This window comes from Prolixibacter sp. DSM 2831 (genome assembly GCF_056493735.1).
Window position 1 is genome coordinate 4,218,358 of record NZ_CM151379.1, and the last position, 57,671, is coordinate 4,276,028.

General features: G+C 44.9%; 50 protein-coding genes and 1 tRNA gene (2 of these 51 only partly in view). 24 read left to right on the forward strand and 27 right to left on the reverse strand.

Annotated elements, in window-relative coordinates:
• The 6 genes from priA to AC060N_RS17460 all read left to right on the forward strand — a co-directional run.
• Positions 1-1,910, forward strand: the 3' portion of a protein-coding gene (gene priA / locus AC060N_RS17435) for a replication restart helicase PriA (protein WP_153640275.1). The gene continues 583 nt to the left of window position 1, outside the view; 1,910 of the gene's 2,493 nt are visible here — the last part of the coding sequence; the start codon falls outside the window, past its left edge; the stop codon is at positions 1,908-1,910.
• A gap of 268 nt (positions 1,911-2,178) precedes the next feature.
• Positions 2,179-2,979, forward strand: a complete 801-nt coding sequence (locus tag AC060N_RS17440; protein ID WP_153640276.1) for a ParA family protein — start codon at positions 2,179-2,181, stop codon at positions 2,977-2,979.
• A gap of 33 nt (positions 2,980-3,012) precedes the next feature.
• A complete protein-coding gene (locus AC060N_RS17445; RefSeq protein ID WP_106540380.1) occupies positions 3,013-3,888 on the forward strand; it encodes a ParB/RepB/Spo0J family partition protein in 876 nt (291 codons plus the stop codon).
• Positions 3,889-3,917: 29 nt separating this feature from the next.
• The gene (locus AC060N_RS17450; RefSeq protein WP_153640277.1) at positions 3,918-4,553 is read left to right on the forward strand and encodes a DUF5683 domain-containing protein; all 636 of its coding nucleotides are present in this window, start codon (positions 3,918-3,920) and stop codon (positions 4,551-4,553) included.
• 8 nt (positions 4,554-4,561) lie between these two features.
• The gene (locus tag AC060N_RS17455; protein ID WP_479524880.1) at positions 4,562-6,196 is read left to right on the forward strand and encodes a lytic transglycosylase domain-containing protein; all 1,635 of its coding nucleotides are present in this window, start codon (positions 4,562-4,564) and stop codon (positions 6,194-6,196) included.
• A 540-nt stretch (positions 6,197-6,736) separates the two neighbouring features.
• Positions 6,737-9,139: a TonB-dependent receptor gene (locus AC060N_RS17460; RefSeq protein WP_153640279.1), complete on the forward strand. Its 2,403-nt coding sequence runs from the start codon at positions 6,737-6,739 to the stop codon at positions 9,137-9,139.
• Positions 9,140-9,193: 54 nt separating this feature from the next.
• Here AC060N_RS17460 and AC060N_RS17465 read toward each other — a convergent pair whose 3' ends face one another.
• The 4 genes from AC060N_RS17465 to AC060N_RS17480 all read right to left on the reverse strand — a co-directional run bounded on the left by AC060N_RS17465 (position 9,194) and on the right by AC060N_RS17480 (position 13,321).
• Positions 9,194-9,721, reverse strand: coding sequence for a hypothetical protein (locus AC060N_RS17465; RefSeq protein WP_153640280.1), 528 nt, complete (start codon positions 9,719-9,721; stop codon positions 9,194-9,196).
• Positions 9,722-9,989: 268 nt separating this feature from the next.
• Positions 9,990-10,193, reverse strand: a complete 204-nt coding sequence (xseB, locus tag AC060N_RS17470) for an exodeoxyribonuclease VII small subunit (protein WP_153640281.1) — start codon at positions 10,191-10,193, stop codon at positions 9,990-9,992.
• Between the two features lie 7 nt (positions 10,194-10,200).
• Positions 10,201-11,670, reverse strand: a complete 1,470-nt coding sequence (xseA, locus tag AC060N_RS17475) for an exodeoxyribonuclease VII large subunit (RefSeq protein ID WP_153640282.1) — start codon at positions 11,668-11,670, stop codon at positions 10,201-10,203.
• 7 nt (positions 11,671-11,677) lie between these two features.
• On the reverse strand, positions 11,678-13,321 hold the full coding sequence (locus AC060N_RS17480; RefSeq protein WP_153640283.1) for a S8 family serine peptidase: 1,644 nt from the start codon (positions 13,319-13,321) through the stop codon (positions 11,678-11,680).
• 141 nt (positions 13,322-13,462) lie between these two features.
• On the opposite strand from AC060N_RS17480, the gene AC060N_RS17485 reads away from it, so the two are divergent.
• Complete coding sequence (locus AC060N_RS17485; RefSeq protein WP_153640284.1) at positions 13,463-14,533, forward strand: DUF3810 domain-containing protein; 1,071 nt, start codon at positions 13,463-13,465, stop codon at positions 14,531-14,533.
• Here the strand turns inward: AC060N_RS17485 and AC060N_RS17490 are convergent.
• The 7 genes from AC060N_RS17490 to AC060N_RS17520 all read right to left on the reverse strand — a co-directional run bounded on the left by AC060N_RS17490 (position 14,530) and on the right by AC060N_RS17520 (position 21,346).
• The gene (locus AC060N_RS17490) at positions 14,530-15,327 is read right to left on the reverse strand and encodes a toxin-antitoxin system YwqK family antitoxin (protein ID WP_153640285.1); all 798 of its coding nucleotides are present in this window, start codon (positions 15,325-15,327) and stop codon (positions 14,530-14,532) included. The two genes, AC060N_RS17485 and AC060N_RS17490, sit on opposite strands and share 4 nt — an antisense overlap.
• A 151-nt stretch (positions 15,328-15,478) precedes the next feature.
• The gene (gene nqrF, locus AC060N_RS17495) at positions 15,479-16,741 is read right to left on the reverse strand and encodes an NADH:ubiquinone reductase (Na(+)-transporting) subunit F (protein WP_153640286.1); all 1,263 of its coding nucleotides are present in this window, start codon (positions 16,739-16,741) and stop codon (positions 15,479-15,481) included.
• A 44-nt stretch (positions 16,742-16,785) separates the two neighbouring features.
• Positions 16,786-17,403 carry an NADH:ubiquinone reductase (Na(+)-transporting) subunit E gene (gene nqrE / locus AC060N_RS17500; RefSeq protein WP_106540391.1) on the reverse strand — a complete coding sequence of 206 codons (618 nt, stop codon included), beginning with the start codon at positions 17,401-17,403 and terminating at the stop codon, positions 16,786-16,788.
• A 28-nt stretch (positions 17,404-17,431) separates the two neighbouring features.
• A complete protein-coding gene (locus AC060N_RS17505) occupies positions 17,432-18,082 on the reverse strand; it encodes an NADH:ubiquinone reductase (Na(+)-transporting) subunit D (RefSeq protein ID WP_106540392.1) in 651 nt (216 codons plus the stop codon).
• 1 nt (position 18,083) lies between these two features.
• On the reverse strand, positions 18,084-18,788 hold the full coding sequence (gene nqrC, locus AC060N_RS17510) for an NADH:ubiquinone reductase (Na(+)-transporting) subunit C (RefSeq protein WP_153640287.1): 705 nt from the start codon (positions 18,786-18,788) through the stop codon (positions 18,084-18,086).
• An 11-nt stretch (positions 18,789-18,799) separates the two neighbouring features.
• Entirely contained in the window at positions 18,800-19,954 is a 1,155-nt protein-coding gene (locus AC060N_RS17515) for an NADH:ubiquinone reductase (Na(+)-transporting) subunit B (protein WP_106540394.1), read from the reverse strand.
• A gap of 39 nt (positions 19,955-19,993) precedes the next feature.
• Positions 19,994-21,346: a Na(+)-translocating NADH-quinone reductase subunit A gene (locus tag AC060N_RS17520; protein WP_479524881.1), complete on the reverse strand. Its 1,353-nt coding sequence runs from the start codon at positions 21,344-21,346 to the stop codon at positions 19,994-19,996.
• Between the two features lie 203 nt (positions 21,347-21,549).
• Between AC060N_RS17520 and AC060N_RS17525 the strand changes: the two genes are divergently transcribed.
• Together AC060N_RS17525 and AC060N_RS17530 are read left to right on the forward strand one after the other, a co-directional pair.
• Entirely contained in the window at positions 21,550-22,863 is a 1,314-nt protein-coding gene (locus AC060N_RS17525) for a type IX secretion system plug protein (protein ID WP_153640289.1), read from the forward strand.
• A gap of 125 nt (positions 22,864-22,988) precedes the next feature.
• Entirely contained in the window at positions 22,989-24,818 is a 1,830-nt protein-coding gene (locus tag AC060N_RS17530) for an LTA synthase family protein (RefSeq protein WP_153640290.1), read from the forward strand.
• Positions 24,819-24,850: 32 nt separating this feature from the next.
• On the opposite strand, the gene AC060N_RS17535 is transcribed toward AC060N_RS17530, so the two are convergent.
• Positions 24,851-26,944, reverse strand: coding sequence for a PAS domain-containing sensor histidine kinase (locus AC060N_RS17535; protein WP_479524882.1), 2,094 nt, complete (start codon positions 26,942-26,944; stop codon positions 24,851-24,853).
• A 230-nt stretch (positions 26,945-27,174) separates the two neighbouring features.
• On the opposite strand from AC060N_RS17535, the gene pruA reads away from it, so the two are divergent.
• From pruA to AC060N_RS17550, 3 genes are all read left to right on the forward strand, one after another.
• The gene (pruA, locus tag AC060N_RS17540) at positions 27,175-28,812 is read left to right on the forward strand and encodes an L-glutamate gamma-semialdehyde dehydrogenase (protein ID WP_106540399.1); all 1,638 of its coding nucleotides are present in this window, start codon (positions 27,175-27,177) and stop codon (positions 28,810-28,812) included.
• Positions 28,813-28,917: 105 nt separating this feature from the next.
• Positions 28,918-29,217 carry an FtsB family cell division protein gene (locus tag AC060N_RS17545; RefSeq protein ID WP_211297715.1) on the forward strand — a complete coding sequence of 100 codons (300 nt, stop codon included), beginning with the start codon at positions 28,918-28,920 and terminating at the stop codon, positions 29,215-29,217.
• 139 nt (positions 29,218-29,356) lie between these two features.
• Positions 29,357-29,935: a YqgE/AlgH family protein gene (locus AC060N_RS17550; RefSeq protein ID WP_106540400.1), complete on the forward strand. Its 579-nt coding sequence runs from the start codon at positions 29,357-29,359 to the stop codon at positions 29,933-29,935.
• 18 nt (positions 29,936-29,953) lie between these two features.
• Here AC060N_RS17550 and AC060N_RS17555 read toward each other — a convergent pair whose 3' ends face one another.
• From AC060N_RS17555 to AC060N_RS17575, 5 genes are read right to left on the reverse strand one after another with little or no spacing between them, the layout of a single operon-like run.
• On the reverse strand, positions 29,954-30,811 hold the full coding sequence (locus tag AC060N_RS17555) for an aminotransferase class IV (RefSeq protein WP_479524883.1): 858 nt from the start codon (positions 30,809-30,811) through the stop codon (positions 29,954-29,956).
• A 24-nt stretch (positions 30,812-30,835) separates the two neighbouring features.
• A complete protein-coding gene (locus tag AC060N_RS17560; protein ID WP_479524884.1) occupies positions 30,836-31,345 on the reverse strand; it encodes a D-glycero-alpha-D-manno-heptose-1,7-bisphosphate 7-phosphatase in 510 nt (169 codons plus the stop codon).
• Positions 31,346-31,945: a rhomboid family intramembrane serine protease gene (locus AC060N_RS17565; RefSeq protein WP_153640294.1), complete on the reverse strand. Its 600-nt coding sequence runs from the start codon at positions 31,943-31,945 to the stop codon at positions 31,346-31,348. It abuts the gene before it with no gap.
• Positions 31,946-31,955: 10 nt separating this feature from the next.
• Positions 31,956-32,957, reverse strand: a complete 1,002-nt coding sequence (gene holA, locus AC060N_RS17570) for a DNA polymerase III subunit delta (protein ID WP_479524885.1) — start codon at positions 32,955-32,957, stop codon at positions 31,956-31,958.
• 2 nt (positions 32,958-32,959) lie between these two features.
• Positions 32,960-33,733 (reverse strand): AMP nucleosidase, encoded by a 774-nt coding sequence (locus tag AC060N_RS17575; RefSeq protein ID WP_106540405.1) that lies wholly within the window; start codon positions 33,731-33,733, stop codon positions 32,960-32,962.
• Between the two features lie 97 nt (positions 33,734-33,830).
• On the opposite strand from AC060N_RS17575, the gene AC060N_RS17580 reads away from it, so the two are divergent.
• Positions 33,831-34,277: a type I restriction enzyme HsdR N-terminal domain-containing protein gene (locus tag AC060N_RS17580; RefSeq protein ID WP_479524886.1), complete on the forward strand. Its 447-nt coding sequence runs from the start codon at positions 33,831-33,833 to the stop codon at positions 34,275-34,277.
• Here AC060N_RS17580 and AC060N_RS17585 read toward each other — a convergent pair.
• The 4 genes from AC060N_RS17585 to AC060N_RS17600 all read right to left on the reverse strand — a co-directional run bounded on the left by AC060N_RS17585 (position 34,274) and on the right by AC060N_RS17600 (position 39,744).
• Positions 34,274-34,807: a GNAT family N-acetyltransferase gene (locus AC060N_RS17585; RefSeq protein WP_463233046.1), complete on the reverse strand. Its 534-nt coding sequence runs from the start codon at positions 34,805-34,807 to the stop codon at positions 34,274-34,276. The genes AC060N_RS17580 and AC060N_RS17585 overlap by 4 nt on opposite strands.
• On the reverse strand, positions 34,785-36,767 hold the full coding sequence (locus tag AC060N_RS17590; RefSeq protein WP_479524887.1) for a glycosyltransferase: 1,983 nt from the start codon (positions 36,765-36,767) through the stop codon (positions 34,785-34,787). The genes AC060N_RS17585 and AC060N_RS17590 overlap by 23 nt, the downstream gene beginning before the upstream one ends.
• 58 nt (positions 36,768-36,825) lie before the next feature.
• Entirely contained in the window at positions 36,826-37,452 is a 627-nt protein-coding gene (gene recR, locus AC060N_RS17595; RefSeq protein WP_479524888.1) for a recombination mediator RecR, read from the reverse strand.
• 78 nt (positions 37,453-37,530) lie between these two features.
• The gene (locus AC060N_RS17600; protein ID WP_479524889.1) at positions 37,531-39,744 is read right to left on the reverse strand and encodes a pyruvate formate lyase family protein; all 2,214 of its coding nucleotides are present in this window, start codon (positions 39,742-39,744) and stop codon (positions 37,531-37,533) included.
• Between the two features lie 246 nt (positions 39,745-39,990).
• Between AC060N_RS17600 and AC060N_RS17605 the strand changes: the two genes are divergently transcribed.
• Positions 39,991-40,362, forward strand: a complete 372-nt coding sequence (locus AC060N_RS17605) for a hypothetical protein (RefSeq protein ID WP_463228328.1) — start codon at positions 39,991-39,993, stop codon at positions 40,360-40,362.
• 54 nt (positions 40,363-40,416) lie between these two features.
• Here the strand turns inward: AC060N_RS17605 and AC060N_RS17610 are convergent, their stop codons facing one another.
• Positions 40,417-41,874 carry a carbon starvation CstA family protein gene (locus AC060N_RS17610; RefSeq protein ID WP_479524890.1) on the reverse strand — a complete coding sequence of 486 codons (1,458 nt, stop codon included), beginning with the start codon at positions 41,872-41,874 and terminating at the stop codon, positions 40,417-40,419.
• Between the two features lie 140 nt (positions 41,875-42,014).
• Positions 42,015-42,088, reverse strand: a tRNA-Met gene (locus tag AC060N_RS17615).
• 185 nt (positions 42,089-42,273) lie between these two features.
• On the opposite strand from AC060N_RS17615, the gene AC060N_RS17620 reads away from it, so the two are divergent.
• From AC060N_RS17620 to fmt, 7 genes are all read left to right on the forward strand, one after another.
• A complete protein-coding gene (locus AC060N_RS17620) occupies positions 42,274-42,645 on the forward strand; it encodes an START-like domain-containing protein (RefSeq protein ID WP_479524891.1) in 372 nt (123 codons plus the stop codon).
• Positions 42,646-42,713: 68 nt separating this feature from the next.
• A complete protein-coding gene (locus tag AC060N_RS17625) occupies positions 42,714-44,225 on the forward strand; it encodes an LptF/LptG family permease (protein ID WP_479524892.1) in 1,512 nt (503 codons plus the stop codon).
• Positions 44,176-45,411, forward strand: a complete 1,236-nt coding sequence (locus AC060N_RS17630) for a glycosyltransferase family 4 protein (RefSeq protein ID WP_479524893.1) — start codon at positions 44,176-44,178, stop codon at positions 45,409-45,411. Before AC060N_RS17625 ends, AC060N_RS17630 begins: the two co-directional genes overlap by 50 nt.
• Positions 45,404-46,624 carry a glycosyltransferase family 2 protein gene (locus AC060N_RS17635; protein ID WP_479524894.1) on the forward strand — a complete coding sequence of 407 codons (1,221 nt, stop codon included), beginning with the start codon at positions 45,404-45,406 and terminating at the stop codon, positions 46,622-46,624. Before AC060N_RS17630 ends, AC060N_RS17635 begins: the two co-directional genes overlap by 8 nt.
• Positions 46,625-46,667: 43 nt before the next feature.
• A complete protein-coding gene (locus tag AC060N_RS17640) occupies positions 46,668-47,906 on the forward strand; it encodes a bifunctional 3,4-dihydroxy-2-butanone-4-phosphate synthase/GTP cyclohydrolase II (protein WP_479524895.1) in 1,239 nt (412 codons plus the stop codon).
• Between the two features lie 386 nt (positions 47,907-48,292).
• Positions 48,293-48,400, forward strand: coding sequence for a DUF5522 domain-containing protein (locus tag AC060N_RS17645; protein WP_463228464.1), 108 nt, complete (start codon positions 48,293-48,295; stop codon positions 48,398-48,400).
• A 63-nt stretch (positions 48,401-48,463) separates the two neighbouring features.
• Positions 48,464-49,438, forward strand: coding sequence for a methionyl-tRNA formyltransferase (gene fmt / locus AC060N_RS17650; protein ID WP_479524896.1), 975 nt, complete (start codon positions 48,464-48,466; stop codon positions 49,436-49,438).
• 9 nt (positions 49,439-49,447) lie between these two features.
• Here fmt and AC060N_RS17655 read toward each other — a convergent pair whose 3' ends face one another.
• Complete coding sequence (locus AC060N_RS17655; RefSeq protein WP_479524897.1) at positions 49,448-50,446, reverse strand: glucosaminidase domain-containing protein; 999 nt, start codon at positions 50,444-50,446, stop codon at positions 49,448-49,450.
• A 177-nt stretch (positions 50,447-50,623) separates the two neighbouring features.
• On the opposite strand from AC060N_RS17655, the gene cdd reads away from it, so the two are divergent.
• A complete protein-coding gene (cdd, locus tag AC060N_RS17660) occupies positions 50,624-51,106 on the forward strand; it encodes a cytidine deaminase (protein WP_479524898.1) in 483 nt (160 codons plus the stop codon).
• Positions 51,107-51,109: 3 nt separating this feature from the next.
• Here the strand turns inward: cdd and AC060N_RS17665 are convergent, their stop codons facing one another.
• The 3 genes from AC060N_RS17665 to AC060N_RS17675 form a co-directional block, all read right to left on the reverse strand.
• A complete protein-coding gene (locus AC060N_RS17665; RefSeq protein ID WP_479524899.1) occupies positions 51,110-51,790 on the reverse strand; it encodes an RluA family pseudouridine synthase in 681 nt (226 codons plus the stop codon).
• Positions 51,791-51,866: 76 nt separating this feature from the next.
• Positions 51,867-52,682, reverse strand: a complete 816-nt coding sequence (gene panB, locus AC060N_RS17670; protein ID WP_106540423.1) for a 3-methyl-2-oxobutanoate hydroxymethyltransferase — start codon at positions 52,680-52,682, stop codon at positions 51,867-51,869.
• A 160-nt stretch (positions 52,683-52,842) separates the two neighbouring features.
• On the reverse strand, positions 52,843-53,967 hold the full coding sequence (locus AC060N_RS17675; RefSeq protein WP_479524900.1) for an acyltransferase family protein: 1,125 nt from the start codon (positions 53,965-53,967) through the stop codon (positions 52,843-52,845).
• A gap of 307 nt (positions 53,968-54,274) precedes the next feature.
• Here AC060N_RS17675 and dnaK point away from each other — a divergent pair, with 307 nt between their 5' ends.
• The gene (dnaK, locus tag AC060N_RS17680) at positions 54,275-56,200 is read left to right on the forward strand and encodes a molecular chaperone DnaK (RefSeq protein ID WP_479524901.1); all 1,926 of its coding nucleotides are present in this window, start codon (positions 54,275-54,277) and stop codon (positions 56,198-56,200) included.
• 141 nt (positions 56,201-56,341) lie between these two features.
• A protein-coding gene (locus tag AC060N_RS17685) for an O-antigen ligase family protein (protein ID WP_479524902.1) crosses the window boundary here: on the forward strand, positions 56,342-57,671 show its 5' portion. It continues 281 nt past the right edge of the window; the window shows 1,330 of its 1,611 coding nt (coding positions 1-1,330); it begins with the start codon at positions 56,342-56,344; its stop codon lies off the right edge, out of view.

Below are 57,671 nucleotides of genomic sequence, written 5' to 3' on the forward strand. Positions count from 1 at the left end.
TGGCCGAAGAATATTCCGGCGAAAGCCAGTTGACAGAGTTGGTAGATGACTTGTCGCGTGCACCAAAACAACAGGAACTATTGATGCGGTTTCTGGAATACACGCGTTTTGGTAGTGCGGAAGCATTGGAAGAATACAACAAGAAACTTCTGCTGAAAAAGGTCGGAACCACGACTGCCACACTCAATACACTCATCCAAAAAGGAATTTTTAAACCGGTTGAAAGACGCGTCGATCGCATCAGTCAGTATGCGGGGAATATCCGTGATGGATTTGAGCTGAGCTTGGCACAGGAAAAGGCTTACGCCGAAATCGAGCAACACCTCGAAGATAAACAGGTCACCCTGCTCCACGGCGTCACTTCCAGCGGCAAGACAGAGGTTTATATCCGTCTCATTGAAAAATATATTCAGGAAAAGAATCAGGTTTTGTACCTGTTGCCCGAAATCGCCCTGACGACTCAAATTGTGCAACGATTGAAGCAGGTGTTTGGCGACAAAGCCGGAATTTACCATAGTCGCTTCAACGATGCCGAGCGAGTAGAAATTTGGAACAAAGTGCTAAACTTCGATCCGGAATCGGACGAAAACCAGTACCAGGTTATCATCGGGGCACGTTCGTCGGTTTTTCTTCCTTTTCGGTTTCCTGGATTGATCATCGTAGACGAAGAGCACGAGAATTCATACAAACAGTTCGACCCGGCACCGCGCTACCATGCCAGAGACGCAGCCATCGTGTTGAGCCATCTGACAGGCGCAAAAGTTCTGTTGGGAACTGCTACACCAGCCATCGAGTCGTATTACAATGCCCTAACGGGAAAATACGGCCTGGTAGAGCTTTCCGAGCGTTTTCAGCAAATTGAATTGCCGAAAATCCTCACTGCCGATCTGCGGGATGCATATAAACGCAAACAGATGCGCGGACATTTCACGCCTCTGCTCTTCGAGGAAATTGAAAAAGCACTGGAAGCAAAAGAACAGGTAATTTTATTTCAGAACCGTCGTGGTTTTGCTCCATTTATCGAATGCAAAACCTGCGGCTGGGTGCCCAAATGCAAGCATTGCGATGTAAGCCTGACCTACCACAAACACAACAACTCACTGGTTTGTCATTATTGCGGCTACACACTGCATCATCCGTCTAATTGCCAGGCATGCGGAAGTGCTGAAATTACCACCAAGGGATTTGGTACCGAGAAGATTGAAGACGAAGTTTCGCTTATTTTCCCGAATGCCCGGATAGCCCGAATGGACCTGGACACCACCCGGGCACGAAAGTCGTTTGAGAAGATCATTCATGACTATGATTCCGGAAAAATCGATATACTGATTGGCACGCAAATGGTGACCAAAGGCCTCGATTTCCAAAACGTGAGTGTCGTTGGTATTCTCAATGCAGACAATCTGCTCAATTATCCCGATTTCAGAGCATACGAACGCAGCTACCAACTCATGGCACAGGTGAGCGGCCGGGCTGGCAGGAAACACCGGCAGGGAAAAGTTATTATCCAGACATCGGAGCCCGACCACCACATCATTCAGCAAGTGATCGAAAACGACTATACCGGCATGTACAAAGGACAGCTGGCCGAACGAAAGCACTTCAAGTATCCACCTTATTACCGCCTGATTGGTCTCGTTTTAAAGCATCGCGACAAGCGTGAACTGGAGCGCATTGCCAATCAACTGGGCGGCATGCTGCGACGTTCATTCCGTAACCGTGTGCTGGGCCCCGAAGATCCGGTCATTAACCGGATACAAACCTGGTACATCAAACAATTCTGGCTGAAGATAGAGCGCGATATTTCCATCGTCAGCGCCAAGAAAAAACTACAGGAAATCCTGGATGAAGCCAAAATTCAACCGGGCAACTCGGGTGTTCAGATCAACATCGATGTGGATCCGATGTAAGCGTTCTATTCATAATTATGATAATTATTTACAGTCTGAGCAACTAATGTTCCACGCAAAAAATGTTATCAACGTTCCACGCCTAAATTAAAATCGTGTACTTACTGAATGTCTGTTTATTACTGCTATTTTGCTTAGGATATAAGCAAAAAATTGTTGATAAACGGAGCGTTATTAACAATCTATGCCCCCCGATTCCGTTCTACATTTATCTGTTTACATGTAAATTTTTAATTTTGACAAACATTCTTAATCCAAAACAAACGTAATGGGAAAGATTATTGCATTAGCGAACCAAAAGGGTGGCGTGGGTAAAACAACCACGGCTATCAACCTTGCGGCAAGCCTTGCTGTACTGGAGCAGAAGGTACTTATTATCGATGCCGACCCCCAGGCCAACGCTACGTCGGGCGTAGGATTCGACGTTCGCAACGTTACCACAAGTATTTACGAATGTATCGTGGATGACGTCGATCCGCACAAGACGATTCTGAAAACCGAAACAGAAAATCTTGAACTTCTTCCATCACACATCGATTTAGTTGGAGCAGAAATCGAAATGCTCAACCGCCCAAATCGGGAGATGGTGATGAAAAATGTTTTGGAGAAAGTCCGCGATGATTATGATTTTATTTTGATTGACTGTTCTCCCTCTCTTGGACTTATTACTGTCAACGCTTTAACAGCTGCGGATTCTGTAATTATCCCTGTTCAGTGTGAATATTTCGCACTCGAAGGCTTGGGGAAACTGCTCAACACCATTAAGATCATTCAAAACCGGCTGAACCAGAAACTCGAAATTGAAGGTTTCCTTCTGACGATGTACGATGCCCGTCTCAACCTGTCGAACCAGGTTTACGAAGAGGTAAAAAGGCATTTCCAGGATATGGTTTTTGAAACCATTATTGCCCGGAACATCAAGTTGTCGGAAGCTCCGAGCTACGGTGTACCGGCTATTTCATATGACGCCAGCTCAAAAGGTGCTGTCAGCTACCTGAACCTGGCCCGTGAATTATTGCAAAACAACGAAATGACAAAACTCAACAGCAAACAAGCTGTAGAACAATAACTCGAACACTAATCATTTTTTAATTTCTGAATTATGGCCAAACGAAATGCTCTGGGAAGAGGACTGGGCGCGTTGATTGATGATGCCGATCAGGTAAGAGAAGCTACCTCGGTTTCCAATGAAGTTGAATTGTCGAAAATTCAGGCGAATCCATTTCAGCCCAGGACCACTTTTGACGAAGAAGCACTGGAAGAACTGGCAACTTCTATCCGCGAAATTGGTATCATCCAGCCGTTAACACTTCGGAAATTAAATGATGAGCAGTATCAAATCATTGCCGGAGAAAGACGTTTTAGGGCGGCAAAAATTGCCGGTCTGGACAAAGTTCCCGCATTTGTCAGGGAAGCTGGTGATGAAGAGATGCTGGAGTTGGCTCTTGTCGAGAACATTCAGCGTGAAGACCTGGATGCGATCGAGGTAGCCCTCAGTTATCAACGACTGATTGAAGAGTGCGATCTCACCCAGGAAAGCCTGAGTGAGCGTGTTGGGAAAAAGCGTTCAACGGTGTCGAACTATCTGCGCTTGCTTCGTCTGCCTGCCGTTATTCAAAAAGGCATTCGCGAGCAGGAAATCAGTATGGGACACGCCCGGGCATTGGTCAACATTGCCGAGCCGGAGACACAGGTGATGATCTTCAAGCAGATTGTCAAGTATGATTTTTCAGTCCGGAAAGTGGAAGAGATCGTACGGAAAATCAACTCCGATGATGGTGAAGGCAGTGCCAAACCCAAGAAGACGCAAAGTTTCCCCGAAGAGTACGGAGAATTGAAAACTCACTTGTCGAAATACTTCAATACCAGTGTCGATTTCAAAATAAATGACAAAGGAAAAGGGAAAATTGTGATTCCTTTTACCGATCCAAAGGAATTAGAACGGATCATTGGCATTTTTGACAGACTGAATTCCTAAATTTGTGTCGAAAATAAAGAATCGACATTTTGAAAAAATTTTTAACGGGGCTACTCATCATCATAGGCCTGCTAGGGAATAGCATAGCGAGCCAGGCACAGGTGCGGAAAGCGGTGAAGGACAGTGTGAAGATTTCTGAAAGTCTCTATCACAAAAAGCATTCGCCGAAAAAAGCGTCAATATATTCGGCCCTGTTTCCAGGTCTTGGGCAGATATACAATAAAAAATACTGGAAGCTTCCAATCATCTATGGAGGCTTTGCAGGTTTGATATACGGATTTAGTTGGAACAATAATTTGTATAACGACTATTTTGAAGCGTACCGGACCATATCGCAGTACAGTAGCCCAAGCCAATTAACGGCACAGGACAAGGCATACCTCGACAAGTTTATCAATAATCCCTCGATTGATCTTACCAACTCCACTCATTTCAATTATGTGACCAAGCAATTGCAAAGTGGTAAAGATTTCTATCGGAGAAACAGGGATTTAACAATTATTGGTATGTTTGCATTGCATGTGCTAAATATCATTGATGCAAGCGTTGACGCAAACTTTTTCGATTATGACATCAGTGATGATTTGAGTATGCGGATCGCACCTGCTCCAATGAATTATTACGGCAGGCAAACAGTTGGCGTTAAGGTCAACATCAAATTTTAGAGAACGATATGATGGGAAAGTGGAAGAAAATTACATTGCTCGTGGCTTTTGCGGGATTAATCCCGGCGACACTGGTTGCCAAGGATGATTCCAAGACCAGCCGGGATTACGATTTAAAGAAGGCAAGGTTTATTGCCGTTACCAAACTCGACACCGTCGACAATGGTTACGACAAGACCTATACCCTCCCGAATGAAGATTTAAGCGAACTTGAAGCACAGAAACTCGATTCGATGGTCAACACCTGGTATGTCCAGAATGCCTTCGAATTTGATAGTCTCAGTTATAATACTCTACCCGACTCATTGAAGAAAGCACTTCCGGATTCTGTTTACATCAACAGACTTCAGGATATTAATTCGTACATCGATCTGTCTTTCAACAATACCGTCAAGAATTTTATCACGCTCTATACCATCAAACGTCGCGACCAGGTAAAAGTGATGCTGGGGCTCGCCAATTATTACTTCCCGATATTCGAACAGATTCTCGATAAATATAATCTGCCGCTGGAACTGAAATACATGGCCATCATTGAATCGGCATTGAACCCGAGAGCTTTCTCCCGGGCTGGAGCTTGCGGTCTGTGGCAGTTTATGTATGGAACGGGTAAAATGTTAGGACTGGAAATCAATTCATTTGTTGACGAACGTCGCGACCCGGTGAAATCAACCGAAGCTGCGGCCAAATATCTCCAAGATCTGTACAACATTTATGGTGACTGGCACCTGGTGATTGCGGCATACAACTGTGGCCCGGGCAACGTAAATAAAGCGATTCGCCGTTCGGGAGGCACCAAAAATTACTGGAAAATCTACTATCATCTTCCGCGCGAAACCCGTGGTTATGTGCCGGCATTCATTGCTGCTGCGTATGTTATGAACTATGCAAAAGAGCACCATCTGGCCCCCACTCAACCTTCGTTTGATATTGTAACTGATACCATCCAAGTTCACAATTATCTCAACTTCCAACAGGTTTCAGCGGTGCTGAATATTCCGGTGGAAGAGCTTCGTGATTTAAACCCGCAATATCGCAGAGACATTATTCCAGCGACAGCGAAGAAGGCATACACGCTGAAGATTCCGGCCAATAAAACCTCGGATTTCATCGATAAGGAATCGTTTGTATTCGCTTACAACCGCGATAAGTTCTTCCCCAACAACAAAATTGTTGTTCCCAGTCGCCATTATTCCTACTTCACTCCGGGTGATGTGGCAGGCAAAGACAAAGTTTACTATACTGTGAAACGGGGAGACAACGTGGGCTTTATTGCAGAATGGTTTCATGTGAGAGCTTCCCAGGTAAGGTACTGGAATAATATTCACCGAAACCTGATTCGCGTTGGACAGAAACTGGTCATTTATGTTCCCAAAGGAAAAGGAGCACATTACAAGCAGTACAACTCAATGACCTTCGCACAAAAGCAATCGGGTAAAGTACCTGCCAACAGAGCAGCTCAGTCAACAGTAGATACTGATGGCCCGTATACTATTTACACAGTGCGCAGGGGAGACAATCTCTGGACGATTGCACGGAAATATCCGGGAGTTTCCAATTTTGATATCATGAAGATGAATGGAATCAAAGATGCGAAAAGCCTGAAACCAGGCCAACGGATTAAAATTCCAACGAATGCATAAAGTAAAATGAAATAAAGAACAAGGGCTGGCGAACACCAGCCCTTTTCTTTTTTCTAATTCATTTTGCACCGGAGTAATTTTGGAGCACTCGAACTCCGGCGAGGTAAAAAGGCAATTAGAATAAAAAGGAGTATGTGCAATAATAACTTTTTATGTCCATACATACAAATTTTCGACTTAATTTTCAGAGTCATAACTCCTTTTCTTCCCATCACCATTCCCATTAAGAACTGTCAGCATCCTGCATTCTTTATTTCCTTTTCAACTCCACTTTCATTCCTCTATTTACAATTTTTTACTTACTCTATTTTCCTGATTTCATGGTGACTCCTGCTTCGGAAAAATGACAGTAAGTCCGTTTCCCGCCCATATTCATACGGGTTCTAAATATTTCTATACCTTTGTACCGCTTTCAAACAATGGGGTGCCTTAAATAACAGGCTGAGAACATACCCTTTGAACCTGTCCGGGTAATTCCGGGTAGGGAACATGTGTTACTCTACTCCCATTGGTTTTTATTCATCTAAAAACCGATTTAAAATGAAAAAAATTCTTGCTTTATGGCTGCTGCAGCTGATCTTCCTTTCAGCGAATGCGCAGAACACGTTGAACGGACGTGTGGAAAATGAAAAAGGCCAACCGCTCATCGGTGCCAATGTTGTTATCGAGAACACATTTGTCGGGATGCCAACCGACCCAAACGGAGAGTTTCGTTTTGAAAATTTAAAAACAGGAAACTACGTGCTAAAAGTTTCTTACCTGGGATACCAGCCGGTTTCCCGAAAAATTACCGTACCGGTAAAAGGAAAACTTGCCATTACCATGAAATCTTCAGCGGTACTGGCTGATGAAGTAATTGTTTCGGCAACACGTGCCGGAGACAAAACGCCTGTTGCCTATTCCGATGTGTCGAAAAAGAGCATCGAAGAACAAAATATGGGACAAGATATTCCCTATTTGCTGAGCATGACACCTTCGTTGGTGACAACATCGGATGCGGGAACGGGAATCGGCTACACAGGTTTCCGTATTCGGGGAACCGATGCCAACCGTATTAACGTGACTGTTAATGGTATTCCGGTAAACGACGCAGAATCGCACGGTGTATACTGGGTAGACTTGCCCGACCTGGCTTCATCGCTCCAAAATGTGCAGGTTCAGCGCGGAGTGGGAACATCGACGAACGGAGCCGGCGCATTTGGTGCAACCATCAATATGCAAACGAACAATCTGAACAAAGACGCTTACGCGGAAGTGAACTCTTCTGCCGGCTCGTTCAACACGTTTAAAAATACAGTGTCGGCCGGGACCGGTTTATTGAATGGAAAATTCTCTTTCGACGCCCGACTTTCCAAAATTACTTCGGACGGTTACGTCGACCGCGGTTGGTCCGATTTAAAATCGTACTACCTCTCAGGGGGATATTACACAACCAAATCAATTCTGAAAGTCAACATCTTCTCCGGTATCGAAAAAACATATCAGGCCTGGTATGGAATTCCTTCCGATATGCTGGCGACCAACCGCCGGTATAATCCGGCCGGTGAGTACACCGATGCTCAGGGGAAAGCGCACTATTACAACAACGAAACCGACAATTACTGGCAGGACAACTACCAGTTGCTGTACTCCCATCGCTTCAATGAGCATCTTAATATGAATGCGGCACTGCATTACACGTACGGTCGCGGATATTACGAGGAATACAAGCCCGACCAAAGTTTCGTAGATTACCTGATGACGCCTCCGACCATTGGTGGCACACAGGTACAGTCGACCGATTTAGTGCGCCGGAAATGGCTGGATAATGATTTTTACGGAACAACTTTCTCGTTGAACTATGACAAGGGTAAAAATAGTATGACACTTGGAGGTGCCTGGAACCAATACGACGGCCGGCACTTCGGAAAAGTAATCTGGGCTCAGTATTATGGTGAAAATCCGATTAACCATCAGTGGTACTATTCTACCGGACTTAAGACCGATTACAACGTATATGGCAAGTTGAACCACCAGTTCTCCTCGAGGCTCAATGCCTATTTCGATTTGCAATACCGGCATATCGGTTACAAAATCGACGGGAAAGACGACGACTTGAGGGATATTACCCAGAGTCACTCTTTTGACTTCTTCAATCCCAAAGTGGGGATTTACTATTCGCCAAATGACCAGAATAAGATGTACGCGTCGTTTGCAAAAGCTCATCGCGAGCCAAACCGCAGTAACTACGTCGATGCCGCTCCGAATGGTCCCATGCCTACATCGGAAAACCTGAACGATTACGAAGTCGGCTATAATTACCGCTCCACGAATTTCGCTTTCGGTGTCAACTTCTACTTCATGGACTATGTCAATCAGCTTATCCTGACTGGCGAAATTAACGATGTTGGCTCAGCGATTATGACCAATGCTCCGAGCAGTTACCGTGCGGGAATTGAATTAACCGGAGGTTGGCGAATTTGCAAGTCGCTCAGGTGGGATGCCAATGCTACTTTTAGCCGGAATAAGATTAAAAATTTTACCGAATATGTTGATGATGCAGACAACTATCCCCAGCAGATTTCCAACTACCTCGGAACAACCGACATTGCTTTTTCTCCGGATGTCGTAGCGGGAAGTAAAATCAGCTGGCAACCAACAAAGCCGCTTTCGGTGAACTTCTCGTCCCACTATGTTGGGAAACAATACATCGACAACACTTCGTCTGAAAACCGGAAACTGGATGCTTACTTTTTCAGTAACCTGAAAGCTGACTATCACATCCCGACGAGCCTTTTCAAAGAGTTAACCTTATCGGTTATGGTGAACAACATCTTTAACGCGATGTACTCAAGCAACGCGTGGGTTTACTCCTATTACGAAAATGGTGTAAGAAAGAAGATGGATGGATATTATCCGCAGGCAGGTATTAATTACCTGGTCGGAATTCGAGCCAGATTCTAGAATCTGAGGTAAAAAAGGAAATAAAAAAACCCGCTCAAGGCGGGTTTTTATTTTTTAGTCTTGATTGCCGTCACCAATGACAGCCTGAATACCTTCGTTTGTCAATACAAACTCTTTGTCTTCCTTAATGCAGAAACCTTTCTTCACATTCTTGTTCAGACAGTCGCTGGCATTAGAAAGCTTTGGAATTCCGGCTGCTTTCAATTTCTTGGAGATCATCGGTGTAGAGAATTTCTGGGTTCCCTGTGAGTGCAGATAGACTGCAGTCGCCAAAAATTTCCGCACCTGATTGTTATCGGCTTTTTTCTCTTTCAGGTAATCCAATAACGGATCACTTGATACAGGTTTTTTCGCCTTCACTTCACGCGGTTTGCGACCACGACGTGCAACAGGACGAGCCTCTTCGGCTGCCACTTCTCCAACTTCTTCCCCTGCAGAAGCTGCTGCAACCTCGCCTCCTAAACTTAATAATCCAGGAGCGCGATCGAGAATACGTCCTAATTGTACTTCCACCCATTCCTTTTCACCCTCGCACGAGAAACGGAATGAACCTAATGTTAATTCAATTTTTGAGTCGGCCATTTTTTAGAATTTTAAATATGCTGCTATCAGAAATGTGATAGTATTCAGAATACTATCGAGCCAAAATTACAACACTTATAGCTATGTTGCAAGCAATTTATTTTCAATGTTCGATTATAATAGCATTTATAACATATTTTAAAGCATGCTTGTTCAAATCGAATATAAGATTGAAAACCAATAACAAATACCAAGGACCTTCCTCTTTACTCAACGCATACATAGCCACAAAAGCGTCAAAAGGCAGCTATTTTCTATAACTCAGGCACTAGTTATCCTCCATTTGGTTCAGGATGTTTTCTACTTCTTCCTCCGTCTGGTGTAACCGATCTTTGCACACCTTAATCAGATAGGATACTCTTTTTACCTTATCGGAAAGCTCATCCACATCAAGTTCTTCACTTTCCATCTGCTCGAGTATCTCTTCTATCTCATTGACAGCCTCTTTGTATGAGATCTTTTTCTTTGTCATGACTGATTTATTTTTTTGATGATTTATTTTCTTTATTTAAAACACGACTGGTAAATGTGCCGTCTTTCAACAACGTACGAACTTCGTCGCCTTCTTGTAATTGCGCTGTTTCTTTCAACGCTTTTCCGTTATGATAAGTAATCGAATAGCCTCGCTTCAGAATATTCAAAGGATTCAACAACTCCTTTCTCTTTTCTGCAAGTAACAAATGGTTCTTTTCAGCAGAAAAACGATTTTTCGATTGTCTCTTAAGCTTTTCCAACATGGCATTCATTCGCGATCTTCCTTCCTCCATCTGATGTGCTGAAGCCCGACTGATATAATGAAGGTACTCATCCAATTTGTTCCGGTTATCATGTATGAACCGTCCGGATAATTCCTTTATCTCATCTTTTTTCCGGGATAACCGGTATTCGTTATTCCGCAAAACCTCACTGACAGAACTTTCCAGCTGCCAGCCATAACGGCTTAGCTTCTTTTGCCGGTTAAACAACAACTGCTGAACCACAGGCTTCAGGGTTTTAACAGCACTATCGAGCCGCTGCCGAGATTCTGCCAAAATATTCTCCACGGAATTGACAAACTCCTGTTGCAATTCATCCAGGTGGACATCAAACTGCATGACTCCGGCAATCAGAAATTCGGCTACAGCTGTCGGTGTTTTCATGCGCGTATGCGCTACCATATCGCTGATGGTATCATCCTTTTCATGCCCTATACCGGTTATCACCGGAAGGGGAAACTGCGTGATATGAAAGGCCAGTTCGTAATCGTCGAAACAACTTAAGTCGAGCTGTGAACCTCCCCCGCGAATGATCACCACGACGTCGAAGAAGTCTTCGTACAGGTAAATATGCTCCAGTGCAGCAATAATTGACTCTTTGGCCTGGTTCCCCTGCATCAGGGCCGGAAAAAGATGCGTGTAAAAACGGTAACCGTAAGCATTGTTATTCAATTGATTCTGAAAATCCTGATAACCCGCCGCCGTCGATGAAGAAATGACCGCAATTTTCTGCGGAACCATGGGTAATTCCAGCTCTTTGTTCATCTCAAATACGCCCTCGTCCTTCAACCGGTTGACTACTTCAAGCCGTTTCCGGGCCATGTCGCCCAGTGTATAAGTTGGGTCAATATCCCGAATATTCAGGCTGAAACCATACAGCGGATGAAACTCAACGGTGGCATTCACCAGTACCTTCATTCCTTCCGAAAGTGGTTGTCCCGCCGTTGTCTCAAAGAAGGGCCGAAGCATCCGGAATGTATACGACCAAATGGTTCCACGGGCCTGTGCCAGAACTTCATCAGAATCTTCATCCTTTTCAACGAGCACCATGTAGCAGTGTCCGCTCCGATTGACTTTCATCTCGGATATCTCTGCAATTACCCAGACTGCTGTCGGGAAAGCGTCCTGAAGAACTCCTTTTACCCGATTATTTAGTTCAGATAGTCGTAATTTATTTTCAATTGATGAAGCCATGTACACCTTACTTCTTTATGAGTTTATGGTTCTCCGTTACTCCTTTTGTAATCACCTGCAGAAAGTACAAACCTGACGGCAGTGAACCCGGATTTAACCATTGGATTCTGCCTGACAAACGTTCTTCTTTCAAAATTGTTCCTGTGCCGTTAAGCAATATACAGGTAGCCGAAGTATCATCCAATAGCCCCGGCCCCTGGTACTCCAACCGTATGTTGTTCACAAAGGGATTGGGAGATACTTTCCATTGCTTTTCTGATTTATCTTTAGTTACCGTCTCCTGCAAAAGTAACGACGCCTTCTCGAAATCGGGAATACCATATCCCAGGTAATTATCCGGCAAATCGTACTGACTGGCACTTTGGATAACGGCATCGATTATTTCTGCCGATGTTTTTTCCGGATATTTCTGCCACAAACAGGTAGTCAGGCCGGCGACAAGCGGAGAAGCAAATGAGGTTCCGTTTGACGTGCCGATCTCATTTGGATATTTCTGAATCCATGCATCCCATCCGCAGGCAGCCACTTCCGGCTTAATGCGACCGTCAGCCGAAGGACCGATGGAGCTGAATCTTGCCCTCTCCCCTGCTATATTGACCGCCGCCATGCTCAAAATTTCGTTTGCATCGGCCGGCGCAATGATGTGCTGCCATGCATTATCTCCTTCATTTCCGGCACTGACGCAAACAATCATTCCTTTCTTTTCGGCCAGTTCCACAGCCCGCGTAATCATCAATGTTTTTCCGTCAAGCTCATCATAGCTTAGGTTATCCGCCGGATCATCGAAAATAAAGTAGCCCAGCGAAGCATTGATAACGTCGGCTCCGATGCTGTCCCCCAGTTCCAAACCAGCAATATAGTTGTCCATCTCAACCGGGTATTCCGAATTCTCATCTTCTGTCCGAATGAGATAATAACTCGCATCCGGTGCTGTTCCAATCAATGTGCCGGGCGAATTCGCCGCCATAAGCGAAAGAACATTCATGCCATGCTGATATTCCTGGAAAACATCGGATTGGGGATTGACAAAATCACGGGTTCCCAGCATTCTGTTTTGAAAGAAAAGTGAGTCGAATACAGTCAGCTGATTCGCAGCACGGAAACCGGCATCAAGAATTGCGATCAGCATGCCTTGTCCTTTAAAACCATTTTCGTGCAGAATTTTCCCGTTCAACTGCGCTACCTGCTCGCTGGAATAGCCATAAGTGTCGTCAGGTTCGCTTTGTGCACTTTTTGTCGCAGGCACTTTAATATCAACCCACTTACTTTCAGCACTTTTCAACACATTTTCCGGTCTGGTTAGTCTTATCGAACGAACAAAATTCCATTCCGAAACGCCGGCAGTATCTTCCGGAGACACAACCGCAACTGTTGCAAAATTGAACCAGCGGGAAGTGTACAAAACTTTAAATCCATGCTTCTTCAAACTATCGAGATAAACAGCAGAGACCGGCAAATCTTTTTCTTCTAACGGAATATGGTATCGGGTGCGACGCGAAAGCGCCCGTTCTGACAAAAAGTTCTCCGGATGCGACAAATCATAAGCCGAGCCAACTTTATCGGTAAATTCGATGCGATACCTTGCACCGGTACTTTGCGCATGAACCAACAAAGGGAAATACAATAATATGATTAGCCAGGCTAGTTTCATTCAGGAGCTTTTCAGTAAAATTAATTTTTCCGGACAATGAAACAGAATTTTCGTTCATTCTTCTTTGCTTGCAGTTAAAACATCCTTGCTAAATCGACTTTACCAACCTCCAATTTTATATTTTTGAGGAAAAGTGTTGTGATGAGTTACTGGCGAAAAGTGCGTGGATTTCTGTTTCCAACCCGTTATTTAGTATTTTGGGTGGCAGCTGTCGTTTTCCTGATAACGCGGTTGGCAATTCGCTTTCCGCAATTGACTGATGATTGGTATTCCCACAGACTCTATCCGGTTATTGCCACCGTCCTTTCGTTCTTCAGTCGTTTTGTACCTTTTTCGCTTTGGGACATCTTCTGGACAGCATTTGTGCTCGCTGCCATTGTTGTTATTCTTTTACTGATATTCCGGAAAATCAGGTTCACTACGACACTACGGAAGACCTTGCAGTTTCTGGTCATTCTTTACAGCTACTTCTACCTCGTTTGGGGCTTCAACTATTTCCGGCCTTCTATCGAGAACCGTCTTCATTTCCCTTCCGGGAAATTGCCGGATAGTCTCTTCATCAAAACACTGGATACTTTAATCGCCCAAACCAATGCATCGTGGATGGAAATGGACAGCCTGAAGAAAGCCGACATGAATACTGCTATTGAAGCTTCCTATAAGGCCAACGCTGACTTTTTACAAATTACTTATCCTAACGGTTACCGTCGGCCGAAAACGATGCTCTATTCAGGGTTATTTGCCAAATCAGGCGTGAGTGGTTATTTCGGGCCGTTTTTCAACGAAGTTCATATCAACGGGAAATTGTTGCCCACCGAATATCCGTTTGTGCTGGCGCACGAAAAAGCACATCAGTTTGGAATGGCACGGGAATCGGAAGCCAACTTCTGCGCTTATGTGGTTTGCAGCACGTCCTCAAATCCATATTTGCGGTACTCAGCCAATTTTAACCTTATACAATATTTTTTGGTCGATGCGCTTCCGCTGAAAAACTATCGCGATTACGTGAAGAAACTAAGGCCCGAAGTGGTTGCTGACATACGAGCCGAACAAAAATACTGGCGAGCGTTGCGAAATGAGAAGCTGGACCGAATACAAACGGCTGCCAACGACGCCTACCTGAAAAGCAACAACATTAAGCAGGGAACTCTAAACTACAACCAGGTAGTTGAGCTGGTTCTTCGCTGGTATGAGCAAAAGGAGAAACATTAACGTCGGGGTGCCATATATCCGGACGGATCATTGCGATACTTTTCCGGGTCTTTCAACACTTCCCGGTTTTTCTCCATCTCGTTGAATTCTTTCTGCTGAGCTTTGTTCAGTACATCGGAATTCAGCAAAACACCCTTATCGTATTTCAGGGTATATTTTAAAGTTCCGTCCTGGTTGTAAAATTTCCAGTCGCCATTGCGCAGATTATTAACGTAATTTCCTTCAATCTCGGGGTCGCCGTTCTCGAAGTATGCAACCGTCAATCCATCTCTTTTTCCGTTGACGTAAACCATCTCGAACTTAAGCTTGCCATCGGGATAATATTCGCGCACAACTCCGTTCATTTTGCCTGCTTCCCACTCACTGGTCCGGGCCGGCTTTCCGCTCTTAAACCAGATGGTATCGGTTCCCATGTGCAATCCATCGAGGTAGTGCTCACATGATACGATGCGATCGCCATCGAAGTAGGTCCAGGTACCCGATTTTTTCTTTCCCAGGAAAACCCCCTTAGCTGTTCTTTTACCTTCCTTATTATAAATCTCGGCAATGATACTGTCCGAACCGGGCACATAGTGCATCCGGGCCTGCAACTGACCGTTGGGATAATACCGTTTCATTTCACCAACCGGCTCACCGTCGACAAATGTTCCTTCGTACTGAATATTACCATTGGGATAGTGGCCAATCCAATGACCTTGCTTTAAACCGTTGGAATCAGTTTGATTCACCGGCTCCTGAGCAAATCCGAAGCTCATAAATCCAATGAGCATAGTAAACACAATGAATAGTCTCACATGCGTTGTTTTTAATTACCCAAAATCTCTTTTCAACAAGAAAAGCAAACAGTCTTTGGCATTCCAGGTCAGGACAATTTCCCGACTAATATAAAATAAAAAGACCGTCTTCTGAACAGAAAACGGTCTTTTTGAATTATCCTTGGGTTTATTAACCTCCAAAGTCGTCGAACAGTACGTTCTCATCCGGAACGCCCAATTCGTAAAGCATTTTGGTTACCGCGTCATTCATCATCGGCGGTCCGCAGAGATAGTAGTCAATCTCTTCGGGTTCCTCGTGCTTGCTCAGGTAATTGTCATAAATCACCTGGTGAATGAAACCTGTCGGGCCATCCCAGTTATCTTCCGGAAGCGGTTCCGACAAAGCCAGATGGAATTCGAAATTCGGGAAGTTCTTCTCGATGTCACGGAACTGATCGTAGTAGAAAACTTCTTTCCAGGAACGGGCACCGTACCAGAAAGTTACTTTCTTATTCGATTCTTTCACCGTGTGGAACAGGTGGAACAGGTGCGAACGCATCGGTGCCATTCCGGCTCCACCGCCAATGAACATCATTTCGTTATCGTTATCCTTCAGGAAGAATTCACCGTAAGGTCCTGAAATAGTCACCTTATCACCCGGCTTCAGCGAGTAGATGTAAGAGGAACAGATTCCCGGATTCACTTTCTGGAATCCACCGTTAACCCGGTCGAACGGAGGCGTTGCAATACGGATGTTCAGCATCACAATGTTGCCCTCTGCCGGGTGGTTGGCCATAGAGTAAGCACGGTAAGTCGGTTCCGGATTTTTCATCTTCAGATCGAACAAACCGAATTTCTCCCAATCACCACGGAATTTTTCGTCGATCTCGAAATCCTTGAAGTCCACTTCAGTTTTCGGTACATCAATCTGGATATAACCACCTGATTTGAAGTCGAGGTTTTCGCCTTCGGGCAGTTTTACCACAAATTCCTTAATGAAGGTAGCCACGTTCTTGTTCGAAACAACTGTACACTCCCACTTCTTGATACCCATCACCTCCTGCGGGACGCGCATTTCGATATCTTCTTTCACTTTCACCTGACATGAAAGACGCCAGTTGTTCTGCTGCTCTTTCCGGGTGAAGAATCCGGTTTCAGTCGGAAGAATACTTCCGGCTCCCGAATCGACCTGGCAACGGCACATACCACAGGTACCACCACCACCGCACGCTGACGGCAGGAAGATTTTATTATTTCCTAGTGTTGAAAGTAACGTAGAACCGGGCTCCGTTTCAATCGTTTTTTCACCATCGTTGATGTTTACAACGACTGACCCCGATGGGGTTAACTTCTTTTTCGCATACAGCAAAATACCAACCAGCAGCAGGATGACCAGAAGGAATACCACTACGCTGGTGACGATAACTGCTGTTTGTGTTGCCAGAATTATCATGATTTCAATTGATTTTATCATTTAACTCTTAACCCTTTCGGAGATTAAAACTTAATTCCCATAAAGCCCATAAATGCAATCCCCATCAGTCCAGTAATGATGAATGTAATACCCAGTCCACGAAGCGGAGCCGGTACATTCGAGTACTGAATCTTTTCACGGATGGCCGCAATAGCTACAATCGCCAGGAACCAGCCAACGCCGGAGCCTAAACCATAAGCTGTTGCTTCGCCGATGTCCACAAATTCACGCTGCTGCATGAACAATGAACCACCGAGGATTGCACAGTTTACTGCAATCAGGGGAAGAAAAATCCCCAGGTTGGTATACAGAGCCGGTGCATATTTTTCAACGACCATCTCCACCAACTGTACCATCGATGCGATAACAGCGATGAACATGATGAAGCTAAGGAAGTCCAAATCAACGTTGGCAAAGTCTTTACTCAACCAGGTTAACGCACCTTCTTTCAATACATAGTTCTCAAGCAGGTAATCCACCGGTACGGTGATTCCCAATACAAATATGACTGCAAGCCCGAGTCCGGTAGCCGTTTTAACCGATTTTGATACCGCCAGGTAGGAACACATTCCCAGGAAGTAGGCGAATACCATGTTGTCGACAAAGATGGACTTGACAAACAGGTTAATATAATTTTCCATATCGCTTGTTCGTTTTTTCTGTTTCCGATTAGTCCTCTATCAATTCACGGTTTTTGGCACGCTGTACCCAGATGATGACACCTACAGTAACCAATGCCATCGGAGGCAGAATCATCATACCGTTATTGGAATACCATCCTCCGTTATCGATGTACCAGCTGGCCGGAATCACATGGTATCCCCAGAGAGTTCCCGAACCCAGAAGCTCACGGAAGAATGCAACAATCACCAGGATGAGGCCGTAACCTGCACCGTTACCGATTCCATCGAGAAATGCCGGAATCGGTTTATTACCCAATGCAAATGCCTCCAGACGTCCCATAATGATACAGTTGGTAATAATCAGACCAACGAATACCGACAACTGCTTACTTACATCGTAAACATATGCCTTCAGAATCTGGTCGACCAGAATCACCAATGCAGCAATAACAACCAACTGAACGATGATACGGATCCGATTCGGAATGGTATTACGAAGCATTGATATAATTAAATTGGAAAATGCCGTAACCACGATTACAGCCAGCGACATTACCACAGCCGGTTTCAACTGAGCGGTTACTGCCAGTGCCGAGCAAATACCTAATACCTGAACGGTAATCGGGTTTTTGCTGTTCAGCGGGTCGGTCAGCAATCTCAGGTTCTTTTTTGAGAATAAAGGTTCCTTGTCGCTCATTTTATCTTATTTTTTTAAAGAATTCAGTGTATTTGCTCAAATCAACCTGAAGCATCTTCTGCAATCCTTTACTGGTAATGGTACCACCCGAAATGGCATCCACACTGTGTTTCGGATTAGCTTTACCTTTCTCACTTGATTTGGCCACAAAAATGGAAACAAATTTTCCTTCAGAATTGAAAATCGATTTGCCGGTGAATTGCTTTTGAAATCCTTCGGTGGCAATTTGTGCTCCCAGTCCGGGTGTCTCTCCTTCGTCGTCGAAGGTTGCGCCAAAAATGGTGCTTCCATCGCTGTCAAAAGCAAGATATCCCCAAATAGGTCCCCACAAACCGGTTCCCCTTACGGGAATGATGTATTTCTTACCTTGATCGCCCAAATCGGCAACATACACAGGTAATTTCTGTTCATCAGCCGGCTTGGCATGTTCCTCTTTCAGGTTAACGGTAAAGGCATCACCTTTGATTTGCTCGCCTTTGGTGTTAACAACGTATGAGTCGGTAATCGTCTTTTTGTAGACTTGCTCTGCCTTATCCGCGCTGACTTCGATATTTAACGACTTCAGTATGCTTTGTTGTTTCTCAATCTTCACATTCTCCTGCTGCGGTGCTTTCAGCTTCATGGCAGCAAACGACAGAACCGCCGCTACCAAAACAACCATTACCGAAGCATATATAAATGTGTAAGCGTTTCCGTTCTTATCCATTTCTTAAATATTTAGGCTTTAACAGTTGCGCGTTTCATTCTTCGTTTAATGTTGCTCTCTACCACATAGTGGTCAATCAGCGGAGCAAATACGTTCATCAGCAGGATGGCCAGCATCACACCTTCAGGATAAGCCGGGTTGATAACCCGAATCAGGATAGCCAGGAATCCGATGAGGAAACCATAAATCCATTTTCCTTTCGGTGTTTGTGCAGCCGAAACCGGGTCAGTAGCCATAAATACGACACCGAAGGCAAATCCACCCATGATGAAATGCTCCCAGAACGGAACGGCCATATAAGCATTCACAGCAAAAATATTCAGCAGAAGTCCCATAACGGTTCCACCCAATACAGCTGAAAGCATGATTTTCCAGCTTCCAACTCCGGTCCAAAGCAAGATGGCTGCACCAATCAGAATGGCCAGCGTTGATGTTTCACCTATGGAGCCTGGAATAAATCCGAAGAACATATCGGAAACGGAATACGTGATGGGATGTCCCTGTGCTGCTTGCGCCATTGCGGTCGCACCTGAAAAACCATCGACTGCATGGTTACCAGCTCCGATTCGCGTCCAGACTGAATCGCCTGACATGAAAGACGGATAGGCAAAGAAGAGAAACGCACGTGCCGTAAGTGCCGGGTTCAGTATGTTCATACCGGTTCCACCGAATACCTCTTTACCGAAAATGACGGCAAAAGCGGTGGCTACTGCAATCATCCACAGTGGAGTGTTGATTGGCATAACCAGCGGAATCAGCATACCTGATACGAGAAATCCTTCGTTAATCTCGTGCCCGCGCATCTGCGCCGTGGCAAACTCAATTCCCAATCCGGTAACATACGAAACGACTACGATTGGTAAAACACGAATGAAACCATAAAAGAAAGTCTGCCAGAAATCAGCAGTTTCTCCCACAGCCAAATTGTGTTGATAACCTATGTTGTACATGCCGAAAAGCAAAGCGGGAATCAGGGAAACGACAACAATCACCATTGTTCTCTTCAGGTCAACATAGTCACGGATGTGTGTTCCGTTCTTATTGGTATGATTCGGGACGAACAAGAATGTCTCGAATCCGCCAAAGACCGATTTGAACATGTGAAATTTACCACCCTTTTCAAAATGGGGCTTTGCTTTATCGAACAAATTTCTAATTGCTTTCATCGATATATTTGAATTATTTTCAACTAAAAAGACAGTCCGTTAGCCTAACTCTTTGATCATGGAGTCAATGCCTTTTCTCAAGATGCTCTGTACCTGAATTTTTGAGGTACAAACATACTCGCAAAGCGCCATATCTTCTTCCACAACATCATAGATACCCAATTTCTCCATCTTGTCGATATCATTGGCCAAAATGGCTTTCAACAAGTACACAGGAAGAATGTCCATCGGTAATACTTTTTCGTATTCACCCGAAACAACAAACGCACGTTCTTCACCGTGCATATTGGTATCCAGACGGTATTTCTTCTTCTTCGAACCGAGCCATGAGAAGAAGGTATGAGACGGACTAAACTTATTCAATCCGGGGAGGGCCCACCCGAAGGCTTCGTAATAATCGCCTTCCGGGATAACCGAAACCATCGAATCGTAAAATCCTAAGAATCCATCTGATTCGATACGGGTACCGGTTAGTACGTTTCCACTGATAAAACGAACATGATCGTTGGTCAACCGGCCGTTGAACAAACCTGCCAGGTTAGCACCAACCCACGTACGGTAATAGCGTGGTTCTTTCACCTCGGAGCCCGCAAAAGCAATAATTCGGGACGGGTCGTAAATGCCTTTCTCAAACAGTTTACCTATGGCAACAACATCCTGCGGCTGAATCGTCCATACGACTTCATTCTTCGCAAGAGGAGCAACGGTATGCAATTGAATGCCTACATTCCCTGCCGGATGTGGTCCCTGGAAACGGTTGATTTCAACGCCTTTTGAATTGGCAAATACTTTGTTGGCACCTTCAGCCGGAAGACCCAGATAGATTTTACCATCGGTCAGTTTACTGAGGGCATCCAAACCTGTCTGCCAGGCGCTCTCTTCACCGCTAAGAATGTAATCATAATCAGGAGCCAGAGGGGCACTGTCGAAACACGAAATGAAGATATCCCTGGGATTTTCGTCCGGGCGCGCCACGATTCCGTAAGGTCGCATTTTAAACGCCGGCCACAAACCCGAGCGGAGCAATTCCTCACGTACTTCATCGCGGCTTAAATCAGCCGGATTAGCTTTCCGGAATTCCTCAGACAGGTTCTCACCATCTGCCTTCACAACCACCTCTAAAATCTTGCGACGCTCACCCCTGTTGACGGCAACCACCTCGCCGCTCACCGGAGAAACATACTTTACTTCCGGCTGATACTTGTCAAAAAACAGCGGAGATCCGGCTTTTACCTTGTCTCCCTCTTTTGCTGCAAGTTTCGGGGTAAGCCCATGAAAGTCGGTAGGTTTAATGGCGAAAGTGTCGGGGCGATCCATTTGTTCCAGGATCTTCTCTGCCCTACCCTTAAGCTGAATATCTAAACCTCTCTTGAGCTTTATAACGTTTGACATTGTAGTGATTTGAATGATTAATTTGATGCACAAAAGTAAATATTTAGGTACTTTTTCACAATCTTTGCTCTAATTTATAAGCACATTCTAAAATATTCATTCCCAACGCTATTCAATTTCTAAAAGTGAATCTTGCAAATGTCTGAATATATGTATGTTTTAGGACCTTGATAGTTAATTTAGTTTTTCGTTAATTTTATGCCATGCATCATAAATCCACCATACGTATTATTTTCATCCTCACGGCTTCCCTCCTCTTTGGGACCAGATTATCAGCAAAAAATTTACCGCAAAAAGACAATCCCGATAACGAAAACCTCCTGACGAATCAGGTTTATAGCGATAATATTCATACTGTTCAATTTTACAGGGAAGGATGGGAATTTTCGCAGCCTGTTCTTGTTTTGGGCTCCGACCAACATTTGGTTCTTAAATTCGATGACCTTTCCGGTGAAGCGCAGACCTACAGTTACACCATCAAACACTGCTCTGCCGACTGGACTCCTTCCAGTTTGATTGAGTCGGAATACCTTGATGGCTTCTTTGAAAATACCATTGATGATTATGAATATTCGGTGAATACAACGATTCCGTACGTCAATTACCTGCTCCGAATTCCGAACGACGATGTCAAACCGAAAATTTCGGGCAATTACGTTTTAACTGTCTGGAACAATTACGATCACACAAAACCAGTGCTCACCCGGCGTTTTTTTGTGGTTGACCAAAAAGTGAGCGTAACCGGAAAAGTAAAACCAGCCACTTACGACAGCTACAGGGGACCGAATCAGGAAGTTGATTTTGCTATACAACACCCCGATTTTTCCATACAGAATCCGCGCGACGAAGTGAAAGTTTTGCTGATGCAAAACGGGCGCTGGGATAATGCAAAAACGGATTTGCTTCCGCAGTTTATCCGCGAAAACTCGTTGGTTTACGACTACAGCGAAGAAAACGTATTCAAGGGAGGAAATGAATTCCGGAATTTCGACATGAAAAGCCTGAGGGTAAATGGGAAAGGCATTGCCGGAATCCAATATCTGTCACCGCTTTTCCATGTTACTTTGTACCCTGACAAGGACCGCCACGGACAGGATTACCACTTTGAAAACGATTTGGACGGGCATTATCTCGTGAAACAGGACAATGTGACTGACAGTGATGTAGAAGCCGACTACGCGATGGTCCATTTTTCACTCGACATTCAGGCACCGCTTACCGAAGGAAACATTTATGTGTTCGGTGAACTTTCGGGCTGGCAGCGTAATCCGTCCAACCAGATGGCCTACAGCATCGAACGCAAACAATACGAATTGGCCCTGCTGCTGAAGCAAGGATTTTACGACTACGAATATGCTTATGTCCGGAATGATGATGGCAAGATCGATACTTCGCTGTTGGAAGGCAGCCACGTGGAAACCGAAAATAATTACCAGATTTTTGTTTACTACCGCGGCATCAGTTCGCGCTACGACCAGTTAATCGGCTACCAGGTTATCAATTCGGCCAATCAGTAATGTCTGCACACAGGCCGAAAGACATTTCCAACACCTCGGAAACCGTCAGACACAGAAGAGGTAATTCTTTCGTGTAACATTTTTGTATTACTTTCGCGGCGCAAATTTTTATCGACAAAAAGATCATGCGCGAAAGATTAACTGCTTTTCTGAGACTCTTCATTTTCTGGTTTTCCTATTTTATTAGTGCCCGAATATTTTTTACCGTTTACGAAGTTTCGCTTACGCGGAAATATGCTTTTAGTGAAATCCTGCTCGCTTTTCTACACGGTTCCCGCCTCGATCTGTCGGCCACGGGCTATTTTCTGATGCTAAACGGATTGATCCTAACGCTGTCTATCATTGGTGGAGCGAATGTCTTCCGGAAAATCATTCTCGGAATCAATCGTTTTTTTATTGCACTCTTCGCGCTGGTCATTGTAGGCGATGCCGAAATTTACCGTAACTGGGGCAGTCACCTCGACAGCACTCCGCTGATGTACCTCAACACTCCCAAAGAGATGTTGGCATCGACCTCTGCCGGAAGGTGGGTCCTGCTCTTTGCCTTAATCTTTTCCTTTGCGGGATTATGGCTGTACCTTTTCAAGAAATTCGTATCTCCCAAAGTCAATTTCTCAAATGCCGTCAGGTATACCTATGCGCTCCCGATGCTGTTGCTCACCGGCGCAATGATTCTTCCCGTCAGGGGAAGTCTGGGAATTGCTCCCATCAACACCGGCTCGGTTTATTTTAGTAAGGATTTGTACCCGAACCACGTAGCAGTCAACTCGGTCTGGAACTTTTTGTACAGTCTGAAAAAACTGCGCAAGATGGATCCACCGTACCGTTTCATGCCCAATGAAAAAGCAGATTCATTATTTCATAACCTCTACGCCCATCAAGGCAGTACAAAACACCTTCTGAAAACAGAGCACCCCAATGTTGTCTTGATCCTGTTGGAAAGTTTCACTGCAAAAATGATTGAACCGCTCGGCGGTGTTCCCGGAATAACTCCGAACCTGAATCGCTGGTGTCACAACGGAATTTTATTTGACCATATATATGCCTCGGGCGACCGCTCAGCAAAGGGAATTGTGGCCGTAGTGAGTGGTTTTCCGGCACAACCAACAGCGTCCATTATCAAGCTTCCGCAGAAAACACAACTGCTTCCGTTCATCAGTCGTGAAATGAAAACCGTAGGCTACAATTGCAGTTACTACTACGGAGGGAATGTCGATTTTGCGAACATGCGTAGCTATATTACCCTTGCCGGATTCGATACCATAGTTTCGAAGAAAGATTTTCCGGAAAAAGACTGCAATTCCAAATGGGGAGTGCACGACCACATCATGTTCAAGCGACTGTACGACGATATCTCAAAAAGCAAGGGACCATTTTTCAAAATGCTGTTCACGCTGAGTTCCCACGAACCGTTTGATGTTCCCATGAAGACAGTTATCAAAGGAAACGATGAAGCATCGAAGTTCATGAACTCGGCTTATTACACCGACAAGTGCCTGGGAGCGTTCCTCGATTCGGCCCGGAAAAGTAGCTGGTGGAACAACACATTAATCGTTATGGTAGCCGACCATGGACATCCGCAGCCAGGGAATTCGTTGCCGACCGATCCGCTCAAATACCACATCCCGCTACTATTCACTGGCGGAGCTTTGGCGGTTACCGACACCGTTGTTCATACCTATGGAAGTCAAACCGACATCGCCGCTACGTTGCTACACCAGTTGAGCCTGAACGCGAACCAATTTCGTTACAGCAAAGACTTACTGGCCGACAGCACAAAAAGTTTTTCCTTTTTTGCGTTCAACAATGGTTTCGGATTTCTGAGCGATTCGGCTACTCGTGTTTTTGACAACACTGCAAAAGAATACGTCACATTAAAGGATTCGACGAAAGAGAACGACGCTTTTGGAAAGGCTTATTTGCAGGTAATGTGGAACGACTTTTTGAATAAATAAGACAAGGTCAATTCAGGGAAAATCTCAGGCAATTAAACAACACGGAGGAATCCGTTGCCCGCTTCGATAGGAATCACAAAAAAGAATTTGGAACCTTTTCCCGATTCGGAGGACACCTCTAACCGCGATCCCAATTTATCGACAAAATCCTGAGCAACCGATAGTCCAATTCCTGTTCCGCCATATTCGCGGGTCAGGCTGTTATCGAGCTGATGAAAGCGCCGGAATATGTCTTTATGCATTTCAACCGGAATTCCAATGCCGGTATCGCGAACAAAAAATTCAATGTTATTCTGCTCCAGCAAACGATAACCAAATTCAATTTCGCCCTCATGTGTAAACTTCACGGCATTGTCGAGCAGGTTCTCCATGATATCCCTGATTTTATTGCCATCGGAGTAAATGGAAAACTGCGGATTATCGTTACCGGTTGAAATATTCAGTAGCAGATGTTTTCTTCCGCGCTGCTCTTTTTCGTAAAGGAACTGCCTGTGCAAATCGACCATCAGGTTATTGACGGAGAAGAATTGCTTTTTGACTTCGATCTGGCCACTTTCAATCCGGGCCAGTTTAATCATATCGTTTATCAGATGCAGCAGTGTTTGTCCGTTCTTCGTGATGAGCTGAAGGTATTTGTCACGTTCGGCTTTGGGAACTTCTTCTGCAATCAGCATGTTCGAGAAACCGAGAATAGCGTTCATCGGGGTACGCACCTCATGCGAAATATTCTGCAGGAATGCTGATTTGAGTCGATCGGCTTCTTCGGCCTTTTTCTTGGCTTCTTCCAGTCGTTGCTCAGCCAGTTTTCGCTTGGTAATATCGCGCGATACGGCCATCACTGCAACGTCTGACAATTTCACCATCCGCATTTCAAACAAACAGGTTCCCCTACCGGGAATCTCGAGTGCATACTCGATGGTTTCAATCGCATCGAATTTAATGACCGTCTGTATCGAATGAAAAACCTGTCTCACCATTCGCTCGGTAAATCCCACTTCAAAAATGGAGCTGCCAATAATCTCGTCAGGCGCAATATCGATTCCCTCCTCTTCCTTGGCTACGTAGTCAATGTAAGTTCCATCCTTGTCGATGACGAAGAAGATATCAGGGATGGTTTCCAACAATAATTTATACCTATGCCGGCTGGCAGACAAATCATCTAATGTTTTTTTCGCCGCCGTCACATCGCTGAACATTCCGATTAACTCTTCGGATTCGAGATGGAGGATGGAAATTTCGTACCACTTCTCCATATGCGGGACATAAATTTCGTGTTTGCTTTTCTTCCCGCTAAGGAAAATCGCCTGCCAATCGACTTTGTCCCTAAATATCTTTTGAAAAACAGATGATGCCGGACGGCCCCGAACTTCGCTATTCTTCACACCGAACATTTCCTCAAATGCCGGATTGACCCGTAACATCCGCAACCCCGTTTTCTGTCCCTGCTCATCCCGAATGTACGACATGTGCAGTATTCCGTCAGGAATCTGAAGCAGAATACTACCGACTCGCCGTTGCTGCATAACAAGTCGATCGGCCGTTTCCTCTAATGCTCTCCGATTAAACGAAAAAATAATGTAGGAAAGGAACCAAACCACCAGGTAAATGAGCAGTGGATTGATATAAGGATTATGGTCGGGCCAGAAAACAGACAAAATATATCCATGATCTTTTACCCACCATGTATGAAGAAATAGCGTGGTAAACGATATGACGAAATAAATGAGAAATTGTATCTGCCTTTCGGCGAAGATGAGCAGAAAGAACAACCCAAAAATCAGCGCACTTATCGTAAGTGGAATAGACTGCTCAGGTGGCAGCATGGCATATTCCGAAGAAATAAACAGAAAATAAACCGGGATTGGAAGAAGATGAATGAGACCAACCGCAGCACTTCGCTGACCTTTACTAACAAAATAATAACCGAGAATTGCAATCCCGAAAAGGCTTAACTCTCCCTGATAATTATTACGGGTCGGGAAACTAAATGAATCAAAGATAATCCAGCCGGATGTAAGAATAATGGCGGCGAGATAAAAAAAGAAAAGCGTCCGGATTTTTCTCAGATCTCCATGAGTTGCTGCAGGATATGCTTTTCCAATAAAGTTGAATAATTTTTCAAACATCTAATCCCCAGGGTTAGTTTTGCAATTTTAAGCAATTAAAAATAGTAATTTTTCTTCCTCCTACAATTTCGTCTTTTTTCTGTCTCGCTTCCTCACCGCGTGAATAAAGGGAACAGCTCTAAAGCTGATTTTTATTAGCAAATCTCTACATCTAAATCCATAGATTTGTTGCAAAAGGAATAAAAAATTTTATCCTAAACATATATAATAACGCAAAAATACAGAAAATCATGCCCAAAGGATTCTTTAATATTCCTGAAGTAAAAAATGAGCCGGTAAAGAGCTATGCTCCAGGCACACCGGAACGTAAGGAATTACAGGAAAAAATCAAAGAACTGCGCTCGATGACAGTTAGCCTTCCAATGATTATTGGAGGAAGAGAAGTAACAACCGATAAGAAGATTGAAATGCGCCCGCCGCATGATTTGGGGCACCTGCTGGGACACTATTACCAGGGTGATGCTTCGCATGTAAGTCAGGCAATCGACGCTGCTCTTGAGGCCCGCGAAAAGTGGTCCAAGATGTCATGGCAGCACCGTGCCGCTATCTTCCTGAAAGCAGCCGACTTGCTCTCAGGTCCGTATCGTTCAAAAATCAACGCTGCGACCATGCTGGGACAGTCGAAAAATGCTTTCCAGTCAGAGATTGACGCAGCCTGCGAGTTGGCAGATTTCTACCGCTACGGTGTGAAATGCATGGTTGATATCTACGAAATGCAACCTGAGTCTTCAAAAGGAATATGGAACTACGCGGCTTACCGCCCGCTCGAAGGTTTCGTTTTCGCTTTGACTCCTTTCAACTTCACGTCCATCGCCGGTAACCTTCCGGTTGCTCCGGCACTGATGGGTAATACCGTTGTTTGGAAACCATCGAAAACCGCTGTTTATTCTGCAGCTGTTATCATGGAAGTGTTGCGCGAAGCAGGCGTTCCGGACGGAGTCATCAACCTGGTTCATGTGTCAGGACCGACTGCAGCTGATGTTGTATTCAGTCATCCTGATTTTGCCGGAATTCACTTCACCGGTTCAACCGGAGTCTTCCAGAACATTTGGAAAACCATTGGTGAGAATATTCACAAATACAAAACTTACCCGCGCATCGTTGGTGAAACCGGCGGTAAAGACTTCATCTTCGCCGACAATACAGCCGACATCGATGCATTGGCTACTGCATTTGTTCGCGGTGCTTTCGAATACCAGGGACAAAAATGTTCTGCAGCTTCCCGTATTTACATTCCGAAGAGCATCTGGCCGAAGGCTTGGGCAGCTATCGAAGCTCAGTTGAAAACCGTTAAAATGGGTGGACCGGAAGACTTCACCAACTTTGTTAACGCGGTTATTGACGAATCTTCTTTCGATAAACTGAAAGGTTTTATCGACAACGCTCAAAAAGATGCAGACGCTGAAGTAATCTTCGGAGGAAAATGCGACAAGAGCAAAGGTTACTTTATTGAGCCTACTGTTATTCTGGCTCATAAGCCTGATTACATCACCATGCAGGAAGAACTGTTTGGACCTGTAGTAACAGTTTATGTCTACGAAGACGACAAACTCGACGAAACACTAACCATCCTGGATAATACCTCGATGTACGCGTTGACCGGAGCTGTTTTCTCTCAGAACCGTTACAGCATTGAGAAGATTATGGACCGACTGGAAAATGCAGCCGGCAACTTCTACATCAACGATAAACCGACCGGAGCCGTTGTCGGACAGCAACCATTCGGTGGAGCCCGTGGTTCGGGAACTAACGACAAAGCCGGTTCAGTTTTCAACTTTATTCGTTGGGTATCGATGCGGGCAGTTAAAGAGAACTTTGTTCCGCCGCACAACTACATGTATCCAAACTTCCTTCCCGATAAGGAGTAGGATAGTTAAGCATACTTTCATAGTTCAAGAGGAACCTTTTTGCAGGGTTCCTCTTTTTCTTTTAAAAAGGATTGTTTTAATTTGAATAAAAATCAGAAAGTCAACATGCCGAAAATCCCACGGATATTACTCAGAATTGTAGCCAATAAATATTTGCTGGCTTTTGTAATATTCTTCGTGTGGATGACTTTTCTGGACGATCACAATTTTATTTCGCTGTTTCAAGACCAACAGAAGCTCCATAAGTTAAAAGCCGACAAAGCTTATTATGAGCATAAAATTGAATCGGACCGCAGGAAATTAAAAGAGTTACAGACAGATTCTCAAAACCTTGAAAAGTTTGCCCGCGAGCAATACCTGATGAAAAAGAAAAACGAAGACATCTTCATTATCGAAGAAAAATAATTCGTTTTTTAAACAGGCATAGTTTTTGTTTTTCACGTATTTGCATGGCAGAACCAGACCTGAAAAGGCATGGCTGCGGGCTTTAGGTATTTGATAAATCATGATTAATTTCTAATTTACTTAAGAAGAACAACCGATTATGCAATTCGATTTCTTCAAAATAGAAAGCCAGATTGCTCCGAAACAAGGTCGAATCATTATTTCGGAACCTTTCCTACCGGGAAATTATTTCAACCGGTCGGCAGTTCTTCTTGTGGAGCATTCAACAGAAGGAGCGGTTGGATTCATCCTCAACAAACCGGTCGATTTTCCGGTACACGAGTTTATGAATGAGTTCACCAATTTCGAAACGCAGGTTTTCATTGGTGGGCCAGTAAGCACTAATATGATTTACTTCATCCATACGTTGGGTAATTTGGTTCCCGGAAGTGTAAAGGTAATGGACGACCTCTATTGGGGCGGCGATTTCGATCACCTTAAAACGTTGATATCCTCCGGAGTTGTTAATCCAAATCAAGTTCGCTTTTTCCTCGGATATTCCGGATGGAGCGAAGGACAACTCGAAGCAGAAATTAAGGAGAATTCGTGGCTCGTAGCTGAGACCAACGTAAAAAGTATCATGGGAAGTGACCAGAATTTCTGGCTCGAAAGTGTCAAACAAGTTGGAGGTCGTTACAGCATGTGGCAAAATTTCCCGGAAGATCCGAACTGGAATTAATCAATCATCGATATAACATCAGCCTTTTGCACTGCGAAAGGCTTTTTTATTTTGCGCCATCAGCTGCAGTTTTTTCACGATTTCGAAAGTTTTGGTATTGTAGTATCGCCGGTTTCCAATCCCCATTACCCACTGAATTCCCAAAGCATTGTCAATCAGAAAGACCTCTTCTGCTTTTTCCAGTTCAGCAGTAGTAATCCTGTCATTTTCAACGGTCATAAAACCGGCCTGACGGGCTGCTTCGCTAACCATCTCGGTTAGCACCACCTTGTACCCTTCACTTTTTTCGGAAGGTACATAAAGAACATTCTCCTGAATGAATCCGAACGATGTACCAATTCCTTCACAGCAAAATCCGGCGTGGTTCAGCAAAATCATGTTCTGACGGCGCAGCGACTGCGCCTTTGCTGCTGCAATCATCCATAGAAACCGACTTCCGGTTTCGTACGGATTCATCACCGTATCCGATTTTTTCCCTTCGTTAAAGATGTCAATCAGCAAACCGTTTTCGTTCATCGGGAAAAAACCTCGGGGAATTTCTTCTGCCGTCAGCAGTACATCGGTTCCTTTCATTCCGGGAAAAAGATAAATGACTACTCTCCCGGCCAGGTAAAACTTGTTCTTGTTCAGTAAGCGGGAAACATCGCGGCGCAGACGGGCTCCTGCCAAATCGAAATCTTCAGGAAGAGCAAGGTTTACAGCCCTGGTGGCAGCACACAAATAAGCGTAGTTTTGCTCGTGAAACAGGATTTCGTTGTCCTCGGTTCGAAACCAGACTTTGATGCCGGCCTCGAGACGGAACAACTCATTTCCTGCAAACAACTTTTCGTCGGCACGAAAAAATTTGCCGTTATATAGAACAAAACCACCTTTCACTGAATTTTGTATTCTTTTAGAAAGTTAAGGCTTATACACGTCGTCCAGAATGGGTTGAATGGCATCACCCCAAGGCTTGTTAGTTTCCACCCGAATTCGTTGCAATCCGGCTCGCTCAGCAGCTTCCATATCGATATCCGAGTCTCCGATAAACCACGAGTGTTCGCGATCGATCTCATACATTTCAATCGCTTCATCAATCAGCAAAGTCCCGGGTTTGCGGCATTCGCATTCCTGAATATCGGAATGGTGCGGGCAATAAAAGATGTCCGTTAACTGCACTCCTTCGGCTTCAAGCAATTCCCGCATATACCGATGCACCCGGGCCACGTCTTTGTGGGTGTACTCTCCCTTATCGATCCCTCCCTGATTGGTAATCACAATCAACAGGTAACCTGCATCCTGCAATTTCTTCAGGTTGGCACCAACGCCTTCAATTAACTTGAAATTGGCTGTGGTATATATGTAATATGCCGGCGTTTTATCGTTAATCGTTCCATCACGATCGATAAAAACTGCTTGATTGTTTCCCATTTAAAACAGGTTATTGATGAACTCGATAAACAACGAAGGACGAATAATGATGGGCAGTATAAACCCAAATATCGCCCCAAGGAAATGAGCATCGTGACCCACATTATCCACATTCCGCTTGCTCATCTGGTATGAATAGACCAGGTACAGGACTGCGAAAACAACTCCCGGAATGGGCAGCAATCCGAAGAAGTAGATTTTGTTCCACGGGGCAAAGAAGATGGCAGAAAAAACAACGGCTGAAACCGCCCCGGATGCTCCGACTGCATTATAGTAATAATTGTTTTTTTGCTTGATTAAACCTCCCAGGCTTGAGAAGAGAATCGCTCCAAAATACAGTACCAGATACAGGTAAGTTCCGCGTGAACCGAAATTCAGGTAATAATAATGCTCAACGGCAGTACCGAACGACCAAAGCACAATCATGTTAATGAGCAGGTGTTCCCAGTTCGCATGCAAAAAAGCGTGAGTGAAAATCCGGAAATACTCCTTCCGGTGAACAACCTGATAGGCGTTGAATTGCAGACGTCCCATCACATCCTGCTGCGAAAAAGCCAGAATTGAAACCAATGAGGTGATAATGATGATAATAATTGTCATACCTGATTTCTTAATGTAAAATTTTATAAATCAACTCACGAAGCAATTCACCACTGTCGGTCGAGCCTCCGCGGGCACCTTTCGATCGCATATCGTATTCGCGCAATAGCGCAACAGCGTTCACCGAACGTTTGATGTTATAATTCCGGGCCGCATTAACATAGTCGCGGATGAAGTAAGGATTAACCCCGATAGCTCCAGCCGCAGCTTTTTCGTTGGTTTTATTCTCCAAAAAATGATAGGCCAGAATCTTACGAAAGTAAGAATGCAATATCCCGATGACAACCGGAAACGGATGCATCTTTTGGTTGTCGGCAAAGTAATTGACAATGCGATTCGCCTTCAAAACATCACGCTTTCCAATTGCATTCTGCAACTCAAACGCGTTGTAGTCCTTGCTAATACCGATATTACGTTCTACCTCATCTGGCGTAACACTCATGCCCGGAGGTAACGAAATGATCACCTTCTCCAGCTCACTCACAATCCGCTTCAAATCGTTACCGATGTGGTCGGCAATCAACTGGGCCGCGCGAGGCTCCACCCCGTAGCCTTTTACCCGCAGATATTTTGTGATCCAGGCCGGTATTTTACTTTCGTAGATGGGTTTTGCTTCGAAATAAACTCCATTTTTTTGCAGGGCCTTATAAAGCCGCTTGCGCTTATCTACATTTTTGTATTTATAGTTGATGACCAGCAATGTCGAAGGTTGCGGATGCTCGATATACGGAGCCAAATCTTCGATGTTTTTGATATTCTGTGCTTCCCGGACTACCACCACCTGGTGCGAAGCCATCATGGGGAAGCGGCGGGCCGCCGTAATGATGGTATCTACGTCGGCGTCCTTGCCGTAAAGAATCGTCTGATTGAAGCCTTTTTCCGCTTCGGTTAACACATTACTGGTTATCTCTTCACTGATTCGATCGATAAAATAGGTTTCCTCCCCTTCTAAAAAATAAACGGGTTGGTAATGCTTGTTTTCTATGTCAGATAAAATGGCATTAAAATCCATAATTAATCGAATCTCAGGTGTTTGACGGATTTTCCGTTATTATTCAACTCGAGTAGCGATTCAATACCGATTTCCAAATGTTCATCCACATACCTGCGGGTTACTTCCTTATCGCTGGCTTCGGTTTTTACCCCGGTAGAAATCATAGGTTGATCGGAAACCAGCAACAGCGCTCCACTCGGAATTTGGTTATAAAAACCTACCGTGAAGATGGTGGCCGTTTCCATATCGACTGCCATGGCGCGGGTTTTTTGCAGGTAACGTTTGAAACGCTCATCGTACTCCCAAACCCGTTTGTTGGTTGTGAATACCGTACCGGTCCAATAATCCCGTTTGTGATCTCGAATAGTGGATGAAATGGCCCGCTGCAGGCTAAATGCCGGAAGCGCTGGAACTTCAGGCGGCAAATAGTCGTTCGATGTACCATCGCTGCGAATGGCAGCTATCGGTAAAATTAAATCGCCCAACTCATTCTTCTTCTTGATTCCTCCACATTTCCCCAGGAAGAGGACACCGTGAGGATCAATCGCGCTGAGTAAATCCATTATCAATGCCGCATTAGGGCTGCCGATACCGAAGTTGATGATGGTAATGCCATTGGCACTGGCATTCGGCATGGCTTTATCCTCACCCACAATGGGCACATTGAATTTCTCTGCAAACATCTCGACATATTTCTGGAAATTTACCAGCAGAATATAATTTCCAAAATCATCTAAACTACGCCCAGTATAACGTGGTAGCCAGTTTTTTACAATTTCTTCTTTTGTCTTCATCTGTCAATTTTATGCAAAATTATCAGCTTTTTCCTTTTCAGACCGCTCATCAATCATAAATTAAACAATTAGTTTTGCCTGAGCAGAACAATATGTGATGAACTTAAATTTGCCGAAATACAACCTGCGTGTTCGCCTGGCTGACGGAAAAAAGAGTGTCTTTGATCCCTGTCGAAAAAAATGGGTGCCGCTAACGCCGGAAGAGCGGGTCAGGCAATTGTTTATTCGTTACCTAAACGAAGAAAAGCAATACCCTCTATCGTTAATCGCGGTTGAAATGTCCTTGCGTATTAATCGCAATGCATTTCGCAGCGACATTGTTGTTTTCGGTTCACAGGCAGCACCGCTACTCGCGGTGGAGTGCAAGGCGCCCCAGGTGAAAATTACGCAACAGGCATTCGACCAGATTGCCCGCTACAATATGCAGCTTCAGGTAAAATACCTGGTGGTGACTAACGGAATGGAGCATTACTGCTGCCGTTTTTTACCCGACACCAACAGCTACGAGTTTTTGTCGGCTATTCCGGATTTTCAATCTCTCTAATCTTCCGGATTGATCAACTGAAAGAGATGCTCATCCTTCCACCCTCTGGCATCGCGAATCCAGTCTTTCCGAGTCCCAGCCAACTCGAATCCGAATTTTTTAAATAACCCGATACTGGCTTCATTGTTCGCATCGATATTGGCGTAAACCGCATGAAGGTTCAAACGGCTGAAGCAGTATTCCAAAACAAGTTTCAGTGCTTCAGATGCGTAACCGTTTTGGCGGTCTTCCTTTTCAGCAATCAGAATCCCAATACCCGCACGGGAATGGTGTGGTTCAAAATCGAAAAGATCAATCGAGCCAACAGCTCTTCCTTCTGCATTTTCAATCATCAGGCGAAGCTGTTTACTCTCGTAAATATCTTTATCTGAATTCTTGATATAAAGCGCAATTAAATACTTCGAAAACGGCGCCAATGTGTCGCTGACTTCCCAAACTTCGCTGTTGTTTTCCCAGCGGTACAGCAACTCAATATCTTCGGGCTCTATCGCCCTCAACGTGATTTTATCACTCTTCAGGTATTGTGTCATACGATTTAGTATTTCCCAGTTTGGATATATTTCGTCGAATTATTTCCAGATCGTTTAAAATCCGGTAATCTTTAGCATACAATGTATTAATTTTTTTCACATCCACGTGGCCTTCCCAACGCCTCGAGGAATCGGCACATGATAACACTCCGGGAAGTAAAACCGGCAGTTCAATATCAGTTTCAGTCTCTTCCGATGAATAACCTACCCAGGTTTTATTTCCCTTCAACACTTTAAATATGTTAGAAAAGTAGAATTTTTTTGAGTGAACAAAAGGCAAAATAAACGGAGACAGAATAAATCCCAGAAGGGAAACTGTCACATCCAACATTCTTTTCCTCCTCCTGTTTTCAGGCAAACTGATGGCATTAATATCAAACAAGATCAAATCGCCGGCATCGTTAGCCGAATGACTGGCAATGAAAAAACCCCCTTCGGAATTAAATATCCTGAACCGGACCGACTGACTACTTGCCTGAACCATCGAGCGAATCATTTCGCCCGCCGGAACATCTTCGGCACAGTACACAATTTCGTCAACGTGGTTAATGCGGGCAATTTCCTGAAGCTGAGCTAATGTACCAAGCGTGTCACCGGTTTCATCCTTCTCATCCAACACAACCCCACCCAACCATTGAAAGCGGTTGCCCTGGTGAGCTAAAACCTCTTTCACTTTTTGAATTTGCTCATGTGAGCCCACTGAAACAATGCGGTTACTTTTTCCCTTCCCGACAGGATAATTGAGCCATCCCAGCTTTGCCATAACCAGCCTCGCCGGCAATAATGCAATCAGTCCCCAACCCGCAGCCAGAATAACGATAGCCCGGGAAAATCGGAACGCTTCCCCCATTAGTGAGTAGGCAACCAGTAAAACCAAGGCGGCCGTGAACCAGCTTCGCAAAAATCCACGAATGCGCCAATGCCGGTTATATGCCCCCGATAGCATGAGGGTGACAACAAACAACAGCACATATGTGGGAATAACCGTTTGCAATAAATCCCGGGAATAGTAACCCGGCTCGTGGGCAATTTGCTCCCAGGCAGGAACCAGCCAGCTAAACCCGGCAAACATCAAGACAGCGTCGACTAAAGGCTTCCACAGCCATTGCAAACTTCGCTTCAGCAAACTAAGAGAAGCCCTAAAAAAAATAGCGAGACGAATCATTAGGCTGAACAGCCAGGCACCGGAAGTCGCATAATGCTTCCGCACGAAAATGAGCATGGCCTTGTAGAACAGCCGCACATAATTGAAACTTCCTTTACGTGTACTTTCTCCTTTGTAATGGATAATGGTTGTTTCCGGGAAGTAGTAATTCTCGTACCCGGCTTGCTGAATCCGGTAGGAAAGATCGATATCCTCGCCGTACATAAAAAAGGTTTCATCCAGCAAACCAATTTGGTCAAGTGTTTCCTTCCGAAGTAACATGAAAGCACCCGCTAGTACATCGATGCGGTTGGTTTCGTTTTCCGGAAGATGCCCCAAATAATAACGGGCGAAAACAGGAGAGTGTGGGAATAGACGAGTAAAACCGAATATTTTATAAAACGAAGCCTTCGGTGTTGGAAACCCTCTTTTTGATTCCGGCAGAAACTTGCCACTCCCGTCAATCATTCGAACCCCAAGTCCACCGGCTTTGGGATGTTTATCCATAAAAGCGATTACCTTCCGGAAAGTATCTTCCTGCACAATTGTATCGGGATTCAGCAGCAGAACATATTCTCCTTTTGCCTGACGAATAGCCTGGTTATTCGCTTGGGAAAAACCAACGTTCTCATGGTTGACAATTAACTTTATCCAGGGAAAGGAATCCCTCAGCATCGCGTACGAACCATCAGTCGAATTATTATCCACGACAAATACTTCCACATCCAATCCTTCGGCTGCTTTCTGCACCGAAGCCAGACATTGGGATAGGAAGAATCTGACGTTATAATTGACAATAACGACTGATAATTTCATGGATGAACGGTTTATTCGTTTTAGTCAGGTTACTAAAAGTCCGGGAACCGTCGGTTCCTTACTGCCCGAGCGATTGTTCGAACAACTGCCGGTTGATGATGGAACGTCCCAACGTTACCTCGTCGATGTATTCCAATTCATCTCCGATGGATACACCACGCGCCAGCATAGAAACTTTCACTCCGGAATTTTTTAATTTCTTAAATATATAGAAGTTCGTGCTATCTCCTTCCATCGTGGTGCTCAGTGCCAGAATTATTTCCTTCACATCGCCTTCTCCGACGCGCTTAATCAACGAATCAATTTCGAGATCAGCCGGCCCGATTCCATCCATCGGCGAAATAATTCCGCCCAACACATGAAATACACCGTGATACTGCTGCGTATTTTCGATGGACATTACATCCCTGATATTCTCGACGACACAGATGGTACCGTGGTCGCGGGATTCGTTACTGCAGATGTTGCAAACCTCGGTATCCGAGATATTCCGGCAAACTTTACAGTGCCGTATTTCATCGCGTAAGCGGGTAATGGAATTACTGAAACGATGCACATCCTCTTTGTCCTGCTTCAACAAATGCAGCACCAGCCGTAATGCAGTTTTTTTACCAATGCCCGGAAGCTTGGCAAATTCTGTTACAGCATTTTCCAATAATTTGGATGGGAAAGTATCCTGGGTCATGTTTCGCGAATTCAGTGTGCCCAAAGGTAAGAAGCATGCCTGAAAAAGAAAAGCGTTTACAGGAAACCCGGAATGGCCTTAATCATCGAGCTGAATGATAATCTGTTCCTGCGTGTCGGAATCCAGTTCTACAAACCGAACAGTTCCCGAACCCAAACGCACCATCACATCCCGATAATTTTCCGGATCGCGCCGGGCAGCTTCCAACGTGTTCCGGTCCAACACACTGATCACCATCTGCCCAACACCAAGTTGCCTTAGTGCCTCGAGAATGGTGATTTGCTGTCCTTCGTTAAGGTTTTTACTTACCTGGAAAAGGTGCATTCCGTTTCGCTGCAGGATTTCGGTATCAGGAAAAGTTATTTTTTCAGGATGTTTCTGTAAAATAATTCGATGATTCAGCGAGCAATCCAATAACGTCTTCGCTTTTCGCCCGTCTGCACTGGCAGCTGTTTTTCGGCCAAAGGCCATATTTATTTTTCCGTTTGCCGGACAATGAGCAAAATGGTGCATGCCTGATTTTTTGGCGTATCGGGCACCGGCATCCGATAACAATTGCTCAATTCTGCGAATAAAATCGTCAGAGTGATTTTTTATATTTCTTCTGTAAAGCGACTTGGACAGCAGCTCCCTTTCATTCTCAAAACCCTCGTAATCTTCACCAATAATGTAACTCAGTTTAACCGGGTAGAGTAATTTATCCTGAAAAACAACTGATTCTATCGCAGCCAGACTATCGCCAACATTTTTGATACCGGCCACTTCAACTCCACTTCCCAAAAATGGAATATCATCATCCAAAATCGAATGTCCGTCAGAAATACATTGGTCGTGGAGGAGGGACGCAAAAATAAAGGATGCCTCCCGGTTCATAACGGTATAAAGTATTTCCTCCTGGATGGCCAGGGCTTCTACGAAATATTCTACCTCCCGGGAAAAGGCATCCCATATGCCATCCAAGTTATGAAATTCGGCGAATTTTCCAAAGTCGGGACCGACTTCCACTCCTGAAATAAAATCACGTCCGCCGTTCATTGATAACTCAAGTATCTTTAGAAGGTTCACCGCACCAGCCGGACCACCAATGCTTCGATGCCAAATGACAAAGCCGCCATTTCCGTTCGGAATATATTGTTCAGCTTCTTCTTCCGAGACACCGTAAATTTGATTGATGTACGGAATGAGCACAGAATCATTGAAGAGCAACGGATTGATATTTCCTGCCGACAGCAAGCCCGCCGCCTGGGTATAAAGCGATTCATCCTGCCCATCGTAATACCGCAGACAAATTTGTGGCAATGCTTCTTTTACGGATGCACTGGTTCTCAAAGCAATTTGGGCAAATAGGTCCGCTGTTTCTTCATTGGGCCGTCCTTTTCCTCCAATAACCAATCGTCCTTCAGCACCTAACTGCCGCGCATTGATCAGGCGCCAGAACGATTCCATCAACTGAAGCGCCAGCTCTTCGGTGAGCTCTCCACTTTCGATATCGTTTTTTAAAAAATCACCGAGTGTAACATCGAGACGACCGTAATTCCCGGTTCCCGACAAGAGTGAAAACAGATGGATTAACTGAACGGCTTCGCGGAAAGTAGTCGGCTTTGAGTCGGAAATGGTCTCCAGGGCTGAAGCCATGTGCAGCAATTCCGCTTTGCTTTCTTCATGGATGCATTCGTCACTTAAGTCGCGGGCGTAAACTGCATATTGATTAATCACACGAACGAGGATATCCAGCACTCCCAGCATGGAATTTTTCATCGCCCGTTTTTTATCGTCTTCATCTTCCAAAGCAACCGATTGGAGTTCGGCGCGAAGTCCGGGTATTCCTACTTGTACCAGCTTGGAGTAATCAGGATTAATACCGGAAATGCGATAATAAGGCTCAAAAACACCTTGATTTCTGAAACGCCTCATCTTATCGGGAGTAAACTTTTCCTCGGCCTGTCGCTGTGCCGACCTGATTTTAGCAACCGAATTTTCGCCCCGCCAAAAAGCTTCCAGCGTTCGCAGACGTAACTCTAGTTTAAAGGTCAACTGCGGATGCTCTAACATTTTCTGCATCCTTGCCTCATCGTAAAAGTAGCCCAAATAACCTTCATAAATGGAAATTCCTATCGGCAATGGTTCTACCCTTCCGACGAACCGATCTCTTTTACCGACAGGTTGCATTGTAGCCGGAAATAATACCTCCAAACAATGCAACTCTCTAACCGAGGGCTCCGCTGTTTGGAATTCCTGGTAAACCCGGGTAAACTTTTCCATTATGCAAATCTTCCTGCGGAGACTTTTCATATCAAACTAGTTTCATTTACCTGATAAATGTAACTTTCCGTTTCCAAATTATATCCGTTACGTTATCTGTCTGCTAACGACAACTTCATGCCAATTTAATTAAAAATACAAGCGATGCTTCACCATTTTTGAAAACGACTGCCAAACAACACGTTAAAATATGTTAATTAATTACGTATTGAGAATTTCAATTAAACCTTCGTTTATCATTCTTATCTTACGGAAGTAATCATTAATATATCTCAGATGAAAACAAAACTTTTATTTGTCCTGCTAAGTATGTTCATGGGAATCACCATGGTAAATGCACAGCCACGTCGCGGCAACATGTCGGCAGAAGACATCGCCAAACGTCAAACGACTCAAACAACTGAAGCACTGAACCTGAATAAGGCGACCTCAGAAAAGTTATACCAGATTAATCTGAAATATGCTGAAAAAATGAAAGAGGCTTTCGCCGATCGAAGCTCCGACCGCGAAGCCATGCGCGATGAAATGATGTCGATAAGGGAACAAAAGAATAAAGAATTAAAGCAACTTTTTACCAAGGAACAATTCGAAAAATACCAGAAACACCAGCAGGAAATGATGCAGCAACGAAGAGGTATGAGAAGATAGCAGAAGCCCCGGATAACTTCCGGGGTTTTATGTTTCTATTACAGATAGTCAATCTCAATCCCTCGCTTCGTATTGTAAGTTCACTTCCAGCTTGCGGTATTTTCGCCGGTAGCGCTCAAACAAAATATACAACAACACTGACGCTGTCAGACCGATGGTCAATGATTCAACCCATGGGATACTGAAGCCTTCGGGAGCAAAGAAAAGATAAGTGGTAATTACTGTCGTCATGAATAGTGCTGGCAACAAAGTTATCTGATACATCTTGTTTTCCTGCATCAGGTAAACCGTTACCGCCCACAAAACAATCGTAGCCAATGTCTGATTCGACCACGCGAAATAACGCCAGATCACACCGAAATTGATTTGAGTCAATAAAAATCCGACGGCAAAAATGGGGATGCTTACCAACAATCGGTTCCGGATAGGACCTTGCGGGAATTTCAAAAAGTCGGACACAATTAACCGCGCACTACGAAAAGCAGTATCACCAGACGTGATAGGTGCTGCAACTACGCCTAGCAACGCAAGCAAACCACCGACTTTACCCAACAACGAGTTGGAAATTTCATTTACTACAAATGCAGCGTTTCCCTGCTGAGCAATCATTACGTCGTTCAACTTCCCCACTCCTCCGAAGAAACTCATACTAATCGCCGCCCAAATCATGGCAACAACAGCTTCCGAAATCATGGCACCGTAAAACACCCGGCGACCGTATCTTTCATTGGTAATACAACGGGCCATCAGTGGAGATTGCGTAGCATGAAAGCCGGAAATGGCTCCACAGGCAATGGTGATAAACAACATCGGGAAAACCGGAAACTGTTCGGAGGCGTGATGCAGATTCCTGAATGAATCGAACGTTAGTTCCGGTATCGGAATTCCTTTTACCAGAATAGCAACCATCAATCCAACTGCCATAAACAGCAGGGAAAATCCGAAAATAGGATACAGCTTACCAATCAACTTATCGATGGGCAACATAGTGGCTGCCAAATAGTACACAAACACGAGTGTCACCCAAAACGCAACACCTCCAAAGCCGGAAGTCATATCGCTCAGAATTTTGGCTGGTCCCATAATGAAAACCGCTCCGACAATCACCATCAGGAAAACCGTGAAAGCCCGCATAAACTGCTTCATGCCGTTCCCCAGGTAAATCCCGGTTATTTCGGAAATACTCAAACCATTGTGCCGAATGGACAGCATTCCTGAAAAATAGTCGTGCACGGCTCCACCGAAAACAGCTCCCAACACAATCCACAGGAAGGCCACAGGTCCCCACATAGCGCCGGCAACTGCACCGAAAATAGGTCCCAGTCCGGCGATATTCAGAAACTGAATCAGGAAAATTTTCCACCAGGGAAGCGGAAGGTAATCCACTCCATCATTCATCGTCACAGCCGGCGTTTTCCGCCTGGGATCGGCTCCGGCCATTCGCTCCACAAAACGACCGTAAAAATGGTATCCTAACAGAAGAAAGGTCAGTGAGGCAAGAAATGTAATCATCGGTTTGACGGTTGGTTTCAGCAGCGAAAAATGCAAAATATTCTGGTTTTAAAACCAATCCGTGAAGCTATTATTCAACACGCCAACCAACATGCCTAAAAAGAAAAAAGGCCTGCAGGTAAAACCTTGCAGACCTTCTGTAGCGAGAGCCGGGCTTGAACCGGCGACCTCATGATTATGAATCATGCGCTCTAACCAGCTGAGCTACCTCGCCATTTTTTCGCGATTGCGGGTGCAAATATAATATGTTTCCGTCACCTGTCAACAGCTTTGCCCAAATTTTTGGAGTTTTTTTCACCCTTCTGATAATGCTCGTGCTTGCCAAACTGGAATAATTTACTATTTTGCAGTAAAATGTTAACCCTCATTTTAACTTAACTTACGTTCAATAAAACCACGATGAAGAAACTTCAGCTCGAATATAATTTCAAATCATCTCCTTCCGTATTATTTAGCCGATTAAGTACCGCCTCCGGATTATCAGAATGGTTTGCCGATAATGTGATTGTTCGGGGAAAGAATTACACATTTATCTGGGACAGCACAGAACAGGAAGCCGAAATGTTAGGGAGCCGTCCAAACGATATGGTGCGTTTTCGCTGGACAGACTGTGATGAAGATTGCTATTTTGAATTCAAAGTGGCCCGTGATGAACTAACCGGTGATGTTTCGTTGGTAATTACCGATTTTGTTGAAGAAGATGAAATTGACGATGCCAAAGATCTTTGGGACTCCCAAATTGCAGAGTTGAAACACACCCTTGGCTCCTAATCCCATTTGTTCAAAATCCCAAAAATACATTAGCTTTGTGGAGGTTTGAGATTTGACTTATAACTTTCATGAAGCAACTATATAAATATATGATTAAACGGTTCATTGGACCGTTTTTCATGACGTTTTTCATCACGGTTTTCGTCCTTCTGATGCAGTTTTTGTGGAAGTACCTGGACGAATTTGTGGGTAAAGGTTTGGATGGAGGTGTTATTGCCGAGTTAATGCTCTATGCCATCTCCAGCCTCATTCCGCTGGCCTTACCACTCTCCATGCTCCTCGCTTCAATTATGACATTCGGGGATTTGGGTGAAAACAACGAGTTGCTCGCCATGAAAGCTGCCGGCATTTCGCTTACACGCATCATGAGGCCGCTGATTTTCCTGAGTGTTTTCGTTAGTGTGTTTGCCTTCTATTTTGCTAACGATATTATGCCGGTTACCAACCGGAAATTTGCGGCCCTACTACTCAGTATTCGCTACCAAAAACCGGAGTTGATAGTAAAAGAGGGCGTTTTCTCAAACGAAGTGGACGGCTACTCCATCAAAGTCGGCAAAAAGTCCAAAAAGTCCGATAAGCTTTACAACATCATGATCTACGATCACACGAAAAACGAGGGAAACGTCTCTGTTACCGTGGCTGATTCCGGGACCATGAAAATGAGTGAGGACAAAAAATATATGGTCCTGACGCTTTTTGCCGGTCAGGCCTACACTGACGTCGAATCCAATCCGCGTAGGCGCAATAATAAAGAATATCCTTTCCGCAACGATAAATTTGACAAAGAAGTTTTGATAACCCCGATAAAAGGGATGGACTTCAAGCGGAAGGATGAAAGCACTGTTGGCAACTTTTACAAAGCGCTTAGTCTGAAGCAGCTGTCATCCAGCGCCGATTCCATGGCAAAAGAACTGGACAAACGAAGGACCGATTTTGCTGTCAAACTCAATTATTTGCCACCGCTTACGCGTGAAGTTGTTTCATATGCCCGGACTGACAGTGCTGCCAAGTCCAAATTAACGATGGATGAGTATGTGAATGTTGACAGCATGCTGAGCCATATGAACCAAAATGTGAAAATGGATGTCATTAACCAGGCACTCCGGAATGCCCGTTCCAATAAGCGTTCGCTTCAACAGGCAAAAGATGATTTGGAACTTCGAACCAAATGGTTAAATAAATATTGGGTCGAGTGGCACCGAAAATTCACGCTTTCGCTGGCATGTCTCATCTTCTTCTTCATTGGAGCACCTTTGGGAGCCATTATCCGAAAAGGTGGACTGGGAATGCCACTTGTTATCTCCATTGTCCTTTTCATCTTCTATTACATTATTTCCATGACCGGAGAAAAAATGTCGCGTGAAGGTGTTGGGCATATCTGGGAAGGGATGTGGTTCTCATCCCTGTTGTTTTTGCCGGCCGGTATTTTCCTAACCTACAAAGCAGCCAACGACTCTGTCATTCTCAATATGGACGCATACGCCGAATTTTTCCGTAAGCTGAATCCTTTCAAAAAGAAAAAAAAGAGGAATGAAGAGGAACAGCCTAAACAAAATGAAAATCCTTTCACTGGCCAATAAAGTACCTTTTCCAAGAAAAGATGGCGGCGCCATCGGCGTATTGAATATTTTGGAAGGCTATGCCGAAAATGGGCATCAGGTTACCCTGCTGGCCATGAATACGCCCAAACATCATATCCCGGAGAATGAGCTGCCAACTGATCTTACGTCGAAAATAAGGTTCCTGCTGGTTGATGTGAATACCAATATCAAGGTACTTTCCTTACTTGTTAACTGGGCTTTTTCGTTAAAAGCATACATCCTCGAGCGCTTCGTTTCGCCACCTTTTGAAAAACAGTTGCTCAAACTTTTGCAGGAAGAATCCTTCGACTTTGTGCAATTGGAGGGACTCTATCTCTGCCCCTATATTCCCATTATCCGACAAAATTCGGATGCCCGGATAATCCTTCGGGAACACAATGTGGAACACGAAATATGGGAGCGAACGGCAGAGGTTGAAAAAGGATTTAAGCGGTTTTACCTGAAAAATATGGCGAAGCGACTACAGAAAGCGGAAATTGGTTTTCTGAACCAGTATGACATTCTTTCTACCGTAACCGATAGAGACAAAGAAAAGCTCAATCAGTTAGGCAACCGGCAACCCGCAATCGTTATGCAACCTGGCTTTGCCATCGAAACGAAGCCGGCAAGTGAGCTCACAGGTCCTTTGTCAATTGGTTTTCTGGGTGCACTCGATTGGATTCCTAACCAAATTGGATTGAAATGGTTTGTGGAAAATTGCTGGCCGCAAATCCATTCCGCACGGCCCCAAATTCAGTTTTTTGTAGCCGGAAGAAATGCTCCCGAAGATCTTGTTGAATTCCTGAAACAGTCGGGGATTAGTTTCTTAGGCGAAATTGAAGATGCGCACGATTTTATCTCCTCCCGAAGTATTCTCATTGTACCGCTTCTTTCGGGAAGTGGTGTCCGGGTCAAAATTCTGGAAGGTCTGACAATGGGAAAAGCCATCGTAACCACCAGCATTGGTGCGGAGGGTATCCCGGTACAATCAGGCAAAGAGCTGATTATCGCTGATGCGCCGGAAGCATTTGCAAAAGCTGTAATTCAACTACTCAATAATCCCGGGCATATTCAGCAATTGGGTCACGAAGCCTTCCGATTAGCCTCCGAACATTACCGTTACGACAAAGCCGTCATTCCTTTTCTCCAATTTCTTGAAAAAGAAAAGGAGGTGCACCATGCCTGATGTGGCTGTTTTTGTGTTTTGGTTCTGCGTTTTCATCATCTTTTATTCTTTCGGAGGATACGGAATCTTTCTCTGGATCGTGCTGAAATTACGAGGCCTTTTCAAAAAAGAAGCTTCCTCTTCCCCGAAAGGGAAAATAGCTACCGAACCTAACATTTGTATTTTAGTCACTGCTTATAACGAAAGCGCCCATGTGCGCCAAAAAATCGAAAATTCGTTAGCGCTCGATTATCCGAAGGAGAAACTCCAGTTAATTTGGGTGACCGACGGTTCTACCGATGACACACCGGACATCGCATCCACCTATCCACAGGTTCAGGTATTTCACGAACCCGAACGCCGGGGGAAAGCTCACGCCCTCAACCGGGGAATGGCATTCGTTAAGGCGCCTTTGGTTGTGTTCACGGACAGCAATACGCTTTTGTCGAAAGGAACGCTCCAGGCCATCGTTCGGGAATTCGAGGACCCCGAAATCGGTTGCGTGGCAGGAGAAAAACGAATTGCCGAAAGTAATTCTTCCGGGCCCGTTGCTTCGGGAGAAGGATTGTACTGGCGAATTGAATCATGGTTGAAAAAACTCGACAGCCGGTTCTACAGTACCATCGGTGCCGCCGGGGAAATCTTTGCCATCCGGACAGAGCTGTATTCCGAAATGGAAGAAGATACCTTGCTGGATGATTTCATTCTTTCCATGCGAATTGCCATGAAGGGATACCGAATTGCTTACACAGAAGAAGCATGGGCCACAGAATTTGCCTCTTCCAATCCGCACGAGGAGATGAAACGCAAAGTCAGAATTGCCGCCGGGGCTTTCCAGGCAATGGTCCGACTATCGGAACTTCTGAATCCATTCCAATACGGAAAACTCACTTTCCAATATGTTTCGCACAAAGTTCTTCGCTGGACACTCGCTCCGATATCGTTGCCCGTTCTGCTGCTTTCGGGAATATACCTTTCATTTCAGACGTCTGTTCCCGGGGTAATCATTTTTCAGTCAATCACCGCTTTGCAACTACTATTTTACCTTATCGCACTGACTGGCTTTCTGTTGCAACGAAAAAACGTACAGTCAGGCTGGTTCTTCGCTCCCTACTATTTCATGCTGATGAATTATGCCAGTTTTCCCGGTTTTATCAGGTATTCACTGGGTAAGCAGACGGTATTGTGGGAAAAGGCTCAACGTTCAGACTCATTCCACGAAGGATTTTCTTAATTTTGCGCTCGAAAGTATTTCTGGCTTTCGAAAAAATAAAAAAATGACAGACTTTAAACTCAATACCATCGACGAAGCAATACATGATATCCGTAACGGGAAATTCGTGATTGTGGTAGACGATGAGGACCGTGAAAATGAAGGTGACTTTATTGCAGCCGCCGAGAAAATAACCCCCGAAATGGTCAACTTCATGGCCAAAGAAGGGCGAGGACTGATTTGTGCACCTATCACCGAAGAGCGGTGCAATGAGTTGGAACTGGAGATGATGGTTGGGAAAAATACCTCCCTGCACGAAACTCCCTTCACCGTTTCAGTCGATGCTGTAGGCCCGGGTGTTACAACCGGGATTTCTGCTCACGACCGTGCTGTAACGATTCGCTTATTGGCAGATCCAAAGACCAGGCCTGAAGATTTGGGCCGTCCGGGACATATCTTCCCGCTAAAAGCGAAAAACCGGGGTGTTTTGCGCCGTTCCGGACACACCGAAGCGGCTGTCGATTTGGCCCGTATGGCAGGTTTGCAACCGGCAGGTGTTCTGGTCGAAATCATGAACGAAGACGGGACCATGGCACGTCTGCCTCAACTGGTGAAAATTGCAGCGAAATTCGAACTGAAGATTATCAGTATAGCTGATCTGATTGCATACCGTCTGAAAACTGAAAGCCTCATCGATCGGGGAGAGGAAGTACATTTACCCACTTCTTATGGCGATTTCCGACTCATTCCTTTCCGGCAGAAATCGAACGGAGTAGAACATATGGCCCTGCTCAAAGGAAAATGGAAACCCGGAGAACCTGTTTTGGTAAGGGTTCACTCTTCCTGTGCCACCGGCGATATTTTTGGTTCGCTTCGTTGTGAATGCGGCGACCAGCTGCATAAGTCAATGGAAATCATTGAAAAGGAAGGTCAAGGCGCGATTGTTTACATCCAGCAGGAAGGCCGTGGCATCGGTTTGATGAACAAAATCAAAGCTTACAAGCTACAGGAAGAAGGCCTCGACACTGTTGATGCCAACGTTCATTTAGGCTTCGATCCCGACGAGCGCGACTATGGAGTAGGCGCACAAATCATTCGCAGCCTGGGAATCGAAAAAATGAAGTTGATGACCAATAATCCTGTAAAGCGTGTCGGACTGGAAGGATATGGATTGAAAGTCGTAGATACCGTCCCGATTGAAGTTAAACCGAATCAGTTTAACGAGTTTTACATGAAAACTAAGCGGGACCGCATGGGACATTCCCTTGAACAATTCAACTACGGTGACCGCACCAAAGAATAACGATATGTAAAAAAGGAGGTTCATCCTCCTTTTTTATCTTATGTCCGTTCTTTTGGATTTCAATAAACATATTGTTGAAATTAGCCAAAACAGGGACGAATGGGATACCCAACGTATCTTTTGACAATTGTTTGTCCATTATAATATTTGACAAGGGAAAATATTGGGGTAACTTTATTAACGAGGATTTAGGTTGGTTTAGGTTTAGTTTTGGTTTAGACCTAATTTTTCTGTTTTTAAGGTTTCCCTGAAAATTTTCTTCCATCTTTCAGGGAAACCTTTTTTTGATTTTTTTTGAAGCATTTATGATGTGGGATGATATAGAATACAGCGATAACTTAGAAGAGGGTGATGATTTTTATCTCACCAAAGAAGGCTACCGGGTAATGACAGAGAAATATCTGCGGGAACGCGGTTACTGCTGTGGTAATGGCTGTAGGCATTGCCCTTATTTCCCGAAAGCGCAAAAAGGAAATCGTAACTTACGGGAATAGCTCTATTCCTTTTTCCCAAAAAAAAGAACCGCAGAAGAACATAAAACATATAAACTGAAGATTATGCAGGGTAAAGACATTCGCATTGTTTTTATGGGTACGCCCGATTTTGCTGTTGAGAGTTTAAAAGCACTCGTGGAAAACGGTTACAACGTGGTTGGGGTTATTACTACGCCTGACAAACCCGCCGGCCGCGGGCAGAAAGTACACACCTCCGCTGTAAAACAATACGCTATGTCACAAAACCTACCCATATTGCAACCGGAAAAACTGAAAGACCAGGCTTTTGTTGAAGAACTTAAGTCCTGGAAAGCCGATTTACAGGTAGTCGTTGCCTTCCGGATGCTCCCCGAAATTGTCTGGAGTATGCCACCGATGGGCACGTTCAACCTGCATGCCTCTCTACTGCCGCAATACCGTGGAGCGGCCCCTTTGAACTGGGCTGTTATTAACGGGGAGCAAGAAAGCGGCGTTTCCACCTTCTTACTTAAACATGAAATTGACACCGGTAATATTCTTTTTCAGGAAAAAGTTTCTATCGGCCCAGACGAGACTGTGGGCGAATTGCATGACAAACTGATGGGTGTTGGTGCAAAATTGGTTTTGACAACCGTTGATGCATTAGCAGAAGGAACTGCCAAAGGCATTTCGCAGGATGTGTTGATTGCTCGCGGTGTCAATGTAAAACCTGCACCCAAAATCTATAAAGACGATTGTCGGATCGATTGGAAACAACCGGGAGCACAGATTCATAATCTGATTAGAGGACTCAGCCCTTATCCTGCATCGTGGACCGTTTTCCAGGAAAAAGAAGGGAATAAGGAAATTTCTGTCAAAATTTACCGTGCCCATTTCGGGAAAGAAAATCACGACACAACTCCGGGAACGGTAATTTCGCCCAACAAAAAGGAACTAAAGATTGCTTGCCCCGATGGATTTGTCAGTATTTATGAGCTGCAAATGGCGGGTAAAAAACGCATGAACGTGGACGATTTTCTCCGCGGTTTTCAGAATGCGGAACAATTTCAGGCCATTTAATTCAAATAATTAACGCCTGCGGGGCTTCTTTTTCCTCAACCAGATTTGCTGTCCGGGACGCGGTTCGTCACCCTGTTTCATCCTGTTTTTGCGATACAATGATTTCAGGCGAATGCCGTATTGCTGCGATATCTGCCACATGGTTTCACTGTCGCGGGCAATGTGGTAATCATTCCCCCTGGCCGCCCGACCGGGTTTCATTTCAAGATAAACAATCGATGATTCGGCTGGCTCGTGTCCTTTATCGGTATCATTGTATTTGTAGATTTCCCATTCTTTCAAGCCATATTCGGCAGCCAACTCTTCGTACGTATCACCTTTGCGCGCACGAATCGACTTCGTTCCATTTCGCTCAACTACCGATTGACTGTCATCCGACAAATCAATGGAAAAATGGTCAACACGGTTATCATCGCTGCGGGATGTTTGTGTATTTCTATCAGACCGATCATTTCCAGTGCTCACTACTGCATCTTTCCCGTCGTAGTTTTTATCCAAATCGTAAAGCTGATACTTTTCGATAATGTGAATCAATCGTTCCGGATAACGCGGGTCTGTAGCATAACCGGCTCTCTTCAGGCCTCTCGCCCACCCTTTGTAATCGGTAATTTTGAGCTTGAATAACGAGGCATAACGCACATTGTTTCTCAGAAAAAGCGAATGATCGCGATAAGATTCCCACGCCGACTTGTATTTCCGAAAACACTCCCTACGCGAATCGTCATCGTGCCGTACACTTTTTCCCGTCCATCCGTTGTTGCATTTTATGCCAAAGTGATTGTTCGCATCACGCGCCAGCGACGAGTTCCCATCTCCGGATTCCAGACATCCCTGCGCCATAGTAATACTCGCCGGGATATGAAACTGGTTCATTTCCGCGATAGCAACCTTGGCAAAACGATTGATGTATTGTTGCCGGGTCATCCGGTGCGCTTCGTCACCCCGGGCTGTAAAGCCGGCCAACAACATAATAAAAGCGATGAAGAGGGAGCGTATCTGGGGTCTCATATTTTCGATTTTATCCCAAAAATAAAAAAAAAGAGGTTCCTCAGCAGGAGAATGACAGCATTCGCGCAGAAATTGTAAATTTGAACCAAACATGGTATACCAATTACGGAACTCCTGCTTCTAAAGCGAATACTGGTGGAGTCTTCCGGCTCAAGTTACCAGCATAATTATTTTTTCGTGAAAGAGATAGTTTTCAGAATTGCACTGACCGAATATTCCGGTATTGACGAATTACCGGTTACCGAAAAAGAACTTCTGCAAAAAGCGCGTGAAGCTACTAAAGACGCCTATTCCCCCTACTCCGGCTTTAAAGTGGGTGCCGCTGTTTTATTAGAAAACGGACAAACCATAACCGGAAATAACCAGGAGAATGCTGCCTATCCATCCGGTTTGTGTGCTGAACGGACTGCCCTGTTCTATGCCAGTGCTCAATATCCGAATATTCCAGTTACCATGATAGCGGTATCGGCACAAAAGCAGGAGCTATTAGTTGATAACACAGTGAAACCCTGCGGAAGTTGCCGGCAGGTAATGGCAGAGTTCGAAGACCGGTTTGAAAAACCGATACGGATTATCCTTGACGGAGAAGACAGAATTGAAGTACTCGACGGTATCGATAATCTTCTGCCATTGCGGTTTAAAAAAGAAGCGTTGGATTAATCGCTACAACTTCATTTGAGCAAAATGATCCCAAACAGCGTCACGAGGAGTGAGTGCCGTTATCGAAATGTTTTCCTGGCTTACCGGATGAATGAACTCAATACTTCGTGCATGCAGGTGAATACCCGCATCTTTATTCGACCGGGGGAAACCATATTTCAAATCACCTTTGATGTGCAAACCAACAGCGGCTAACTGCGCCCTAATTTGGTGGTGACGACCGGTGTGTAGTTCTATTTCCAGTAAATGGTACCGGTCCGAAGAAGCCAGATAGTGATAGGTTAGCGAGGCTGCTTTACCGTTAGCCCGACGAGTGCTGTAAGCCACCGACTTGTTCTTTTCCGGATATCGAACCAACCAATGCTCCAATGTATCCTCATCTTTAGCCGGGCGATTATCTACTACAGCCCAGTAGGTTTTTCGGATTTCACCCTTATTGCTGAAAAGTTTATTCAGACGACTCAATGCTTTAGAGGTTCGGGCAAACAGTACGATCCCACTGGTAGGCCGGTCGAGACGGTGCGTCACGCCCAGGAAAACATTGCCGGGCTTTCTGTATTTCTTCTTCAGATAAGCCTTGACCTCATCCCCTAACGTCGCATCGCCGGTTTTGTCACCCTGTACGATATCTCCACAACGCTTATTAACGGCAATAATGTGATTATCCTCGTATAAAACCTCCATATCTGAATATTCTGAAAACTGGCAAAGAAAACAAAGATCAATGAATTATTCACCGACCTTTGCTCTGGTTATTGAATCAATATTGTTCTTTGTCGTTCGGGAAATCCTGTGATTTTACATCCTGAATGTAATTCCCCACGGCACCTTTAATTTCTGTCGCCAGGTTGTGGTAACGTCGCAAAAAGCGGGGAGAAAATTCCTGCGTAATTCCCAACATATCGTGAATAACGAGCACCTGTCCGTCAACGCCGCCACCTGCTCCAATTCCGATGACCGGAATTTTCAGCTCCTTCGCAACACGCTCACCTAAAGCGGCCGGGATTTTTTCGAGCACGATGGCAAAACAACCTGCTTCTTCCAGCAAACGAGCATCTTCAATCAGCTTTTCAGCTTCTGCATCCTGTTTAGCCCGAACGGTGTAGGTCCCATATTTGTGAATCGATTGCGGCATCAATCCCAAATGTCCCATCACCGGGATACCTGCAGAAAGAATACGTTCCACCGATTGAATCACTTCTTTACCACCTTCCATCTTCACCGCATCAGCATGCGTTTCCTTCATGATGCGAATGGAAGAAATCAACGCCTCTTTCGAGTCACCCTGATACGTCCCGAAAGGTAAATCAACAACAACTAAAGCCCGGTTAACTGCCTTCACCACAGATTTACCATGATAAATCATCTGATCGAGTGTAATGGGCAGCGTTGTTTCATTTCCGGCCATCACATTCGAGGCTGAATCGCCCACCAGTATCACATCGATTCCGGCTTCATCCACCAATCTGGCCATACTGTAATCGTACGCGGTAAGCATCGAAATCTTCTCACCCCGCAGCTTCATTTCCGATAAAACGTGGGTCGTTACCCGTTTTACTTCTTTATGTACTGACATGATCACTCAAGATTGATTTGTAGCCTACAAAATTACCAAAAACCAATGGTATGATTGTCTTTCTAAATGGAATTATCCTCAAATCGTATTTACATCAAAAGAAAAAGGGACGCTTCCGATAAACGAAAAGTCCCTTTCATATCACATATCAGCGGATAAATTATACCCGGAGGAAAATTCTTTTCTTATACAGATAGTACAGCAACAACCATTCGAAAGCAATGCCGCCAATCGTGAGAATGACCATTCCAAAATCGCCGGCCGGATTGGCTAACCAGCCCAGGAAGAATTTCGAAATGTTCGCCAGGCTCATGCCAAAAATCCTGACGACCATGTATATCGTGATAGAGTTCAGGCCAATCACCTGGAAGAACAAAATCCATCCCTGCCATTTTTTTACATCAATGATGTAATAGAATAACGACAACAAAAGAAAACTAACACCTGCTGTCAGCAAGTCAAACGGGACAGTCCACATCGCTTTGATGATGGGATAAAAAGTAGAAAGAAGCAACGCTACGACCACTAAAGCAGCCCCGCTAATGACCAGAAAACCGGCTTTTCGGGTACTCGCGGCTTTGCCATCACGGAGAATCGTTCCAGCTAATGAGCCCATGAGGGTTACAGCCGTTGCCGAAACAATACACAAAAGCCCCTCGGGATCGAACGTGCCACCATATAGTTTTCCCGGTAGGAAATGCTGATCAATCCATGAATTGACACTACCGACTTTGGTCATTTCGCCGGCACCAAATCCGGGCACCGGAACTGCCAACTGAAGCAATGCTATACCCAGCAAAATTCCTCCGAGCCAGAACAGCCGGGTACGAACTTGTTTGGTGTTCATGACAATGAGCGCAGCGAAGAAGTACGCCAGACCAATTTGTCCCAACACACTGGCATACCGCAAATCAGCAAAACCATTCTCGAAGGCGCCATTGTAAAGCAATCCAAAAATAACAAGTGTCAGCATGCGCTTCGTCACCTTATTCACCAAATCTCTTTTGGGAGTTCCCTTTTCCAATTTTCCAGTGATGGCATAAGGAATCGCTACACCTGAAATAAACATGAATAAAGGAAAGATGAGATCGTAAAAATGAAAACCGGCCCAGGGGACATGCTCCATTTGTTCAGCGATTACATTCAGCCAGCCCCATTCGGTGGCTTTCGCCAGAAAGACGACCAGTGTTCCGCCGCCGGTAATCCACAACATATCAAATCCGCGTAAAGTATCCAGCGACACCAGACGCTCGTTAATCCGGTTAGGATTGTGTTCAGCATTCATAAGAGTTGGATTTAGTTTGCAGGCAGAAATTTAACGATAATGTTTTGACGAACAAATTAACTCATTGCATTTCAGCTCATCGAAATACCTATCTCTTCTGAATTAATTGGGAAACTCCCTGTCCTGACACCTGTCCTCCTCTGTCGTTTTGTCACGAAAGATGACAGCCTTCCTTCAGTAAATACTACTAGCGGTGTCAATTTTTCACAAAAAATGGCCGAAAACGGATTGGCACAACGATTGATTAATACTGGGCGAAATTGAAAAAGAAATCAACGAACGTATAAATTAAAATACTTTATCAGCAATGGGAAAAATTATTGGAATTGACTTAGGAACAACAAACTCCTGTGTCTCGGTAATGGAAGGAAATGAGCCGGTCGTTATCCCGAACAGCGAAGGGAAAAGGACCACACCATCCATTGTAGCTTTTGTTGAAAATGGTGAACGTAAAGTTGGTGATCCGGCCAAACGTCAGGCTATTACCAATCCTCATAAAACTGTATTCTCCATCAAACGCTTCATGGGAGAAACATTCGACCAGGTTCAAAAAGAAGTCAAGCGTGTTTCTTACGAAGTAATTAAAGGAGACAACAATACTCCGCGTGTAAAAATCGACGACCGGATGTATTCTCCTCAGGAAATTTCGGCTATGGTTCTTCAGAAAATGAAGAAAACTGCTGAGGATTACCTGGGACAGGAAGTGACAGAAGCGGTAATTACCGTACCTGCATATTTTAACGACTCACAGCGTCAGGCAACCAAAGAGGCTGGTGAAATTTCCGGTTTGAAAGTTCGTCGTATCATCAACGAGCCGACTGCCGCTTCACTGGCATATGGTCTTGACAAGCGTGACAAAGACATGAAAATCGCCGTATTCGACCTCGGTGGTGGTACTTTCGATATTTCGGTACTCGAACTGGGCGACGGCGTGTTTGAAGTAAAATCAACCGACGGTGATACCCACTTGGGTGGTGACGATTTCGACCAGGTAATTATCGACTGGTTGGCTGACAGCTTTAAAGAAGAAGAAGGTGTTGACTTGCGTCAAGACCCCATGGCTCTTCAGCGTTTGAAAGAAGCTGCTGAGAAAGCCAAAATCGAGTTGTCAAGCTCAACTTCTACCGAAATCAACCTGCCGTACATCATGCCGGTGAACGGTATTCCGAAACACTTGGTGAAAACCCTGTCACGCGCACAGTTTGAAAGCCTGGCTGATTCGCTAATTACAGCAACACTCGAGCCTTGCCGTCGTGCGATGAAAAATGCAGGCGTTTCTGCCGCTGACATTGACGAGGTTATTTTGGTAGGTGGTTCAACCCGTATTCCTGCTGTGCAGGAAAAAGTAAAAGAACTGTTTGGCAAAGCTCCTTCGAAAGGTGTGAACCCTGATGAGGTTGTGGCCATTGGTGCTGCTATCCAGGGTGGTGTACTGACCGGAGAAGTGAAAGACGTGCTGTTGCTCGACGTAACTCCGCTGTCACTTGGTATCGAAACCATGGGTGGCGTGATGACCAAATTGATTGAGGCCAACACCACCATTCCTACCAAAAAAACGGAAACGTTTACGACGGCAGCCGACAATCAACCGTCAGTTGAAATTCACGTATTGCAGGGTGAACGTCCGATGGCGGGAGGAAACAAATCCATTGGCCGTTTCCACCTCGACGGACTGCCGCCAGCACCACGCGGTGTACCACAGATTGAGGTAACTTTTGATATCGACGCCAACGGTATTTTGCACGTAATGGCAAAAGACAAAGCTACAGGCAAAGAGCAGTCGATTCGCATCGAGGCCTCATCTGGTTTGAGCGATGACGAAATCAAACGGATGAAGCAGGAAGCTGAAGCAAACGCTGAAGCCGACAAGCAGGCCCGCGAGAAAATCGATAAGCTGAACCAGGCTGACAGTCTGATTTTCCAGACTGAAAAGCAGATGAAAGAGTTCGGTGACAAATTGCCGGCTGACAAAAAGGCTCCGATTGAAGAAGCATTGAACAAACTGAAAGAAGCACACAAAAACCAGGATTTGGCAGCTATCGATACGGCTACTGCCGAGTTGAACCAGGTTTTCCAGGCTGCTTCACAGGAAATGTACAATGCAACCAATGCTGAAGCCAACGCTCAGGGTAACCCGCAAGGCGGACAAACCGGTGGTCAACAGGCCGGAGGTCAGCAAAAAGGTGGTGACGATGACGAAGTAACGGATGTAGATTTCGAGGAAGTAAAATAAGCACCCAATATATATTATTCCACATTCATGCCCGTTCCCGACACAGGGGGCGGGCATTTTTTGTGTGCCATATGTCTATTTTTGCTATGTTTGCTTCTATCTGATAAATCATCCCGGCACTCTTTGGCTTAACAGCGAACCATGCAACAAACCCACGATATCCGACCATCAAAGCTTCTCATCATGGAAGGAATGCTGATGTCGTTGGCATTTGTCCTGCCGTTTTCCGAGGCGCTGGTCAGCATCATCACTGTTTTGATTTTTGCATTCTCCTGGCTCATCATTTCGCCTAAAGAAAAATACCAAAGCTTTCGCAAAACCCCGCTGCCACTTTTTCCGGCCGGCATTTTCATTCTTTACTTACTGTGGACGACAGGAACTCATCATCCGGCCAATGCCATCGACGAAATCCGACGCAATGTTTTCTGGCTTCTCATTCCGGTAGCCGTTGCCTATCTTCCTTTAAGCCGAAAACAAATTGACCGCATTCTGTATGCGCTGGCTTTGGGCGTCATCATCAGTTCGCTAGTCGCTTTGATACGATGGCAATTCAGCGAAAGCTTCGGAATAACGGACATACGGGATGCAACGCTCAATCCGCATATCGGCCATTCGCTGTTGGTTAACTTTTCCTTGTTCTTTCTGCTACTGGAAATTTTCCGTTACCGGGAAGACGGTTGGAATATGCGTCAGATTTCACGACTTGCCGGTGTCCTGTTTTTATTGATTTTCGATTTCTGGCTGCATTCATTGCTCGGATTACTGACCCTTTTAGCAACATTCATTGCCCTTTCTTTTTTCACCTACCGGGAAATTCCCAAAAGGTTGCGAAAATACGTTTGGGGCGGAGCCGTCGTTCTCATCATTATTCCACTGGCGTTAACCGGCCGGGAACTATACAGGCAATTTCACACGTCCATACCACAACCAGCTCGGGTGGCCAAATTCACCGCGAACGGGAATCCGTATCAAAACGATTTTAATAAAACCTTACGGGAAAACGGCCATTTCATCTACCTCCAAATTTGTCTGCCGGAACTCCGAAGAGAATGGAACAAACGTAGTGCGCTGAAATTTTCAGATAGAGATGCCAATGGTTTTCCGGTGAAAAGTACCTTGATTCGATACCTGACTTCCAAAGGACTGACAAAAGATTCGGCCGGAGTTGCACAGCTGAGTAATGATGACATTCGCGCCATCCGGGAAGGTTTTGCCAACTGCCGCTATGTTCCCGAACGAATGAACCTTTCGGCACGAATCTATCAAACCATCTGGGAGCTCGACGCCTACCGCTCCAATGGAAATCCGAACAATAAATCGCTGGTACAACGCTGGGCTTATACCCGCGCCGCTTTGTCGATTATTGCAGAGCATCTGGTTTTTGGCGTTGGCACCGGCAACGAAAAAGACGTTTTCAACGAAATGCTTTCGCGGCAAAATCCGAAACTTCGACCGGCTAATTTCAGTCATG

What these genes read in the sequence shown, in the direction of transcription:
- AC060N_RS17465 (WP_153640280.1), bottom strand. Translation starts at nt 9,721, where the DNA reads ATGGCCGACTCAAAAATTGAATTAACATTAGGTTCATTCCGTTTCTCG.
- AC060N_RS17460 (WP_153640279.1), top strand. Translation starts at nt 6,737, where the DNA reads ATGAAAAAAATTCTTGCTTTATGGCTGCTGCAGCTGATCTTCCTTTCA.
- AC060N_RS17480 (WP_153640283.1), bottom strand. Translation starts at nt 13,321, where the DNA reads ATGAAACTAGCCTGGCTAATCATATTATTGTATTTCCCTTTGTTGGTT.
- AC060N_RS17580 (WP_479524886.1), top strand. Translation starts at nt 33,831, where the DNA reads ATGAACTTAAATTTGCCGAAATACAACCTGCGTGTTCGCCTGGCTGAC.
- AC060N_RS17620 (WP_479524891.1), top strand. Translation starts at nt 42,274, where the DNA reads ATGAAGAAACTTCAGCTCGAATATAATTTCAAATCATCTCCTTCCGTA.
- xseB (WP_153640281.1), bottom strand. Translation starts at nt 10,193, where the DNA reads ATGACAAAGAAAAAGATCTCATACAAAGAGGCTGTCAATGAGATAGAA.
- AC060N_RS17675 (WP_479524900.1), bottom strand. Translation starts at nt 53,967, where the DNA reads ATGAATGCTGAACACAATCCTAACCGGATTAACGAGCGTCTGGTGTCG.
- AC060N_RS17550 (WP_106540400.1), top strand. Translation starts at nt 29,357, where the DNA reads ATGCAATTCGATTTCTTCAAAATAGAAAGCCAGATTGCTCCGAAACAA.
- AC060N_RS17655 (WP_479524897.1), bottom strand. Translation starts at nt 50,446, where the DNA reads ATGAGACCCCAGATACGCTCCCTCTTCATCGCTTTTATTATGTTGTTG.
- panB (WP_106540423.1), bottom strand. Translation starts at nt 52,682, where the DNA reads ATGTCAGTACATAAAGAAGTAAAACGGGTAACGACCCACGTTTTATCG.
- AC060N_RS17455 (WP_479524880.1), top strand. Translation starts at nt 4,562, where the DNA reads ATGATGGGAAAGTGGAAGAAAATTACATTGCTCGTGGCTTTTGCGGGA.
- AC060N_RS17445 (WP_106540380.1), top strand. Translation starts at nt 3,013, where the DNA reads ATGGCCAAACGAAATGCTCTGGGAAGAGGACTGGGCGCGTTGATTGAT.
- recR (WP_479524888.1), bottom strand. Translation starts at nt 37,452, where the DNA reads ATGACCCAGGATACTTTCCCATCCAAATTATTGGAAAATGCTGTAACA.
- dnaK (WP_479524901.1), top strand. Translation starts at nt 54,275, where the DNA reads ATGGGAAAAATTATTGGAATTGACTTAGGAACAACAAACTCCTGTGTC.
- AC060N_RS17630 (WP_479524893.1), top strand. Translation starts at nt 44,176, where the DNA reads ATGAAGAGGAACAGCCTAAACAAAATGAAAATCCTTTCACTGGCCAAT.
- xseA (WP_153640282.1), bottom strand. Translation starts at nt 11,670, where the DNA reads ATGGCTTCATCAATTGAAAATAAATTACGACTATCTGAACTAAATAAT.
- AC060N_RS17565 (WP_153640294.1), bottom strand. Translation starts at nt 31,945, where the DNA reads ATGACAATTATTATCATCATTATCACCTCATTGGTTTCAATTCTGGCT.
- AC060N_RS17610 (WP_479524890.1), bottom strand. Translation starts at nt 41,874, where the DNA reads ATGATTACATTTCTTGCCTCACTGACCTTTCTTCTGTTAGGATACCAT.
- AC060N_RS17590 (WP_479524887.1), bottom strand. Translation starts at nt 36,767, where the DNA reads ATGAAATTATCAGTCGTTATTGTCAATTATAACGTCAGATTCTTCCTA.
- AC060N_RS17645 (WP_463228464.1), top strand. Translation starts at nt 48,293, where the DNA reads ATGACAGAGAAATATCTGCGGGAACGCGGTTACTGCTGTGGTAATGGC.
- AC060N_RS17635 (WP_479524894.1), top strand. Translation starts at nt 45,404, where the DNA reads ATGCCTGATGTGGCTGTTTTTGTGTTTTGGTTCTGCGTTTTCATCATC.
- AC060N_RS17665 (WP_479524899.1), bottom strand. Translation starts at nt 51,790, where the DNA reads ATGGAGGTTTTATACGAGGATAATCACATTATTGCCGTTAATAAGCGT.
- AC060N_RS17605 (WP_463228328.1), top strand. Translation starts at nt 39,991, where the DNA reads ATGAAAACAAAACTTTTATTTGTCCTGCTAAGTATGTTCATGGGAATC.
- nqrE (WP_106540391.1), bottom strand. Translation starts at nt 17,403, where the DNA reads ATGGAAAATTATATTAACCTGTTTGTCAAGTCCATCTTTGTCGACAAC.
- AC060N_RS17485 (WP_153640284.1), top strand. Translation starts at nt 13,463, where the DNA reads ATGAGTTACTGGCGAAAAGTGCGTGGATTTCTGTTTCCAACCCGTTAT.
- nqrF (WP_153640286.1), bottom strand. Translation starts at nt 16,741, where the DNA reads ATGATAATTCTGGCAACACAAACAGCAGTTATCGTCACCAGCGTAGTG.
- AC060N_RS17625 (WP_479524892.1), top strand. Translation starts at nt 42,714, where the DNA reads ATGAAGCAACTATATAAATATATGATTAAACGGTTCATTGGACCGTTT.
- fmt (WP_479524896.1), top strand. Translation starts at nt 48,464, where the DNA reads ATGCAGGGTAAAGACATTCGCATTGTTTTTATGGGTACGCCCGATTTT.
- pruA (WP_106540399.1), top strand. Translation starts at nt 27,175, where the DNA reads ATGCCCAAAGGATTCTTTAATATTCCTGAAGTAAAAAATGAGCCGGTA.
- nqrC (WP_153640287.1), bottom strand. Translation starts at nt 18,788, where the DNA reads ATGGATAAGAACGGAAACGCTTACACATTTATATATGCTTCGGTAATG.
- AC060N_RS17525 (WP_153640289.1), top strand. Translation starts at nt 21,550, where the DNA reads ATGCATCATAAATCCACCATACGTATTATTTTCATCCTCACGGCTTCC.
- AC060N_RS17520 (WP_479524881.1), bottom strand. Translation starts at nt 21,346, where the DNA reads ATGTCAAACGTTATAAAGCTCAAGAGAGGTTTAGATATTCAGCTTAAG.
- AC060N_RS17535 (WP_479524882.1), bottom strand. Translation starts at nt 26,944, where the DNA reads ATGTTTGAAAAATTATTCAACTTTATTGGAAAAGCATATCCTGCAGCA.
- AC060N_RS17585 (WP_463233046.1), bottom strand. Translation starts at nt 34,807, where the DNA reads ATGACACAATACCTGAAGAGTGATAAAATCACGTTGAGGGCGATAGAG.
- holA (WP_479524885.1), bottom strand. Translation starts at nt 32,957, where the DNA reads ATGGATTTTAATGCCATTTTATCTGACATAGAAAACAAGCATTACCAA.
- AC060N_RS17600 (WP_479524889.1), bottom strand. Translation starts at nt 39,744, where the DNA reads ATGAAAAGTCTCCGCAGGAAGATTTGCATAATGGAAAAGTTTACCCGG.
- AC060N_RS17440 (WP_153640276.1), top strand. Translation starts at nt 2,179, where the DNA reads ATGGGAAAGATTATTGCATTAGCGAACCAAAAGGGTGGCGTGGGTAAA.
- AC060N_RS17640 (WP_479524895.1), top strand. Translation starts at nt 46,668, where the DNA reads ATGACAGACTTTAAACTCAATACCATCGACGAAGCAATACATGATATC.
- AC060N_RS17545 (WP_211297715.1), top strand. Translation starts at nt 28,918, where the DNA reads ATGCCGAAAATCCCACGGATATTACTCAGAATTGTAGCCAATAAATAT.
- AC060N_RS17530 (WP_153640290.1), top strand. Translation starts at nt 22,989, where the DNA reads ATGCGCGAAAGATTAACTGCTTTTCTGAGACTCTTCATTTTCTGGTTT.
- AC060N_RS17505 (WP_106540392.1), bottom strand. Translation starts at nt 18,082, where the DNA reads ATGAGCGACAAGGAACCTTTATTCTCAAAAAAGAACCTGAGATTGCTG.
- AC060N_RS17515 (WP_106540394.1), bottom strand. Translation starts at nt 19,954, where the DNA reads ATGAAAGCAATTAGAAATTTGTTCGATAAAGCAAAGCCCCATTTTGAA.
- AC060N_RS17560 (WP_479524884.1), bottom strand. Translation starts at nt 31,345, where the DNA reads ATGGGAAACAATCAAGCAGTTTTTATCGATCGTGATGGAACGATTAAC.
- AC060N_RS17575 (WP_106540405.1), bottom strand. Translation starts at nt 33,733, where the DNA reads ATGAAGACAAAAGAAGAAATTGTAAAAAACTGGCTACCACGTTATACT.